This is a genomic window from Glycomyces luteolus, from assembly GCF_027622875.1.
Classification (GTDB): Bacteria; Actinomycetota; Actinomycetes; order Mycobacteriales; family Micromonosporaceae; genus Glycomyces; species Glycomyces luteolus.
Map to the genome: position 1 here is coordinate 236,932 of NZ_JAPZVP010000006.1, position 46,867 is coordinate 283,798.

The window sequence follows — 46,867 nt, forward strand, 5'->3', positions numbered from 1 at the left end:
CCCGTCGGTGACCGGGGCGAGGGCGAGTCGCTCGACGGCCGCGGCCACGGCGAAGGCCAGGCCGTGCTCCTGCAGCCAGCAGGCGAACTCCGGGTACAGCATCGAGGTGTGGGCGCGGCGGTCGTAGTCGAGGATCAGCGTCGCGACCGCGGCGGCGCCGCGCGGATCGGGCTTCCCTTCGAGGTAGGCCTCCGCGTCCGCGGCGTACGGCGCGTTGCCGCCGGTCGCCAGTGCGGCCCGGATCGTCGCCTCGCGGGCCGTGATCAGCTCGCGGTGCCGGACGAGCGCTTCGGGGTCGGCGGGCGCGGCCGGGTTCCCGGCGCGCCTGCCGCGCCACGGCAGCGGCTTGGCGTTCCAGGCCGCCGGCAGTACCAGCTGGTCTTCTTGGGGGGCAACGTGATCGGTCATCGATGTCCTTCGTCGGGAAGTGTCGCCCACGACGATAGGCCCGCGGTGCGACACCCCGGAGACGCCGAAAGCCCGGCCGTAGGGCCGGGCTTTCGAACAGCCGCTTACATGAGGAAGGAGTCGACCGCCAGCGCGAGGAACAGCAGCGTCAGGTAGCTCGTGGACCAGTGGAAGAGGCGCATCGGCTTGGGGTCCTCGCCGCGGTTGACGCGGCCGAGGAGCTTGTGGCACTCGAGTACGAACAGGCCGCCCGCGACGAGGGCGACGAGGCCGTAGAGCCAGGTGGCGCCGAGCGGGACGGCGACGAGGGAGACGGCGAGCATCGCCCAGCCGTAGACCACGGATTCGATCGCGACGCGCCGGGCGGGGGCGACGACGGGGAGCATCGGGATGCCCGCGGCGGCGTAGTCGTCCTTGAACTTCATGGCGAGCACGTAGAAGTGCGGGGGTTGCCACAGGAAGACGACGGCGAAGAGCACCCAGGCCATCCAGGACATGTGCCCGGTGACGGCGGCCCAGCCGATGAGCACGGGGGCCGCGCCGCAGGCGCCGCCCCAGACCGTGTTGTACGGGGTGGTGCGCTTGAGCCAGATCGTGTAGACGACGTCGTAGTAGACGATGGCGCCGAAGGTGAGGAGCGCGGCGAGCCAGTTCACGAGGAGGCCCATGCCGAGGACCGCGACGGCGCCGATGACGAGGCCGAAGACGAGCGCGTTGCGCGGCGGGATCTGGTGCTTGGCGAGCGGGCGCCGCGAGGTGCGGGCCATGAGCTGGTCGATGTCGCGGTCGATGTAGCAGTTGATCGCGTTCGCGGACCCGGCGGCGAGGGCCCCGCCGATGAGGGTCGCGAGGACCGCCTTGAGGGTGGGCAGGCCGTTGTACTCCATGCGCGCGGCCACGAGCATCGCCGGGATCGTGGTGATGAGGAGCAGTTCGACGATGCGCGGTTTCGTCAGGGAGACATAGGCTCCGACGAGGGTCCGCAGGGAGGGCTTGGCAGCGGCCTCGGCGCCGGGCGCGGGCAGTTCGATTCGCTTGCGGGCCTGGGGCCGGGGGCGGTCGGCCAGGGCGCGGGTCGGGTCCTCGTTCATCACCGCTCACCATACGGGCAGTGAGGTGGTGACCTGGGCCTGGGGCAAGGGCCCCTACCTGGGCGTTTCCGATGGGAGGATTGCTCGTGGGCGGGCTCACAAGCCGTCGAATTCCGTCCTCCGAGAGACCGCGCATAAAGTTCAGCCTGTGTAGGTAGGGTCAGAAGGCACACGTCAATGGCCCAAATACGACGAGTATCCAAGGAGTATCCCAGTGGCACAGTTCGAGTGGACCGTACTCGACCAGAAGGCGGTCGACACGGCGCGGCTGCTCGCCGCCGACGCGGTGGAGAAGGCCGGCAACGGTCACCCCGGCACCGCCATGAGCCTCGCCCCGGTCGCGCACACCCTGTTCCAGAAGGTCATGCGCCACGACCCGAGCGCCCCCGACTGGGAAGGCCGCGACCGCTTCGTGCTCTCGTGCGGCCACTCCAGCCTGACCCTGTACGTGCAGCTGTACCTCCAGGGCTACGGCCTGGAGCTTGAGGACCTGAAGAGCCTGCGCCAGTGGGGTTCGCTGACCCCGGGCCACCCCGAGGTGGGCCACACCGCCGGCGTTGAGACCACCACCGGGCCGCTGGGCCAGGGCCTGGCGACCGCCGTGGGCATGGCGATGGCCGCCCGCCGCGAGCGCGGCCTGTTCGACCCCGAGCCGGCCGTGGGCGAGAGCCTGTTCGACCACTTCGTGTATGTGATCGCGTCCGACGGCGACATCGAGGAGGGCGTGACCCACGAGGCCTCCGCCATCGCGGGTGTGCAGGAACTCGGCAACCTCGTGGTCGTCTACGACGACAACGAGATCTCCATCGAGGACGACACCAAGATCGCCCTGGGCGAGGATGTCGCCCAGCGCTACGAGGCCTACGGCTGGCATGTCCAGACCGTCGACTGGAAGTCCGGCGCCGAGTACGAGGAGGACCCGAAGGCCCTCTTCGAGGCGATCGAGAAGGCCAAGGCCGTCACGGACAAGCCCTCGCTGATCCGCCTGAAGACCATCATCGGCTGGCCCGCGCCGAAGAAGCAGAACTCCTACGCCGCGCACGGCTCCGCCCTGGGCGCCGAGGAGATCGCCGCGACCAAGGAGCTGCTCGGCTTCGACCCGGCCGTCTCGTTCAACGTGCCCGAGGACGTCCTCGCGTACACCCGCGGCTCGATCGAGCGCGGCCAGAACGAGCGCTCGGCGTGGCAGACCGAGTTCAACAACTGGGCCGCCGCGAACCCGGCGAACAAGGCCCTGCACGACCGCCTGTGGGCGGGCGAGTTCCCCGAGGGCTTCGAGGACGCGTTCCCCGTGTTCGAGCCGTCCGAGAAGGGCGTCGCGACCCGTTCGGCCTCCGGCAAGGTCCTGTCGGCCCTCGCGCCGGTCCTGCCCGAGCTGTGGGGCGGCTCGGCCGACCTCGCGGGCTCGAACAACACCACGATGGACGGCGAGCCGTCGTTCCTGCCGCTGTCGCGCCAGACGAAGGCCTACCCGGGCAACCCGTACGGCCGCACCCTCCACTTCGGCATCCGCGAGTTCGCGATGGGCACGATCCTCAACGGCATCAAGCTCCACGGCCCGACCCGCCCGTACGGCGGCACGTTCCTCGTGTTCTCCGACTACATGCGCGGCGCGGTCCGCCTCGCGGCCCTCATGAAGACCCCCGTGGTCTACGTGTGGACGCACGACTCGATCGGCCTCGGCGAGGACGGCCCGACCCACCAGCCGGTCGAGCACCTCGCCTCGCTCCGCGCCATCCCGGGCCTGGACGTCATCCGCCCCGGCGACGCGAACGAGACCGCCGTGGTCTGGAAGACCCTGCTGGGCAAGACCGACCGCCCGGCCGCGCTGGCGCTGACCCGCCAGAACATCCCGGTGTGGGACCGCACGAAGTTCGCTTCGGCCGAGGGCGCCGCGAAGGGCGCGTACACCCTCCTCGACACCGAGGGCACCCCCGACGTGATCCTGATGGGCTCCGGCTCCGAGGTGCAGCTCGCGGTCAAGGCCGCCGAGTCGCTCGCGGGCGAGGGCGTCAAGGCCCGCGTCGTGTCCGTGCCGTCGATCGAGTGGTTCGACGAGCAGGACGAGGACTACCGCGAGTCGGTGCTGCCGAAGGCGGTCAAGGCCCGCGTCTCGGTCGAGGCCGGCATCGGCCTGTCCTGGCGCGACCTCGTGGGTGACGCGGGAGTCAGCGTCTCCCTGGAACACTTCGGTGCCTCCGCGCCGTTCGAGAAGCTGTACGAGGAGTTCGGCATCACCGCCGCCGCCGTGGCGGACGCGGCCCGCTCCTCCATCAAGAAGGCACAGCAGTAGCAACGTCGAAGAACTAGCTGGAAAGCTGGAGGAACACCGATGAGCGCGAACGAGAACCTCGCTGGACTGTCGGCAGCGGGAGTGTCCGTCTGGTTGGACGACATCTCGCGTGAACGCCTGGAGACGGGCAACCTGAAAGACCTCATCGCCGGGTCGTCCGTCGTGGGCGTCACCTCGAACCCGTCCATTTTCGCCGCGGCCCTCTCCAAGGGCAGCGCGTACGACGAGCAGATCGCCGACCTGGCGGTCCGCAAAGTGAGCGTCGACGAGGCCGCTCGCGCCATCACCACCTTCGACATCCGCTGGGCCGCGGACGTCCTGGCCCCGGTCTTCGAGACCACCGGGGGCCAGGACGGCCGCGTGTCCATCGAGGTCGACCCGCGCCTCGCCAACGAGACGCAGGCGACCATCGCCGAGGCCAAGGCCCTGTGGTGGGCCGTGGACCGGCCGAACACCATGATCAAGATCCCCGCCACCCGGGCCGGGCTCCCCGCCATCACGGCCGCGATCGCGGCGGGCATCAGCGTCAACGTGACGCTGATCTTCTCGCTCGAGCGCTACCGCGAGGTCATGGACGCCTACATGGCGGGGCTGGAGTCCGCGAAGGCCGCCGGGATCGACCTCTCCTCGATCCGCTCCGTCGCCTCCTTCTTCGTGTCCCGTGTGGACGCGGAGATCGACAAGCGGCTCGACGGCATCGGCACCGACCTCGCCGTCTCGCTCAAGGGCAAGGCGGCAGTCGCCAACGCGCGCTTGGCGTACCAGGCGTTCGAGAACGTCACCGCGTCCCCGCGCTGGGAGGCCCTGGCCGCCGCCGGCGCCCACCCGCAGCGCCCGCTGTGGGCCTCCACCTCGGTCAAGAACCCGCAGTACCGCGACGTCCTCTACGTCGAGGACCTCGTCGCCCCCGGCACCGTGAACACGATGCCCGAGGGCACCCTCCGCGACTTCGCCGACCACGGCGAGACCGAGCCCGACACGGTGCGCCCGTTCTACGACGAGGCCGCCACGGTCCTGCTGCGCCTCAAAGAGGTCGGCATCGACTACGACGATGTCGTGCAGGTGCTCGAGGACGAGGGCGTCGAGAAGTTCATCGTCAGCTGGAAGCAGCTTCTGGACCAGATCGAATCCAAGCTCAGTGAGAGCGGAGAATAGAAGTGAGCGATCCGATGGGAAAGATGGAAGCCGCTGGCGGCCTGGCCGCGACCACGGGCGTCGACGTGAACCGGACCGTCGAGCGGCTCCGGGCCGAGGGCATCCCGGCCAAGGTCGCCGCCAAGGACGCCACCCTGTGGGGCCCCGAGGCTGAAGAGGAGGCCGCGATCCGGCTCGGCTGGGTCGACACCTTCGTCAAGTCGAAGGAGCTCCTCGCACCGCTCGCGAAGCTCCGCGCCGAGCTGGGCGAGCAGGGCATCGACCATATCGCCCTCGCGGGCATGGGCGGCTCCTCGCTCGCCCCCGAGGTCATCTCCCGCACCCTCGACCTGGGGATCAGCATCCTCGACACCACCGACCCCGGCCAGATCCTGACCGAGTTCGGCGAGGCCAAGCTGCGGCGCACCGCCGTCGTCGTGTCCTCCAAGTCCGGGTCCACCGTGGAGACCGACTCCCAGCGCCGCGCCTTCGAGAAGGCGTTCGAGGGCATCGGGATCACCGAGCACGCGGGCCGCTTCGTGTTCGTCACCGACCCCGGCTCCGCGCTCGAAGAGCTCGCGACGAAGCAGGGCTCGCACCTGTTCCTCGCCGACGCCACCGTGGGCGGCCGGTACTCGGCGCTCACCGCGTTCGGCCTCGTCCCGACCGCGCTCGCGGGCGCCGACGTAGCCGAGCTGATCGACCAGGCCGAGGCCTTCGCGGCCACCATCGGCTCCGACGGCGACGACCCGGCGGTCGTGCTCGGCGCGGTCATCGCGGCCAAGCCGACGATCACCATCGCCGACGACGGCACCGGCATCGTGGGCCTGGGCGACTGGGCCGAGCAGCTCATCGCCGAGTCCCTCGGCAAGGACGGCAAGGGCACGCTCCCGGTCGTCCTCGAAGGACCCGCCGCGGCGGGCGCGCGCGGCTCCGACCGCGTGTACGCCACCGTCGGGGGCTCCTCGACGGGCCTGCCGTCCTCGGGTTCGGCGCTGGCGATGCCGGACGTGGTCGTCAACGGCCCCTTGGGCGCCCAGTTCCTCGCGTGGGAACTCGCGACCGCTTACGCGGGCTACCTGATCGGCATCGACCCGTTCAACCAGCCCAACGTGACCGAGTCGAAGAACAACACCAACCGCATCCTCAAGGACGGCCTGCCGGAAGAGCGGCCGCACGCCGTCGACGGCTCGGTGGAGATCTACGGCTCGCACGCCGAGACCGTCGCCGGCGCGCTCGGCGAGGTGCTCACCGACGCCGACCGCGAGGACGCGTACATCGCCGTCCTGGCCTACCTGGACCGGATCGAAGACGCCGACGTGGCGAAGCTCCGGGCCGAACTGGCCGATCGCACCGGCGCGCCCGTCACGTGGGGCTGGGGACCGCGGTTCCTGCACTCCACGGGCCAGTTCCACAAGGGCGGCCGCCAGACCGGCGTGTTCCTGCAGCTCACCGGCGAGGTCGAGCAGGACCTCGAGATCCCCGGCCGCGAGTACAGCTTCGCCGGGCTCCAGGCCGCGCAGGCCGCCGGGGACCGCCAGGCCCTCGAATCGCGCGAGCGCCCGCTCGTGCGCCTGCACCTGACCGACCGCAAGCGCGGCATCAACCAGCTGCTCCACGCCGTGAGGGAGCTGAGCTAGATGGGCGAGACCCTGTACTCCACCAACCCGCTCCGCGACCCCGCCGACCGTCGGCTCCCGCGGATCCCCGAGCCCTGCGCCCTGGTGATCTTCGGCGTCACCGGCGACCTCGCGAAGAAGAAGCTCATCCCGGCCGTCTACGACCTCGCCAACCGGGGCCTGCTCCCGGCGTCGTTCGTGATCGTCGGCTTCGCCCGGCGCGACTGGGGGGACGAGACGTTCGAAGAGATGGCCCGCGAGGCCGCCAAGTCGCACGCCCGCACGCCCTGGCGCGAAGAGGTCTGGGCCCGCCTGGCCGGCAACTTCAAGTTCGTGCCCGGCACGTTCGACGACGACGAGGCGTTCGACAAGCTCGACGCCACGGTCGACGAGCTGCGCATCACGCACGGCATTGTCGGCAACGCGGCGTTCTACTTCTCGATCCCGCCGCTGGCGTTCCCCACGGTGCTCAAGCAGCTCAAGCGGACCGGCATGTCGGACAACCGCCAGGACGGCGGCGGCTGGCGCCGCGTCGTGGTCGAGAAGCCGTTCGGTGAGGACCGCCCCTCCGCGGCCGAGCTGAACAAGCTCGTCGACGACGTGTTCACCGCCGAAGACGTGTTCCGCATCGACCACTACCTCGGCAAGGAGACGGTGCAGAACATCTTCGCGCTGCGCTTCGCGAACGCCATGTTCGAGCCGATCTGGAACTCCAACTACGTCGACCACGTCCAGATCACCATGGCCGAGGACGTCGGCATCGGCTCCCGGGCCGGGTTCTACGACGACAACGGCGCGGCCCGCGACGTCCTCCAGAACCACGTGCTGCAGCTCCTGGCCATCGCGGCCATGGAGCAGCCCAACGGGTTCGAGGCCGAGGAGATCCGCACCGAGAAGCTGAAGGTCCTGCGGGCCATCAAGCTCCACGACGACCTCGAGGCCACCGCCATCCGCGGCCAGTACGCGGACGGCTGGGTCCAGGGGCGCCCCGTCCAGGGCTACCTGTCCGAGGAGAACATCCCGCCGACCTCGACCACCGAGACCTACGCGGCGGTCCAGCTCGGCATCCAGAACCGGCGCTGGAACGGCGTCCCGTTCTACCTGCGCACCGGCAAGCGGCTCCCCAAGCGGGTCACCGAGATCGCGGTGGTCTTCAAGGAGGCCCCGCACATGCCCTTCGCCGACTACGACACCAAGACGCTCGGCAACAACCAGCTGGTCATCCGCGTCCAGCCGGACGAGGGCATCACGGTGAAGTTCGGCTCGAAGGTCCCCGGCACCGGCATGGAGCTGCGGGACATCTCGATGGGCTTCGGCTACGGCGAGACCTTCACCGAGTCCAGCCCCGAGGCGTACGAGCGGCTCATCCTGGACGTGCTCCTGGGCGACAAGACCCTGTTCCCCGACGCGCAGGAAGTCGACGCCTCCTGGGCCGTCGTCGACCCGCTCGAGGAGTTCTGGGCCAACACCAAGCCCGAACCGTACGAGTCGGGCACCTGGGGCCCGACGGGCGCCGATCTCATGCTGCAAGCATCCGGCCGCCGCTGGCGCCGGGCCTAGAAGGGGAGTCTGGAAGTGCATCTGAAGGACACCACCACCGGCGGCATCATGAAGGCCCTCGACGGGCTCCTGCATGAGGTCGGCGGCGGTTCCAGCCTCGCGCTCAACCTGGTCGCACTGACCACTGAGGATGAGCGCGAGGAGGTGGAGAACGCCGCCTCCGTCGCCGCGCAGGAACACCCGTACCGGCTCATCATGGCGATCCCGCGCGACCTCGAGGCCACCGAGCCGCGCATCGACGCCGAAGTGACCGTGGGCGAGCGGCTCGGCTCCGCCGAGGCGATCATCCTGCGCCTCGACGGCCCGGCCGCCGCGCACCTGAGCTCGATCGTGCTGCCCATGCTGGCCTCCGACGTCCCGGTGGTCACCTGGTGGCTGCTGGACCCGGTCCGCTACGGCCTGGAGCAGGAGCTGCGCAGCTTCGCCGACCGCCGCATCACGTACTCGGCGCGCGCGAACGACCCGGTGCAGTCGCTGTACCGGCGGGCGGAGACGTACGTCGCCGGCGACACCGACATCTGCTGGACCCGCATCAGCCTGTGGCGCTCGCTCATCGCCAGCGCCTTCGACGGGGTGACCCACGCGGTCGAGAAGATCACCATCAAGGCGGACGACGACGACCCGTCGGCGCAGCTCATGGCCGCGTGGCTGCACACGCGACTGGGCGTGTCGCCGGAGATCGTCGACACCGAGGTGGAGCGCAACTCCGAGCACCTGCCCGCGATCGCCTCCGTGGCGTTCACGATGGCCGGGGGCGAGACCATGGAGGTCGAGCGGAAGGCCGACGGCACCACCGTGCTGCGCCAGGCGGGGCTGCCCAAGCGCCGCCAGACGCTGCAGGGCCGCACGCTCGGCCAGCTGCTCGCCGAGGAGCTGCGGCACATCGACCCCGACACGGCCTACCGGAAGGTGCTCGACACCTTCCAGGAGCACTACGCGGCCGAGCGGGCGAACGCATGAGCCGTTCGGGTGCGGTGATCGTCCACAACGACGCCGACGTGCTGGCGGAGGCGGTCGCGTCGCGGCTGCTCAACCGGCTCGCGGATGCGCAGGCGCACCGCGGCGAGGCGTCGATCGTCCTGACGGGCGGGCGGATCGCGGCGAAGGTGTACCAGAACATCCTGGGTTCGCCGATCCGCACGGTCGTGGACTGGTCGAAGGTCGACTTCTGGTGGGGCGACGAGCGGTTCCTGCCGTCCGGCGACCCGGAGCGGAACGAGACGCAGGCTCGGGAGGCGTTCCTGGACCACCTGCCGGTGGACCCGAAGCGCGTGCACCCGATGGCGGCCTCCGATGCGGTCGGCTCTCCCGAAGAGGCGGCCGAGCTGTACGCGGCCGAGCTGGGCTCGGAAGTGCCCGCGTTCGACCTGCTGCTCTTGGGCATCGGCGAGGACGGTCACGTCGCGTCGCTGTTCCCGGGGAACCCGGCGCTCGACGTCGACGGCGTCGCGGTTGTGGGGGTGCGCAACTCCCCCAAGCCGCCGCCGGAGCGCGTCTCGCTGACGATGAGCGCGATCAATTCGGCTACGGCCGCATGGATCATCGCCTCGGGCGAGGGCAAGGCCGAGGCGGTCGACGAGGCACTTTCGAAGGGCGAGCTTCCCGCCGGTCGGGTGAAGGCGACGGGCCACACCCGGTGGCTCATCGACAAGGACGCGGCCTCGCAGCTGAAGCACTTGGAGTTCTAGGCACAAGCGCGAGGGCCCGGCTCCGTTCCTGCAACCAGGGAGGGAGCCGGGCCCTTCGTCGTGTCGGCGGTGCATCGCCCAACCTTGCGATGCGGGGCCGCCTCTCAACTGCGCCTTTGCGTTGCGCCTTGCTCTTAGAACAGTGAACGCTCGCCGCGGGCGGCGGCGCGTGCGGCGAGGGCTTCGGCGAGGAGGTCTTCCGCCTCTTCGTCACTGCGGCGCTCGCGCACATAGGTGAGATGGGACTTGTAGGGCTTGGCGGTGCGGCGTTCCGGAGGGTTGTCCTGGTCGGGGCTGGCGGGCCAGCCGCAGCAGGTGCAGTCCCACTCCTGCGGGACCTCGACGTAGAGCGCGAATGACAGTGCGGTCTCGTGTCCGTTGGCGCACCAGTACTTGATGTGCTGCCGGGGCACCGGCTCGCCGCGTTCCGAGTGAAGGCCCGGGGTGGCGCCTATGCGGGTGCCTCGGATGGCCTGTCCGTTGGACATATGTGTGGTCGCTCCTCACAGACGGGGGATCTTCTGTGGACGTCAACCGGACACGGCCACAGGAGGAGCGGGCGGGAAGGGGCCGCGACTCCCCTGAGCGTCGCCGTGGAGTCACCGGTCGGAGCGGCTGGGGCACCGCCCGCAGCAATTCTATGACGTAAAGCACACACTGTAAAGACTATGGCGAAATGGTTTCACATAAAGGCAGGGACCGTGCACTCACGCACGGCCCCTTCGCGAGTCGGACCGTCCCTAGGAGATCCGAAGAACGATCTTGCCCCTGGTGCGGCCGCTCTGACTCGCCCGCCACGCCACCGCAGCCTGTTCAAGCGGATAGGTCTCCGAGATCGGCACGACGAGCTCCCGCGACTCGGTGAGCGCGGCGAGCTGCCGCAGATCCTCCGAATCCGCACCCACGAACACGTACTCCCCGCCTTGCTCCCTGATCGCGGGGTCGATGATCGAGACGACCCTGGAAGGATCGGTTCCGGCTTCGATCGACAGCTCGATCGCATCGCCGCCCGCCGCGTCCATGGCCGCATCGGGACCGTCGGGGACCAGCAATCGAACGCGCTCAAGCAGTCCGGGACCGTATTCGACCGGCTCGGCCCCGAACGCGACGAGGTAGTCGTGGTTGCGGGCGCTGGCGGTGCCGATGACGCGGGCGCCGCGAGCCTTCGCGATCTGGACCGCCATGGTCCCCACGCCGCCCGCGGCGGCGTGGATGAGCACGGTGTCGCCGTCCTTGACCCGCACCGCATCCAGGCATTGCAGCGCCGTCATGCCGACGAGGGGAAGCCCTGCGGCGGAACCCCAGTCGAGGTTCGCGGGCTTCTTGGCGATCATGCCGGGCTCGGCGATCGTGTACTCCGCGTAGGTCCCCCACTTGGCGACCGGGCGGCGCACGTACCCGAACACCTCGTCCCCGACCGCGAAGTCCGCCACCCCGGATCCGACCTCGGCGATGACACCGGCGGCATCCCACCCGGGGATGAGCGGGAACTCCCCCGGGATCGCGGCATCGAGGAGCCCGGCCCCGACCTTCCAGTCAACCGGGTTCACCGAGGTCGCCCTGAGTTCCACGAGCACTTCCCCGGCCGCGCACTGCGGCCGCGGGACCTCGGCGACTTCCAGATCATCGGCCCCGCCGTAGCGGGGCAGCACCACTGCCTTCATAAATGGCATCCCACCACGAAACGGCAGCCGGGACACCGAAACAGCCCGCACTCGCGCGGCCGCGGCCTCCGCCGGGGAAGAGACCCCGGCGGAGGACGAGACGGCGCCGTCAAGCCGGGACGAACTGCCGCCGTCCGCTCCTGGCCAGGTGGGAACCCGCGCATTCGCCGCATTCGTGTCGGCCTTCGAGTTCAGGCCCCACCCGCCATCCCTCGGCCTCAGCGGCCGCGCACAGCACCGGCCAACTGAAATAGGAGTCGTCGCCGCATCGGAACGACGTTCCGCACTGATCGCAGCGCAGCTCGTACTCGATGCCGCCGTTGAAGTAGCTGTAGCACTCTCCGCTCATTCTGGTTCGCTCCCCCAGGGGGCGCCCGGCACCGCCGAACGGCCGGGCGCCCCGATCGTCGCGGCTGCGGCCGCTACTGCTCGATCTCGCGCTTCCCTGGCCCGATGAGCACCTTGCGCGGCTTGGCCTCCTCGGCCATCGGGATCTTCAGCGTGAGCACGCCATCCCGATAGGACGCCTCCACCTGCTCGGTGTCGAGCGAGTCGCTGAGGAAGATCTGGCGCATGAACTCGCCCGTGGGGCGCTCGGCGTGGATGACCTCGCGGTCGCCGAGCTCCGCCGGACGGCGTTCGGCCCTGACGGTGAGGACGTTCCGCTCGACCTCGAGGTCGATGTCCTCTTCCCGCACACCCGGCAGGTCGAGCTCCACCGTGAAGGCGTGGCCTTCCTTCCACGCGTCCATCGGCATCATGAGCTGCGAACCGTCGCGGGAGAACAACTGCTGAGCGAGACGGTCGAACTCGCGGAACGGGTCCGTGCGCATCAGCATTGCAGGTCACCTCCTGAATGAGACCTCAAAACAAACCGACACAAAAATATATAGCGCAGGATTGAGATTTTGTCCACCAGAGCCAAGAGGTAAACTGGTGCCGAAGAACGTCGAAAGCTGGAGGACAAGTGGCCCGCAAGCCCGAGGGAGCAACACCGCAGTTCGGCAGGTACGCGCCCGATCAAGCCGTGTACGGCATCTCGGTCGCGGCCGAACTGATGAACCTCGCACCCCAGACGCTGCGCGTCTACGAGGCCCGGGGCCTGATCGAGCCCAGCCGGACCTCCGGCGGCACCCGCCGGTACAGCGACGACGACCTGGGGCGCATCCAGCACATCAACGAGCTCCTGGAGATCGGACTGAACTTGGCGGGCATCAAGCTCGTACTGGAGATGGAAGTGGAGAACCAGCGCCTGCGCGCAGAGCTCGGCGAGACCCGCGCTCGCCTGAAGCGATATGAGGACTCCTGACCCGCAGGGCAAGGCGAAGGCCCCGACCGCATTGCGGTCGGGGCCTTCGCAGCAGTCTGTCGGCGCCTAGACGAGGGTGCGCAGGAGCAGGCCGTAGGCCACGATGCACGCGAACCAGATGACCCCGACGCCGATCGTGATCCGGGTGAGGTTCTTCTCCGCCACCGAGGAGCCCGAGGCCACCGAGGACATGCCGCCGCCGAACATGCTCGACAGACCGCCGCCCTTGCCCTTGTGCAGCAGCACCATGAGGATCAGGACCGCGCTGGAGAGCAGCAGCAGGATCAGCAGGGCGTAACTCAGAACCGTCATCATCGGTGATCGGGTGTCCTCTCAGCAATTCTGGCCCGTTATGGGGCGCGGGCCACGCCCGAGTCTAGCGTTTGGCTTATCGGTAAGCCACGCGGCCTTGCCTGCTAGAAAGACGCGGGGAAAGCTTGCCAAGCGCCCAGAGCAAAGGAGCCGCCGCACAACGCTGTGCGGCGGCCCTGTCTGCGGCCTGCAGCGCTCAGCTCGGGCACTGCAGGCGGTTGTTCTACGCTCCCGCGTGTTCCGGGAAGCGCACGATCTTGGCGAACTCTTCAGCGTCGAGGCTCGCGCCGCCCACGAGGGCGCCGTCGATGTCGGGCTTGGCCATGATCTGGGCGACATTCGAGGACTTGACCGAACCGCCGTAGAGGATCCGGACCCGCTCGGCGACCGCACCGAACTTGTCGGCGAGCGCGCGGCGCAGGGCCCCGATGACCTCCTGGGCGTCCTCGGCGCTGGCCGTGCGGCCGGTGCCGATGGCCCAGACGGGCTCGTAGGCCACGACGACCTTGGCGAGCTCGTCCTCGGTGAGGCCGTCGACGGCAGCGATGAGCTGGCTGACGGAGTGCTCGATGTGGTTGCCGGCCTCGCGCACGTCGAGCGCCTCGCCGACGCACAGGATCGGGCTGATGCCGTTGTTGAGGGCCTGGCGGACCTTGGCGGCCACCAGTTCGTCGCCCTCTTCGTGGTACTGGCGGCGCTCGGAGTGGCCGACGGCCACGTAGGAGCAGCCGAGCTTCGCGAGCATCGAGCCGGCGATCTCGCCGGTGTAAGCGCCCGACGGGTGCGCCGACAGGTCCTGGGCGCCGAAGCCGATGGTCAGCTTGTCGCCGTCGACGAGCGTCTGCACGCTGCGGATGTCGACGAACGGCGGCAGGACGACCGTCTCGACCGCTTCGAGCTGCTCGCGGGTGAGGCTGAAGGCGAGCTTCTGCACCAGTCCGATCGCCTCGAGGTGGTTGAGGTTCATCTTCCAGTTGCCGGCGATGAGCGGCTTGCGGGTCTCAGTCATCTTCAATTCTCCAGTGCGTCCAGGCCGGGCAGGGTCTTGCCCTCGAGGTACTCGAGGCTCGCCCCTCCGCCGGTCGAGATGTGGCCGAAGCCGTCCTCGGGCAGGCCGAGGGTGCGGACCGCGGCGGCGGAGTCGCCGCCGCCGACCACCGAGAACGCCTCGGAGTCGACGAGCGCCTGCGCGACGGTCTTGGTGCCGGCGGCGTAGTCGGGGAACTCGAAGACGCCCATGGGGCCGTTCCAGAACACGGTCTTGGCTCCGGCGATCCGCTCGGCGAAGAGCTTCGCGGACTCGGGGCCGATGTCGAGGCCCATGCGGTCGGCCGGGATCGCGTCCACGCCTACAGTGAGCGGTTCGGCGTCGGCGGCGAACTCGGCCGCGGTGGTCGTGTCGACCGGCAGCAGCAGTTCGACGCCGAGTTCGGCGGCGCGCTCGAGGTAGGTCTTGCAGACCTCGATCTGGTCCTTCTCGAGCAGCGAGGAGCCGACCTCGTAGCCCTTGGCGGCGAGGAAGGTGAACATCATGCCGCCGCCGACGATGAGCGTGTCGACCTTGTCGAGCAGGTTGTCGATGACCGCGAGCTTGTCGGAGACCTTCGCGCCGCCGAGGATGACGACGTACGGCTGCTCGGGCTTGCCGGTGAGCTTCGAGAGGACCTCGACCTCTTTGGCGATGAGCCAGCCCGCGTAGTGCGGGAGCAGCTGCGCGACGTCGTAGACGGAGGCGTGCTTGCGGTGCACGGCGCCGAAGGCGTCGTCCACGTACACGTCGCCGAAGGCGGCCAGCTGGCCGGCGAACTCGGCCCGCTGGGTGTCGTCCTTGCTGGTCTCGCCCTTGTTGAAGCGCAGGTTCTCCAGCAGGAGGACGTCGCCGTCGCTCTGGGCGACGGCCTTGTTCTCGGCGTCCGTCCCGACGGTGTCGGTCGCGAAGGCGACCTCGCGGCCGAGGACCTCGCCGAGGCGCTGGGCCACGGGGGCCAGCGAGAAGGCGGGGTCGGGCTCGCCCTTCGGGCGGCCCAGGTGCGAGCACACCACGACTCGGGCGCCGGCGTCCGCCAGCGCCTTGACGGTGGGCGCGACGGCGCGGATGCGGCCGTCGTCGGTGATGTTCTTCCCGTCGAGAGGGACGTTGAGGTCGGCGCGTACGAGTACGCGCCGACCGTTGACGCCCTCCTGCAGGAGTTCGTCGAGCGTCTTCATCAGGCTGCTAGCCGACCAGCTTGACGAGGTCGACGAGGCGGTTCGAGAAGCCCCACTCGTTGTCGTACCAGCCGAAGACCTTGACCTGGTTGTCGATGACCTTGGTCAGGAGGCCGTCGATGATGCACGAGTGCGGGTCGGTCTCGATGTCCTTGGAGACGATCGGGTCCTCGGTGTAGTACAGGATGCCCTTGAGCGGGCCCTCGGCGGCGGCCTTGAGCGCGGCGTTGACCTCTTCGGCCGTCACGTTGCGCGACGCCTCGAAGGTGAGGTCGGTGATCGAGCCGGTCGGGACCGGGACGCGCAGCGAGTAGCCGTCGAGCTTGCCGTTGAGCTCGGGCAGCACCACGCCGACGGCCTTGGCGGCGCCGGTGGTGGTGGGCACGACGTTGAGGGCGGCGGCGCGGGCGCGACGCGGGTCGCTGTGCGGGCCGTCCTGCAGCATCTGGTCCTGGGTGTAGGCGTGGATCGTGGTCATCAGACCCTTCTCGATGCCCACGGACTCGTTCAGGACCTTGGCCATCGGGGCCAGGCAGTTGGTGGTGCACGAGGCGTTCGAGATGACGTTGTGCTTCTCGGCGTCGTACTTGTCGTGGTTGACGCCCATCACGATCGTGATGTCCTCGTTCTTCGCCGGAGCGGAGATGATGACCTTCTTGGCGCCGCCTTCGAGGTGGGCCGAGGCCTTCGTGCCGTCGGTGAAGAAGCCGGTGGACTCGATGACGACGTCCGCGCCGACCTCGCCCCAGGGCAGGTTCTTCGGGTCGCGCTCGCTGAACGCCTTGATGGTCTTGCCGTTGACGGTGAGCTCACCGTCGCCGATCTTGACCTCGTACGGCAGGCGGCCGAGGATCGAGTCGTACTTGAGCAGGTTGGCGATGGTGTTGAGGTCGCCGAGGTCGTTGAAGGCGACGATTTCGATATCGGCGCCAGAGGCGAGAACCGCCCGGAAGAAGTTGCGCCCAATGCGGCCGAAGCCGTTGACGCCCACACGGATGGTCACGTGGCCATCTCCTCGCTTGAACAGGATCGAATAACTGACTGAGACCGGGAGCGGTCTCGTACGCGATCCGTTCAGCCGAATAGCGACGGTGGAACAGATCGCTGTTCGGCCTCGTCGCCGAGCACTCTTTAACCCTACCGCTGCAGTTCCTGAACCATTCGCGGCCGGTTCCCCCCGATCATGTCACACCCGGAACAGAGGTGTGACATCGCGGTTAAGCGTATAGGTTGATCGGCCGTCGGCGCGAGTTACCGCGCCCAAGGACGGGCAGGAAGTGCGCACGTCAGGCGACGAACATTTCCTCTTCCGCGACAACGTCGTCGGGCCCGGGGATGCCGTGCTCCTGGGCGCGCTTGGTCGCCATGTTGATGAGGCGGCGGATGCGTCCCGCGATGGCGTCCTTGGTCAGGGGAGGGTCGGCGAGCGCGCCGAGCTCCTCGAGCGAGGCCTGGCGGTGGTCGAGGCGCAGGCGCCCCGCGGAGGCGAGGTGCTCGGGGACGTCGTCGCCGAGGACTTCGAGGGCGCGGGTGACCTTCGCGGCGGCGGCGACGGCGGCGCGCGCGGAGCGGCGCAGGTTGGCGTCGTCGAAGTTGGCGAGGCGGTTGGCGGTGGCGCGTACTTCGCGGCGGACGCGGCGTTCTTCCCAGGTGAGGACCGAGGAGTGGGCGCCGAGGCGGGTGAGCAGCTCGCCGATGGCGTCGCCGTCGCGGATGACGACGCGGTCGACCCCGCGCACGTCGCGGGACTTCGCGGCGATGCCGAGGCGCCGCGCGGCGCCGACGAGCGCGAGCGCCGATTCGGGGCCCGGGCAGGTGACCTCGAGCGAGGAGGAGCGGCCGGGCTCGGTGAGGGAGCCGCGGGCGAGGAAGGCCCCGCGCCAGGCGGCCTCGGCGCAGCACGGGTAGGCGCCGACGACGTGGTTGGGCAGGCCCCGGACGGGGTAGCCGCGCTGGTCGGTGAGGCCGATCTGCTTGGAGAAGGCCTGGCCGTCCGCCATGACGCGCAGCAGGTAGTGGTTGTTGCGGCGCAGCCCGGCGGCCACGAGCACGTGGATTTCGGACTCGTAGTGGTAGAGCTGGTCGATCATGCGCTTGGCGCGGCGGGCGACGTTGCCGGCGTCCACCTCGGCCTCGACGACGACGTTGCCCTGGCCGACGAGGTGGAGGCCTCCGGCGAACCGGAAGAGCGCACCGAGTTCAGCGCGCTGGCAGCAGGATTTCGTCACCTCGATGCGACTGAGTTCGTCCTTGACCTCCGAGGTCATCGCCATTCGTTAACCACCATCTTCGACCAGCAGGTTTCCCAATACGGCAGCCAGCGCGGCGACATCGTGCGTCACGCCGTCGGAGGCGAGGTCCGCCGCGACCAGCTGGGCCTCCAACGATTGTGCCGCACTGTTCAACGATCCGGGATCGGCGAGGGTTCGGGTATCGCCTGAGACGACGTAGTGAAACCGGACACCTTCGGCGTATCGGCGCAGCGTGTCGACATGTCCGGCGAGGGTGAGGCCGTCGGTCTCCTTCTCCTCGGAGAGGTTGAGCACGACGATGCGGCGGGCCTTCGAGGCGCCGATGGCCTCGCGGAGGTCGGGGAGGAGCAGGTGCGGGATGACGGAGGTGTACCAGGAGCCGGGGCCGAAGACGTGCCAGTCGGCCTCGGCGACGGCTTCGAGGGTCTCGGGGCAGGCGGTGGCGTCCGCGGGGAGGAGCCGCACGTCCTTGACGCTGCCGTCGGCGACGGCGACGTCGTGCTGGCCGACGATGGTGCGGGTGCCGGGGCCCTCTTCGAGGTCGGCCTCGATGTCGAGCGGGGTGCAGGACATGGGGAGGACGCGGGCGCGGGAGCCGAGGAGGCGGGCGGCGAAGTCGAGGGCGACCACGGGGTCGGCGTGGAGTTCGAGGAGGCCGGTGAGGACGACGTTGCCGACGGGGTGGCCGGTGAGGAAGTCCTCGCCGCCGAAGCGGTGGGAGAAGAGGCGGGCGGTCTCGGATTTCGCCGGGTCCGCGGTGGCGACGAGGGCTTTGCGCAGGTCGCCGGGGGGCAGGACCGGGCGGGTGGCCCGGATGTCGCCGGTGGAGCCGCCGTCGTCGGCCACGGTGACCACAGCGGTGAGGTCCACGTCGAGCCTGGTGAGGGCGCGGAGCGCGGCCGAGAGGCCCCGCCCGCCGCCGAACGCGACGACTCTGGTCATGCGGTCACCTCGGGAGTGGGGCGTTCGGGTCGGGGAGGGAAGGCGTCCGGAGGACCCGCGTGGGGGGCGTGGCCGTCCCGGCCGGGTCCTGCGGGCGCGTCGGTCACTCGTTGCCCCGGTCGCGGTGGTGGGTGTTGGCGGGGAAGCCGGCGGCGTTGAGGCGCTTCGCGAGCGATTCGGCGATGGCGACGGAGCGGTGCTTGCCGCCCGTGCAGCCGATGGCGATCGTCATGTACCGCTTGCCTTCCCGCTCGAACCCTTGGGTGGTGCCGAGCAGCAGGGAGGCGTAGGCGGCGACGAATTCCTCGGCGCCGTCCTGGCCGAGGACGTAGTCGGAGACGTCCTGGTCGGTCCCGGTGTGCTCGCGCAGGGTGGGAACCCAGTACGGGTTGGGAAGGAATCTTACGTCGGCGACGTAGTCCGCATCGCGCGGGATGCCGTACTTGAACCCGAACGACATGCAGGTGAACTGGAGTCCCGGGGTGGAGGGCGCGAGGAAGGCCTCCTCGACGCGGGAGCGCAGCTGGTTCTCGTTGAGGTGCGTGGTGTCGAAGAGGGTGTCGGCCGAGCCGCGGGCCGGTTCGAGGATGCGGCGCTCGGCGGCGATGCCGTCGGCGAGCATCCCGTCGCCCTGGAGCGGGTGGGCGCGGCGAACCTTCTCGAAGCGGCGGATGATGATGTCGTCGTCGGCGTCGACGAACACGAGGTGGGGTTTGAAGCCGCCCTTGCGGAGGTCCTCGATGACGCCCACGAGGTCGGTCATGAACGCGCGTGAGCGCACGTCGAGGACCATCGCGGTGCGCCGCACCTCTTCTCCCCCGGCCGCGGCCAGCTCGGCGGCCTGGCCGACGAGCGATTCGGGGAGGTTGTCGATGACGTAGTAGCCGACGTTCTCCAGGGCGCGCGCCACCGTCGAGCGGCCGCCGCCGGAAATGCCGGTGACGATGACGAGGTCCAATTCGCCGCGGTCGGTCGCGCCCGCTTGCACTGCTGCCACACCCATAAGTCCAGTATCCCCGAATTCATTCCTGCCGCCGTGGTGACACGGCTTCCACGTGCTTGCCGAACTGACAAGCGTATTACTACCTACCGCTTCTCAAGCCCCGTTGTCGTCGGGATTACGCAGATGTGTCTGCAAAGCCTCGGCTAGTTTCGGGCCGATCCCCGGAACCGCTTCCAAATCGGACAGTTCGGCCTCGCGGATGCGCTTGACGGAGCCGAACTGCTTGAGGAGCGCCTTGCGCTTGGACTCGCCGAGACCGGGGACGCCGTCGAGGGCCGAGTTGATGAGGCTCTTGCGCCTCCTGGTGCGGTGCAGGGAGATCGCGAAGCGGTGGGCCTCGTCGCGGACGCGCTGCATCAGGTACAGGGCCTCGGAGGTGCGCGAGAGGATCACCGGGTACTCCTCGCCGGGGAGCCAGATCTCCTCGAGCCGCTTGGCGAGTCCGGCGAGGTTGATCGTGTCGATGCCGAGCTCGGCGAACACGGCCTCGGCGGCGGCGACCTGCGGCTGGCCGCCGTCGACGACGAGCAGCTGCGGCGGGTAGTGGAAACCGCGCTTGGGCTCGTCGTCGTCCTCGGTGGGCGAGCCGGTCGGCTGGTCGGCGAGCTTCGCGAGGCGGCGGCGCAGCGTCTCCTGGAGGCTCGCGAGGTCGTCCTTGCGCTCGCCCTTGATGATGAAGCGGCGGTACTCGCTCTTGCGCGGCAGGCCGTCCTCGAACACGACCATCGACGCGACCACGTCCTCCCCCTGGGACTGCGAGACGTCGTAGCATTCGATCCGCAGCGGGGCCTCGGGCAGGTCGAGGGCGTCGGCGAGCTCTTCGAGGGCCTTGGAGCGGGCGGTGAGGTCCCCGGCGCGCTTGAGCTTGTGGCGCTGCAGGTTCTCGATCGCGTTCTTCTCGACGGTCTCGGCCAGCGCCCGCTTGTCGCCGCGGCGGGGCACGCGCAGGTCGACCTTGGCGCCGCGCCGCTCGCTGAGGAGCTCGGCCAGGGCCGGGGCGTCGTCGGGCAGGGCCGGGACGAGCACTTCGCGGGGCACGACCTCGTTCTGCTCGCCGTAGAACTGGAGGCAGAAGCTCTCGACGATGCCGGCGAGGTCGACCGGTTCGGCCTTGTCGATGACCCAGCCGCGCTGGCCGCGGATGCGGCCGCCTCGGACGTGGAAGACCTGGACGGCCGCTTCGAGCTCGTCGTCGGCGACGGCCATGACGTCGCAGTCGACGTCTTCGGCGAGGACCACGACCTGCTGTTCGAGGACCTTGTCGAGGGCGGCGAGGTCGTCGCGGAGGCGCGCGGCCCGCTCGAATTCGAGGGCTTCGGAGGCCTCCTGCATCTCGCCCAGGAGGCGGCGGCGGACGGGGGCGTGGTCGCCGGACATGAAGGCGCAGAAGCCGTTCACGAGTTCGCGGTAGTCCTCGGCGGAGATGCGGCCGACGCAGGGCGCCGAGCACTTGCCGATGTCGGCGAGGAGGTTGGGGCGGCCGATCCGGTTGCAGCGCTTGAACTCTGAGTCCGAGCACGTGCGGATCGGGAAGACCCGGGTGAGGAGGTCGAGGGTCTGGCGGATGGCCCAGGCGGAGCCGAAGGGCCCGAAGTAGCGCACGCCCTTGCGGCGGGCACCGCGCATGACCTGGGCGCGGGGGAACTCCTCCCCCACGGTGACGGCGAGCCACGGGTAGGACTTGTCGTCCTTGAACATGACGTTGAAGCGCGGGTCGTACTCCTTGATCCAGGTCCACTCCAGCTGGAGGGCCTCGACCTCGGTCGCGACCACGGTCCACTCGACGCTGCGGGCGGTGTTGACCATGCGGCGGGTGCGCTCGTGCAGCCGCGTCTCGTCGGCGAAGTACGAGTTCAGGCGGTTCCGGAGGTTCTTGGCCTTGCCCACGTAGATGACGCGCCGGTCGCGGTCCCGAAAGCGGTAGACGCCCGGCTCGGTCGGGATGGTGCCGGGGGCGGGACGGTAATCAACTGCCACACCACAAGGATATGACCCGCCCCCGACACACCCGTGACTACGGCATGGCGGCCAAGGCCTTCAGCTCCGCTTGGAGGTCTTCGACCTCTTCACGGGCTATGCCGCGCGCGGTGAACCACGAGCCGAGGTTCTCGACGTCCCTGGTGAGGAAGTCGAAGCCCAGCGGGTTCGCGTACAGGTCCACGACCTGCGGGAGGTCGAGGACGACGAGCCGTCCGTCGTGGACGACGGTGTTGTAGGGCGAGAGGTCGCCGTGGGCGAACCCGAGCTCGGTCATGCGCCGGAGCGCCTCCGCGGCCTGCTCCCACAGGCTCTCGAGTTCGACCTCGTCGGGCTTGGTCTCGGCGAGTCGCGGCGCGGCCGTACGGCCGTCGCCGATGAACTCCATGAGGACCTCGCGGCCGAGGATCTGGACCGGGTACGGGACCGGGACGCCGGCGTTGTACATGGTCTTGAGCGCGTCGAACTCGGCGGCGGCCCAGCGCCCCGCGGCCTGCTCGAGGCCGAACGTGGTGCGCTTGGCCATGGCGCGGGCGTCGCGCGAGCGCTTCGCGCCGCGTCCGGCCATGTAGTCCCCGGCCCGGTTGAACTGGGTGTGCTCGGCGCTGCGGTAGCGCTTCGACGCGAGGATCACGGCCCGGCCGGTGCCCGGGACGGCGCGTTCGATGAGGAAGACGTCGGCTTCCTTGCCGGTCTTGAGGACGCCGAGTTCGTAGTCGACGGCCCCGTGGTCGGTGATGACCCAGTCCGGGCGGGGCTCGGGGCCGCGCTGGAGCGGCTCGGAGTCCCACCAGATCGACCACCGGTCGCCGGCGGGCGGGCCGTCGTCCTGCGGCATCTCGTCGAACTGGGTGCGCATCTCCTCGAACCGGGCCTGGTCTTCGTCTGAGAAGACCCGGCTGTTCTTGGACTTGCGGCCTTTGATGGCTTGGAAGGATTCGGAAAAGTCAGACTTGCGTGCCAAGGTGGCGAGCTCCTGGAGGAAGGTCCGTCGCTCGCTGCGGAATCAGCGCGAGCCGACGGGAGGTGAACTGAGTTTCAAGGCATGAACGCGAACAACGACAGCCATCAGTAACACCTCCAATCCTCAAGAGCCCCAAGGCGACACGCCTCGGGCAACAGCGAGAACCCTACCGGATCGCCCCGGAACCGCGCAACTGGTTTTTCCGCGTGAGCCGCGACACGTCAGTGGCCTGAGGATTCGTAGCGGCGCAGTCCCGCCTTGGCCACCAGGGCGGCGACCGCGAAGAGGACCAGTGCGACCCCCGGCGGGATCGCCAGCCACCAGGCGGGGAGGTCCCCGGTGAGGATCCGGACCGGGATGTAGTTGACGAAGGCGAGCGGAACGGCCCAGGTGAGCAGGGCGCGGACCGCTCTGGGGTAGATCGTCAGGGGAAAGCGCGTCGCGGTCTCCTGGGTCTGGGCGGTCAGCCAGGCGAAGATCGGGCTCGGGCCCTTGAGCCAGAAGTTCGCGCAGTTCATCGTCGTGATGATCGTCAGCTGCACCACGACGGCGCAGAGGAAGAGCAGGAGCGCCGCGGGGATCATCGACAGCGCGATGCCCGCGCCGCCCCAGCCGATGGCGATCATCGCCGCGCCGGTGGTCAGGTTCGCGGCCGACTGCATGCCGATGGCGCTGGCGCCGATCTGCATCATCACCGGGACCGGCCGGACGACCGCGTAGTCGAGGCCGCCGTCGACGATCATGCGGCCGACCCGCCACATGCCGTCCCAGCCGACTTCGGTCACCGAATCGGTCAGGACCATGAAGCCGATGAGCAGGAGCATCTCCGGGAAGCCCCAGCCGCCGAGGGTGGTGATCTGCGCGAAGATCACCGCGATGAAGGCGAGCTGGGCCGCCTGCTGGACCAGCGCGACCGAGATCATCGTCCAGAAGTCGGCCGGGTACTCGGTGATGGACCGGAACTGCGCCGCGATCAGGCGCGCGTATACGGACGCGGTATGACGCATGTCAGCCTCCGTGGATGGTGACGGCCCGGACCGCGCGGCTCCACAGCCAGCGCCCGAGGAACCAGAGTGCGACCGCCCACGCGAGCTGGGCCGCAATGAGCCCGAGCGCGCCGAGGGTGTCGACCCGGCCCAGGTAGATCTGGGACGGGGTGGTCGTGAAGTGGACGAACGGCAGGCACCAGGCGAGGACCTGCAGCGGTCCCGGCATGATGGCCAAGGGCACCATCGCGCCCGAGAAGAACGCGACGACGGTCTGCCTGGCCCACATGATCCCGTGGTAGCTGCGGGTCCAGAAGCACAGCATGGTGGACAGGTACACGACGCTGAACGCGATCGGGGCGATCAGGGCGATGCTGACGAGGGTGAGCAGGCCCGCGGCGACGGAGGCCGGCGGCAGCGGCGTGAAGAAGATCAGGGCGATGGTGAGCCCGACGGCCATGGTCGGGAGTGACCCGGCGAGGCCGCCGTAGAACTCGGCGGCGCGGGCCCGCTGGAAGTCGACGGGCTTGAGCAGGTCGATCGCGACGCTGCCGTCGAGGATGCGCTGGGCGGTGTCGGAGCCGCTGAAGACGAAGGTGCCGGTGACGAAGCCGATGACGTAATAGGTGCGCATGGCGTCCCAGTCGTAGCCGGCGACCGATCCCTGTTCGGCGAGGATGGTGCCCCACAGTGTGAGGGAGACGAGGAGTTCGCCGCCGCCGAGCACGACGCTGAAGATCCAGTTCAGGCGGTAGGCGAGGCGCCGCTTCAGCGCGACGGTGGCCAGCGCGAGATCGACGGAGAACGCGCCGGGGCGCGCTCGGACGGGGATTGCGGTCAAGGGCATCAGCATCCAGGGGTCAAGGGGGAGGCGGGAGACCAGCTTGCACCGCAAGGGGTTGCCGAGTCAAAGCCAATTTCAGCGACCGGATCGGGGCGCGAACCTTGTCGATCTCGTCCGGGGCGTCGCACACGCCGCCCCCGGTACAGACCGGATAGCGGCGCTGATTCGGTCAGGCCGCCTCATCGGCCCCGAAGATCCCGGCAATCCGCGGGACATCAAGAGCATCCCCCCTCCCCTGGCGCCGCTTCAAGCCAGGAAATCCTCGACGAACTGCGCGAGGACAGGTTTTGCCGCTCCTGCGATCACTCGACGCAATCCATCTCGCGTCCGTAATGGAGTTCCGCAAGGCGATCGACTGGATGCTGGTCTACGACAAGCGGCTCCTCGAAGTCGCGAGCCTCAACGGCATCAATGTCGCCTCGCCTTCCTGACCATGGTCAAGCGTTCGGTTCAGTGGCCGGCGGAGTCGTAGGCTTTCAGGCCTGCCCGGAACGCGAGGACGGCGAGGAAGGCCGTGGCGGCCGCGGCCACGGGAGGGGCGAGGAGCCACCACGGGTCGAGTTTGCCGGTGAGGATCTGGACCGGGATGAAGCTGGCGAACGCCAGGGGCAGGCCGAAGGTGAAGATGATGCGGACCGCCGCCGGGAAGATCGTGAGCGGGAACCGCATCGCCTCGTTCTGGAGCTCGGCGAGCATGAACGCGGCCACCGGGGTGCGGCCCTTGACCCAGAAGTTCACGGCGTTCGCGATCGTGAGCAGCGAGGCCTGGATGACCGCCGCGCACAGCAGCAGGAAGAGCGCCAAGGGAATCGCGGCGGTGCTGATGCCCGCGCCGATCCATCCGACGGCGATCATCACCAGGCCCACGGTCACATCACCGAAGACCTGCATGCCGACATGCTTGGACCCCACCTGGACAAGGACCGGCGCGGGCCGGGTGATCCGGTAGTCCATGTCGCCGTCGATGATGAGTTTGCCGGTGTCCCAGATGCCGTCCCAGAACAGTGCGGTGGAGCCCCATGAGACGGCGAGGAACCCGGCGAGCACCAGCATCTGGTGGTAGTCCCACCCGGCGATGGCCTTGACGTTCGAGAACAGGATGCTCAGGAACGAGAACAGCATGATCTGCCATGACGTTCCGGAGAGGGCCATGACCCAGAAGTCGGCCGGATACTCCGCTATGGAGCGGAGGTAGGCGCCGATCGAGCGGCGGTAGACGCCCCCGGCGTGGAGGGCGGAATGCGGGTTAGCCGCCATGGACGGTCACTTTCTTGACGAGCTGGCGCCAGATGAGCCGGGCTATCACCAGCAGTCCGACGGCCCAGGCCGCTTCGACCGCAATGAGGCCGAGTGCGCCCGCAGTGTCGACGCGGCCCAGGTAGATCGAGGCCGGAGTGGTGGTGAAGTGGACGAAAGGCATCGCCCAGGCGAGGCCCTGGAGCCAGCCGGGCATGAGCGCGATCGGGATCATCATCCCCGAGAAGAACGCCACCAAGCTGTCCTTGGCCCACTGGATGCCGAGGAACCGCTGTGTCACGAAGCAGCACAGGATCGCCAGATAGCTGATGCCGAACGCCAGCGGGAAGATGAACAGCAGACTGAACACGGTCAGCGCGGCCGCGAGCGGCGACGCCGGACCCGCCGGCCGGAAGACCAGGACCGCGATCACGGTGCCGAGGATCGCCGCCGGGACGGACGCCGTCATGCCGCCGATGTACTCGGCGGCCCTCGCCCGCTGGAAGTCCACCGGTTTGGTCAGGTCGATCGCCACGAGGCCGTCGAGGATCCGGTTGGCCATGTCCCATTCCGCGCCCGCCCACGCGAGCGTCGTCGTGAGGAAGCCGATGACCAGGTACGCCTTCATGGCCTCCCAGTCGTAGCCGCCGATCTCGCCGTCGCCGATGAGGTGGTTCCAAACGGCGAGGCCCGCCAGGAGCGCCCAGCCGCCGAACAGGACCGAGAAGAGCCAGGTCGTCTTGTACGCGATCTTGCGCTTGAACGCGATGGTCGCGAGCGCGATGTCGATGCTCGCCATGTCAGTGTCCCGCCGAGTCGTAGGCGCGCAGGCCGAGCCGGTACACGCCGGCGGCCAGCGCGACCGCTGCGACCGCCGCGACCGGTGTGCCGACCAGCCACCAGGCGTTCATGTGTCCGGTGAGGACCGCGACGGGGACGACGTTGATGAACGCGACCGGCACGATGAAGAGCGAGACGATCCTGACTGCTGCGGGGAAGACGCCGAGCGGCAGCTTCATCGCGCCTCCCTGGAGTTGGATGAGGAGGAACGCGAAGATCGACATCGGGCTCTTGATCCAGAAGTTCACGGCGCAGAGCGCGGTCACGAGCGCCGTCTGGATGAGGGCAGCGCTGACGATCGCCAGAGCGCCGACCGGGATCCACGCCATGCCGACTCCGGCGCCGATCCAGCCGTAGACCAGCATCGCGAAGCCGAGTGCCAGCTCGCCGAACGACTGGAGTCCGATGTGGGACGACCCGACCTGGAGGATCACCGGGGCGGGCCGGGTGATCCGGTAGTCGATGTCGCCCTTGATGACCATGCTGCCGGTGTTCCAGGCGCCGTCGAAGCACAGCGCGTTCGCGCCGCCGGCGACGCTGAGGAGGCCCGAGAGCATGAGCATCTCGTGGAAGCCCCAGCCTTCGATGTTCGGGATGTTGGCGAACAGCACTGCGAGGAACGCGAACTGCAGGACGTTCCACACCGCCCCTGCCGAGGCCATGATCCAGAGGTCGGCCGGGTATTCGATGACGGAGCGGATGTGCGCCGCCAGGGCGCGCCAGTAGATGCCGGAGGCGTGCCGGACGGGCACGGACCGTTTGATGGACAAGGCGTCAGCCACCGTGCACCGTCACTTTCCTGACCGCGAAGCGGAAGACGAGCCGACCCGCGTACCAGAGGCCGACGACCCAGGCGGCCTCGGCGGCGATGAGGCCGAGGGCGCCCGCGGTGTCGACCCGGCCCAGGTAGATCGCGGCCGGGGTGGTCGTGAAGTGCGGGAACGGCAGGGCCCAGGCCGCGGCCTGGAGCCAGCCCGGCATGAACGCGAGCGGGATCATGAGTCCGGAGAAGAAGCTGAGCAGGGCCTCGCGCAGCCACATGATCCCCATGTACCGCTTGGTCCAGAAGCACACCAGGACCGAGAGGTAGGTGATGCCGAAGGCCAGGGGGAACAGGAGGACGAAGCACAGGGCGGTGAGCAGGCCCGCCATCGGCGTGACCGGTCCGGGCGGGTCGAACAGGAGCCAGGCCCCGAGGACGCCGAGCGCGGCGGTCGGGGCGGTGGAGATCATCGAGCCGACGTATTCGGCGGCCCGGGCCCGCTGGAAGTCGACGGGCTTGGTCATGTCGACGGCGATGTGGCCGTCGAGGATGCGGTCGGCGATCTGGAAGTCGGCGGCGCCGAAGACCATGGTGGCGGCGACGAATCCGATGATCGTGTACGCGCGCATGGAGGACCAGTCGTAGCCGTTGAGCGAGCCGCCACCGAGCAGGTTCTGCCACATGGCCATCGAGATGAGCATCGAGCCGCCGCCGAGCGCGAGGCCGAAGATCCAGCCGGACTTGTAGGCGAGTCGCCGTTTGAACGCAATGACCACGAGCGCGCGGTCGACTGCGAAGGCGTGGGTCATCTTCGTCTGCTCCGGTTCGGTGCGTCGAGCGGTCGGGCGGGGCGGGGAGTGCGGGTCACTTCGTGAGCTCCCCGGCGTACAGGCGGCGGATGACGTCCTCGATGGACGGCTCGGACAGCGACAGGTCCCGCGGGGAGAGCTGGGCGGTGAGCGAGCCGAGGACCTCGGCGGTGGTGAAGCGGTTCGACTCGTAGGTCACGGTGACCTCGGAGGGCGCCTCGCCTGCGGTCCACTCGTAGTCGGGGAACTTCTCGGCCAGCGCCGGCACGTCCGCGGCGCCTTCGAGGTAGAGGTTCACGGCCTTGGTGGTGATGTAGTGGGCCTTGAGGCGCTCGATGGAGCCGTCGTAGGCGATGGCGCCCTTGTCGATCACGACGATCCGCTCGCACACCTCTTCGATGTCGGCGAGGTCGTGGCTGGTGAGCAGGAGCGTGGTGCCGTCGTTGACGAGTTCGCGCAGGAACGCGCGGAGGCGGTCCTTCACGGAGATGTCGAGGCCGATCGTGGGCTCGTCGAGGTAGACCATCTTGGGGTCGTGGATGAGCGCGCACGCGAGGTCGGCGCGCATCCGCTGGCCGAGGGAGAGGGTGCGGGCGAGGGCGGGCATGAACTCGTTCAGGTCGAGCAGCTCGTCGAAGCGCTCGATGCGGCGCTTGTAGTCGGCGTCGGAGACGCCGTACATGTGCTTGAGGAGCTTCAGGGACTCCTCGACGGGCAGGTCCCACCAGAGCTGGGTGCGCTGGCCGAAGAGGACGCCGATGTCGTGGGCGTTGGCGATGCGCTCGGTGTGCGGGTCGCGGCCCATCACCCGAACGGTGCCTTCGGAGGGCCGCAGGATGCCGGTGAGGAGCTTGACGGTGGTGGATTTGCCGGCGCCGTTGGGCCCCACATAGGCCACCGACTCGCCCGCGTCGATCGAGAGGTCGATCCCGTCGACGGCGGTGTAGTTCTTGTATTTGCGCTGGGCCAGGTGTTTGACGGCGCCCTTGAACCCCGAGGCCTTGTCAGGCCTGCGGAAGGTCTTGGTGAGGGACTGGGATTCGAGAATCGGCATGCTCCCACCGTAGGAAGTTCGGTGGGAGCGGGCCACTCGTTTTCCGCGGGTCAGGACGCCGGTTCGGGCTCCCTGGCGGTTGTGTCGGGCGTCGTCTGCGCTGGTATCGCCTTGCGGGCCTTGAGCTTGCGGCGGATGCGGCCGGGGAGCCCCGGCGCATTGCGAATCAGCTCACGCGGGCGGATGCGTTCCAGCGGGAGGAAGCAGGCCATGGCGACCATATGGGGCAGGAAGCTGATCTCGACGGCGAGGAAGACCGTGAGATGGAAGAGGTAGAAGAACGCGACGATGCCGTATCTGAGGCGTTTGGCGGCCGCGAACATGACGACGGGGCTGAGCAGTTCGAAGCCGACCATCCCCCATTGGGAGAGGCGCAGCAGCCACGGGTAGTCGAGGAGCCAGGTCGAGAACTCGGTGCCGCGCCGCAGGATCGCCCAGGTCATGGTCGCGGAGTTGACCCATTCCCAGCCGCCGTAGCGGATCTTGGCCCAGGCCGCGAAGAAGTACGTGCAGACCACGCCGATCTGGACGAGGTTGAAGCCCCAGCCGACGTGCTCGGAGAGGTTCCTGCGGTCTCCCCAGCGGGCTTTCGGCATGGTGGGCAGGAGGAACAAGAGGATGAGGAAGCCGAATTTGCCGTGGTCGACCTTCCCGTAGGACATCGCGATGATCATCCATTCGAGGTAGGCGACCGCGACGATCCACCCGAAGAGGCGCGGGGCCCGGTTGAACATCATGGGGATCGCGGCCGCGAGGAGCACGACGAGAGTGCCGACGACGATCCAGTAGTTCGGGACGGGAATCGGCAGTACTCTGCCGATGAACAGCGGCTGGTAGAGCTCGCCGGGGACGTGGCGGTGGCCGAGGATCCACGGCATGTACCACCACCAGTCGACCCAGATGAACGCTCCGGCGAGGAAGCGCATCGCGGCGACGCGGCCGAGCGCGACGGGCTGGAAGAACCAGCCGGCGGCCCTCGTGGTCAACGGGGTCACGCGTCGGCTCCTTCACGGGTGTAGGTGGCCTCGACGACTTCGGTGACCTCGCCGGTCTGGTGGCCGTCCTCGAGCCGGTAGCGGCGTTCGATGATCTCGACCGTGACGATCTCGGGCTTGTCCGGGTTGGTGTTCTCGTACGCCTGGGCGATGTACTCGAGCAGGGTGGGGTCCTCGATGAACCGGCTCTTCTGCCCTTCGAGTTCGGCGCGGCGGAAGCCGGTGGCGGCCTCGGTGAGGCTGAAGCGCTCGCCCTCTTCGTTGACGACCTCGACGCGGGTCGATCCGGCCCAGCCGTCGAGTTCCATGGAGGACGAGTACATCTTGAAGGGCGCGAAGGGGAAGAAGTCGTCGCCGCCCCAGAAGGTGGTGGCGGTGACGAGGGCGAGCACGACCATGGTGATCGTGACCCGCAGGGCCCGCCCGAGCGGCCGGACCTTCGCGTACTGGGTATCCACGGCAAGAGTATGGCACGGGTGTGCCACAGGGGACGCCCCCGAGTCAGCCCGCCGCGGTGAGTTCGGGGTCCGGTTCGTCGCGATCGCGCGGCTGCGGATCCGCCTCGCGGCCTTGGCGTCTCGCGCGGGCGCGGCGGACGAGGTCCTTCGGGTCGATCCGCTCGAGCGGCAGGAAGCAGGCCATGGCGAACAGGTGCGGGAGGAAGCTGATCGTGAGCGCGGCGAAGATCCCCACGTGGAAGACGTAGAAGAACGCGATAATCGAGTACTGGAGCCGCTTCCAGGGGTAGACGAACAGCACGAGCGGGGTGAGCAGCTCGAACGCGATCATGCCCCACTGGGCGGCCGTGAGGAGCTGCGGGAAGTCGAGCAGCCATTCCGAGAAGACCGTGCCGCGCCGGATGATCGCCCAGGTGAAGACCCCGGAGTTGGCCCAGTCGAAGCCGCCGTAGCGGAACTTGGACCAGGTCGAGAGGAAGTACGTGCACACCACGGCGATCTGCACGAGGTTGAAGCCCCATCCGACGCGCTCGGAGACGTGCTCGCGGTCCCCCCAGCGGGCTGCAGGCATCATGCAGAGCACGAGCAGGAGCGCCATGAAGCCGAAGCTCGCGTGGTCGACCTTGCCGTACGAGTTGTAGATGAGCATCCACTCGAAGTAGGCGATGAAGAGGATCCACCCGAACAGGCGCGGGCGGTAGCCGAACATGACCGGCAGCGCGGCCGCGAGCATCACCACGAGGGTGCCGGTGACGATCCAGTAGTTCGGGGCGGGGATCGGCAGGAGGCGTCCGATGAAGAGCGGCTGGTAGAGGTCTTCGGGCAGGAAGCGGTGCTGGATGATGAACGGTTTGTAGGCCCACCATTCGATCCAGACGAAGAGCCCGGCGAGGAAGCGCATCGCGGCGACGCGGCCGAGGGCCACGGGCGTGAAGAAGAAGCCGTTCACGTAGCGGGTCACGGCGCATCGGGCCCTTCGGTCCAGGCGGCGGCGATCTCGGTCCGCTCGGCGCCGGTGCGTTCGCCGTCCTTGAGCTCGTAGTGCACGATGCGCACTTCGGCAGCGACGATCTCGGGGCTGCCCGGGTGGGCGTCCTCATAGGCCTCGGCGATGAGCGCCAGGAGCCCGGGGTCCTCCCGGAAGCGGCTCAGCTGCCCTTCGAGCTCGGCCCGCCGGAAGCCGGTGTCGTTGTCGCCGACGGGGAAGCTGCGGCCGGTCGCGTCGGTGAGGATGAGGCTCGTGCTGTTCGCCCAGCCGTCGGGGTCGTGCGCGTGCGAGTACATCTTGAACGGCGCGAACGGGAAGAAGTCGTCGGTGCCCCACAGGGAGGTCGCCATGAGCGCGAGGGTCATCGCGAGGGTCGCCGCGATCCGCGCGAGCTTCCCTCGGCGCGTCAGCGGCGGCTCGTCAACGACTCTCGGCACGGGGCGAGTATGCCATATCCGGCGAAATCTGCTTGAGACGGAACGTCAGTTGCCTTGGAGGCGGTCCCGTTCGGCCTGCGGCAGCGAGCACGCGGCGGTGCCGCCGGGGAGCCGGTGGCGGTTGCGGGCGATGAGCCGGTAGACCGGCCAGGCGAGCTTCGAGACGAACCCCAACGAGAGGACCCAGCCGAAGGGCTTCCAGTACCACTGGGCCCGTCGCAGGGCCACGGCGATCGCGTCCGGCCCGGACTCCCGGAAGTTCGACTCGATCCACATGACCGCTTCCTCGGCTTCGGCCCGGGTCACGCCGAGGCCGTCGAGGTCGGCCCACTGCCAGGGGATGATCTCGGCGGTGGTGCGGATGCGCCGCTCCATGAACTGGGCGGCCTTGGTGCAGAACGCGCAGTCTCCGTCGTAGAGGAAGGTGTGGTCCATGCCGGTCTCGATTCAGCGTTCGGTAAGGGGAAAACGGTTCATGAGGGCTTTCTCGACGGTACCGCTCCGTAGAGCGCCTCGCGCATCGCCGTGACCGGGGCCTCGTCCACGCCGGTGAACTGGGTCCACTGGCGCACGGCCTGCGCGAGCAGCAGCGCGAGCCCGTCGAGGACCCGCGCGCCCTGGCGCTCGGCCTCGGCGGCGAGCGGAGTCGGCCAGGGGTCGTAGAGGATGTCGAACAGGACCGAGCCGGGCTTCCACTTCGGGTGCAGGGTGTCCGTGACGCCCTTCGGGACGGTGGCGATCACCAGGTCGGCGTCGCCGACGTGGACGGCCTCCTCCCAGCTGCGGGCATCGAGCCGCAGCCCGAGCGCGGAGGCGACCGGTTCGAGCTCCATGATCGCCTCGCGGCGGCGGGCGTAGACCTGGACGGCTCCCGCACCGAGCTGCTGGGCGGCGGCGAGCGCGGCGCGGGCCGAGCCGCCGGCGCCGAGCACGGCGACCTCTTCGGCGGCGGTCAGGCCGATCTCGGCCAGCGCGTCCACCATTCCGGGCGCGTCGGTGTTGTCGGCGAGGCGGCGCCCGCCGCGCAGCACGAGGGTGTTGGCCGCGCCGATCGCCTCGGCGACGGGTGTGGCCTCGTCGGCGACGGTGAGGGCGATCTCCTTGAGCGGCATGGTGAGCGAGAGGCCGGCCCAGTTCTCGTCGAGCGAGTCGACGAAGCGGGCGAGCGCGGGCTCATCGCATTCGTGGCGCGTGTAGGTCCAGTCGTGCAGGCCCGCCGCGAGGTACCCGGCGTTGTGGATGACCGGGGACAGCGAGTGCTCGATGGGCTTGCCCAGTACTGCGGCTCTCACAGCCATCCGTTCTCTTCGGCGAGCGGGATGCCCTCGGCGTTGTGCTCCTCGAGTGTGTTCGAGAAGTAGGCCTTGCCGTCGGGGTAGGCGGTGACGAAGTACAGGTACGTGTCGTCGGTCGGGTTGACGGCGCCTTCGAGGGCGGCCTGGCTGGGGCTGGAGATCGGGGTCGGGTAATAGCCCACGTTGACGCTTGCGGCCCAGCGGTTGTCCTCGTCCCACATCTCGTCACCGGTCATGTCCGAGGACGGGATCGGCTCCAGGCCCTCGAACTCGCGGCCGTAGTTCCAGATGGCCTCGCTGCCGAGGCAGTTGCAGCCGAGTTCGTCGACCGCGCCGTCGGCGTAGAGGCGGTTGTACATGACCGCGGCGATCTTGGCGTCGTCGTCCGGGTGGCCCGATTCGGCCTGGACGATGGAGGCGACTTGGAGGGCCTGCCACGGTTCCCGGCCGAGCGCTTCGGCGTCGGCCACGAAATCGATCTCCTCGATCACCGAGTTGAACTTGGCGACCATCGCCTTGAGCATGTCGGTCGCGGTCGCGCCCTCGTCGAACTCGTACGTGGAGGGGAAGAGGAAGCCCTCGATGGAGACGACCTGGTCGGACTCGAAGTTCTCGAACCAGAACTCGGGGACGCCCAGCGCCACCGGGTCCTTCGCGGCGGTCTCGAACTCCTCGACCGGGATGCCGTACTTCTCGGAGAGCTCGGCGTAGATCTCGAAGGAGGTCTTGCCCTCGACGACGGTGAAGCCGTTGACGACCCGGTTCTCGGGCTTGGTCAGGTGGTCGAGCGCGGCCGCGCCGGACATCTCCTCCTGCAGGAGGTAGACGCCGGGCTGGATGCTCTGACCGGAGTCGCCGTTGTCCTCGGAGGCGTTGAGGAACGCCTTCGCGGAGGCCACGACGCCTTCCTCTTCGAGGTGGTTGGCGATGTCGGAGACCGTCCAGCCCTCCTCGACGGTGATGGTGACCTCGGTGCCGTTGCCCTCGCCGGAGTAGTCCTCGGCGACGAAGTAGTCCTTGATGACGTTGTTGTACGCCCACCAGCCGCCGAAGCCGATGGCGGCGAACAAGGCCACGACCAGGGTCATGGCGATCAGGGACTTGCCGGAGTCCTTGCGGCGGTGGCTCCTTGGAGCGTCCGCCCGCTCGTCCTCGGTCCGGAAATCGCCGAGCATCCTGTTCTCTACCTCCGCCGCTGGTCCAACCAATGCTGGAGGATCTCCACCGCCGCCGCCTGATCGACTATGGAGCGCTTCCGTCTGCCGCGCACGCCGCCTTCATTGAGTCTGCGTGTCGCGACGGCGGTGGTCATGCGCTCATCGGTCAGGGTCACCGGAACGGGTGAGACGTGGTCGGCGAATCGCTGCACCCAGGCTCGGGTGTGAGCGGCTGCCGGCCCCTCCTCACCCGAAAGAGTAACGGGTAGGCCAACGATGATTTCGACAACCTCGTACTCGCGGGCCGTTTCGGCGATTTCCCGGATATCGCTTGGAATGTCCTCACCAGCGGTTTTGAGGTCGCGACGAACTGTCGCGACTGGAGTGGCGAGGAGTCCGTCCGGGTCGCACACGGCGACCCCGATGCGCGCTTTGCCCAGATCGATGCCGAGGCGGCGGCCCCGCACCCATTGCACGGGTGCGGGGCCGTTCGCTGTGTCGTTCATCTGCGCCCGGAAAACCTAGGCGAGGATCGCGCCGGTGACGGCCGCGAGCAGCTGCTCGGCCTGGTCGGCGGGGACGCCGCCGCCTTGGGCGACCTCGTCGTTGCCGCCGCCCTTGCCGGAGAGCGCGGCCTTCACGAGCGCCTGAGCCGAGACGTGCTGCGCCTGCGCGGCCTTGTTGGCCGCGACGACGATGCTGGCCTTGCCTCCGGCGGTCGCGACGACCGCGGCGACCCCGGGCTGGTCCTCGGGCAGGTGCCCGCGGATCTGCATGGCGAGGTTGCGGACGTCGCCGCCCTTGGTGCCCTCGGGCGCCTGCACGGCCGCGACCTTGACGGCCCCGACCTGCTTCGCGTTCGCGGCGAACTCGGCGGCGCGGCCGGAGACGGCCTTCGCCTGGAGGTTCGCCAGCTCGCGCTCGGCGTCCTTGGTGCGCTGCAGGATCGCGCGCACGCGTTCGAGCACGTCGCCCCGCTGCGCGCCGATCTCCTCGGCGATCTGGGTGACCAGGTCGCGCTCGCGCGCCAGGTACTTGTACGCCTCCATGCCGGTGGCGGCCTCGACGCGGCGCTGGCCGGAGCCGACCGAGGACTCGGCCGTGAGGACGAGCGGGCCGATCTGGGCCGAGCGGGACACGTGCGTGCCACCGCAGAGCTCGCGCGACCAGGGGCCGCCGATCTCGACGACGCGCACGGTCTCGTCGTAGGTCTCGCCGAACAGCGCGACCGCGCCGAAGTCCTTGGCCTCCGGGAGCGTCATGTACTGGACGGCGACCGGCAGGTCGTCGCGGACGGCCCGGTTGGAGACCTCTTCGATCTCGCTCTTCGTCTCGTCCGAGAGCTTCGAGCGCCACGAGAAGTCGAGGCGGAGGTAGCCGGGGCGGTTGAACGAACCGGACTGGAGCGCGGTCGGGCCGAGCACCTCGCGCAGGGCCGCGTGGACCACGTGCGTGCCCGAGTGCGCTTGGCGCGCACCGAGACGCCATTCGGGGTCGACCGAGGCCTCGATCTTGTCGTCCAGGACGAGCTCGCCTTCGAGGACGCGGACCTTGTGGACCACGAGCTTCTTGACCGGGCGCTGCACGTCGAGGACCTCGGCGAACAGGCTCGGGCCGACGAGCTTGCCGGCGTCGGCGTGCTGGCCGCCGGACTCGGCGTAGAACGGGGTCCGGTCGAGCACGACCTCGACGATGTCCCCGGCCTTCGCGAGCGGGATCGGCTGGCCGTCCTTGAGGACGCCGATGACGCGCGACTCGGTGTCGAGGGTCTCGTAGGCCTTCCAGTCGGTGGGGCCCTGCTCCTGGAGGAGCTGCCAGTACGCGGACAGGTCCGCGTGGCCGGTCTTGCGGGCCGCCGCGTCCGCCTTCGCGCGCTGGCGCTGCTCGGTCATGAGCTTGCGGAAGCCCTCCTGGTCGACCGAGAGGCCCTGCTCCTCGGCCATCTCGAGGGTCAGGTCGATCGGGAAGCCGTAGGTGTCGTGCAGCTCGAACGCCTTGGATCCGGAGAGGGTCTTGCCGCCCTCGGACTTGGTCTCGGACACGGCGGTGTCGAGGATCGTCGTGCCGTGCTTGAGGGTCTTGAGGAAGGCCTCTTCCTCGCCGTACGCGTAGGAGGAGATCCGCTCGAAATCGGTGCGGAGCTCCGGGTACGCGGCGGACATGCGCTCCATGGCGACCGGCAGCAGCTCGGGCATCGCGGGCTTGTCGTAGCCGAGCAGGCGCACGGCGCGGATCGCGCGGCGCATGAGGCGGCGCAGCACGTAGCCGCGGCCCTCGTTGGAGGGCGCGACGCCGTCGCCGATGAGCATCAGCGAGGAGCGCACGTGGTCGCCGATCACCCGGAAGCGGATGTCGTCCGGGTGGGACTCGGAGGCGGTGTGCGAGGTCGAGACGCCGTAGCGCTTGCCGGTCAGTTCCGAGGCCTTGTCGATGATCGGCCGGACCTGGTCGGTCTCGTACATGTTGTCGACGCCCTGGAGGAGCGCGGCCATGCGCTCCATGCCCATGCCGGTGTCGATGTTCTTCTTCGGCAGGTCGCCGGTGACCTCGTAGCCCTCCTTGGCGGGGCCGCCGCCGCGGAGGTTCTGCATGAACACGAGGTTCCAGAACTCGAGGTAGCGGTCCTCGTCGACCTCCGGACCGCCTTCGGGCCCGTAGTCGGGGCCGCGGTCGTAGTACAGCTCGGAGCAGGGGCCGCACGGGCCGGGGATGCCCATCGACCACATGTTGTCGGCCTGGCCGCGGCGCACGATGCGGTCGAGCGGCAGCCCGATCTGCTTGTGCCAGATGTCGATCGCCTCGTCGTCGTCGAGGTAGACCGTGGCCCAGATCCTGTCGCCGTCGAGGCCGAGGCCGCCGGACTCGACTGAGCCGGTGGTGAGGTCCCAGGCGAAGCGGATCGCCTGCTCCTTGAAGTAGTCCCCGAAGGAGAAGTTGCCGTTCATCTGGAAGAACGTGCCGTGGCGCGAGGTCTTGCCGACCTCGTCGATGTCGGGCGTGCGGATGCACTTCTGCACCGATGTGGCGCGGTTCCACTCAGGGGTCGCCTGGCCCAGGAAGTAGGGCACGAACGGGACCATGCCCGCGGGCACGAACAGCAGGTTCGGGTCCTCGAAGGCGGGCAGCGGTGCGCTGGGGACCACCGTATGGCCGTTGGACTCGAAGAACTTCAGAAACCGGCGTTGGATTTCAGCGGTCTCCATGGGGCACCTCCTTCAAGGGCTCGAAACTGCTAGAACGACCGGCCGCGGGCCGGGTCGTCCTCTTCTTCGTCTTCGGTGAGGAGCGGCGTGATGTCCTCGCCGCGCTCGATCGCGTCGAACAGCTCGGCCTCTTTGGCCTGCTTGGCCTCAGAGACGTCCGCCCAGAACGATTTGAACGATGCCCTCATTTCAGCACCGGCGTCGCCCACACGCTCGGCGACCCCGCCGGGAGTGACCGACTCCGCCGCCTTCGTGACCTTGCGGACCACGATCACGCCGACCGCGATGCCGATGCCTACCCAGATCATCCGTTTCAACACGGGTACTCCTCAAGCCGTTTAATCGCGTGCGGTCTACTCGCCGGACTTCCGGCGGGCCTTCGCGGCCCGCTTCGCCTGGCGCCTGGTCTGGCGCGAGGCCTCGACCATGCGGCGCACCTGCTGCTCGTCCACGTCCTGGTTGCGCTTCTTGACGGCGGTGCGCAGACCGAACCCGAACGCGGCGGCCTTCACCAGCGGCGAGCCGACGGCCGAGACGACCAGGCTCGTGATGTTGGCGACGTTCGAGGAGATGTGCGCGGCGTTCCCGGTGATCGTGCCGACCTTCTCCAGCTCGCCCTCGACCTGGGTGAGGGAGCCGTTGACGTTGTCGAGGGTCGTGTTCACGTTCCGCAGGATCGGGCCGATCTCGTGGTCGACCTTGTCGAGCGTCTTGTTGACGCGGTTGAGGGTCGCGGTGGCCTTGCTGATGAGGCGGAAGGCGAGCATCACGCACAGGAGGAAGAAGCCGAGGCCTGCGAGCAGGACCCCCAGCTCCCAGACGCTCCCGGTCCATCCTGCCGCCACGGTCTCCTCAGGCACGGTTTCCCCCTGTGTCGCGATACCGCCGGTGCTGTGAACCGGCGATGCAGTGTGTGGTCTCGGCCCTCTCGGGCCCGAACGCGCCAGCCGTGCGGTGCCGTCGGTGAAGCCGGGCTCTCGCGAGTGAGCGGCGCGGTGTCGACCTTACCTTGCGGGACCGGACATCCGGCGCAACGGGGCGGTCAGTCCACAAGCAAGTAGCCGCCTAGGTCGACATGCGCTCCTCCGCGAGGCGCGGCAGCGCCGCCTGCGCGGCGACCACGGCCGTGACCTCGGAGCCGACGCACAGCTCGTAGCGGTCGCCGCAGTCGACGGGGACGACCCACAGCTCGAGGTAGAGCTCGTCGCGCACATAGCAGCCCTCCTCGCCGGAGCCGCCCACGCACTGCTCCGGGTCGACCGGAATCCATCCCGCGTTCAGAACCGCCTGCCAGTACTCGTTCGCCGTATCGTCCACTGTGCCTTCAGAAGTCCAGGTGCGCATCCGGACCCGGCACTCCCCCAGGCACCAGCGGCTGCCGTAGGTCTCGTCGTGCACGCTCACCGCGGCCCAGCCCGGCACCGCCAACTCGTCGACGGCCCGGCGCGTCGGGTCCACCGTGAAGGCCCGGCCCAGCCACAGGACGGCCGCTACCAGGAGCACCGCGAAGACCGCGATCACCGCCACCGTCATGCGCAGCCGCGCGATCCTCGCCGCGGAGCGCTCCAGGTCCGCGGCGATGCGGTTCGAGGCGCTCTCGGCGCGGCGCGGCGGATCAGTCGCCATCGGCCGGCCTGCGCACGATCCGGCGCAGCTTCTCGAGGCGCTCGCCGATCTCGGCCTCGCGGCCGTGGCGGGTCGGCCGGTAGTAGTCGCGCCCGGCCACCACGTCGGGCGCGTACCGCTGCGGGACCACGCCGCGCGGATCGGCGTGCGGGTAGACGTACGCCTTGCCGTGGCCGAGGTCGCCGGCGCCCTTGTAATGGGCGTCGCGGAGATCGGCCGGGATCGGGCCGATCTTCCCTTGGCGCACATCGCGCATCGCCTCGTCGATCGCGGTGATGACCGCGTTCGACTTCGGGGCCGTGGCGAGGTGCGCGACCGCCTGGGCGAGGTTGATGCGGGCCTCGGGCAGGCCGATCCGCTCGACCGCCGTCGACGCGGCCGTGGCGGCCAGCAGCGCGGTCGGGTCGGCCATGCCGACGTCCTCGGAGGCGAAGACGACCAGGCGGCGGGCGATGAACCGCGGGTCCTCCCCCGCCACGAGCATCCGCGCGAGGTAGTGCATCGCGGCGTCGACGTCGGAGCCGCGCAGGCTCTTGATGAAGGCGCTGGCGACGTCGTAGTGGCCGTCGCCGTCGCGGTCGTAGCGGACCGCGGCGGTGTCGATGGCGGCCTCGACGACTGCGACGGTGATCTCGGGTTCGTTCCCGGCGGTGAGCGCGGCGGCTTCCAAGGCGGTCAACGCCTTCCGCGCGTCACCGGCGGCCGTGCGCACGAGGTGGTCGCGGGCCTCCTTCTCGAGGGTGACCGCACCGTTCAGGCCGCGTTCGTCCGCGACGGCGCGGTCGACGAGCTCGCCGATGTCGGCGGCGTCGAGCTCGCGGAGGGTGAGGAGCACGCAGCGGCTCACGAGCGGGGCGACCACGGAGAAGTAGGGGTTCTCGGTGGTGGCGGCCAGGAGCGTGATGGTGCGGTCCTCGACGGCGCCGAGCAGGGAGTCCTGCTGGGTCTTGGTGAAGCGGTGCACCTCGTCGATGAAGAGGATGGTCTGCGGGCCGCCGGTGCGGCGGATGCGGCGGGCCTCGTCGATCGCGGCGCGCACGTCCTTCACGCCGGAGTTCAGCGCGGACATGGCGCGGAAGCGCCGGTCCCCCGACTGGGCGACGAGGTGCGCGATGGTGGTCTTGCCGGAGCCGGGCGGGCCCCACAGGATCACCGACAGCGGCTGGCGGCCCTCCACGACCTGGCGCAGCGGCGAACCGGCCCCGAGGAGGTGGTCCTGGCCCACGAGCTCGTCGAGCGCACGCGGGCGCATCCGCACCGCGAGCGGCTCGTCGCCCGAGGCGGAGCCGGTGCCGAGGATCCCCGAGCCCTGCGGCTCGGGCGGCGGGGTGTTGTCGAACAAACCTGGAGCGTCCATATCCCCATGAGCGTAAGCCATCTGCATGAGCATTCCGCAGATCTGCGGCCGAACCACTCGACGCGGTCCGCTTCGCGCCGGCCCTCTGGATGATCGCGGCGAAGCCGCCCGCGGCCTCGCCATCGCCTGGAACGACCGGCAGGCCCCCCTCGAAAGAGGCCGAGCCGGTCGCCGAACAGGCGAAGGGCCGCCGCACCGGTTTCGGTGCGGCGGCCCTGCTCGTCGCGGGATTACATGCCGCCGAGGCCGGCGGTGAGCTCCTCGAAGTCGTGCAGGTTCGTCGACTCGGGGGCCTTGATGTCGTAGGTCCCGCCGATCTCGACGATCTCGCTGGTCATCGCCATGGTCATGCCCTCGATCTCGGGCATCTCCATGGTCATCGACTTGAGCAGGCCGTCATCGTCGAGGGTCACGGTGACCTCGGTGCCGTCGATCGCGGCGGCCGCGTCCGCGCCGCCCATCGAACCGGACAAGGCCGACATGGCCTCGGAGTCGGCGCTGAGGGTGCCGGTGAAGGTGTTGTCGCCGGTCTCCTCGACGTTCTCCAGCTCGGAGAGCATGAGTTCGGTCTGCTGCGCGAGGTCCATGCCGCCGTACTGCGCGTAGACCTGGGCCATCTCCTCGTCCGAGGTGAGGTCCATGGTGAACCAGGCGTCCTCGCCGTAGCTCTCGGCCATGGCGTCGAACATGCCGCCGGTCATCTGCATGTACATGACCTTGTCGAAGACGACGGTCTCGGTGTGCATGTCGCCGAGCAGGCCGCCCATCATGGCCTCTTCCTCAGCGGTCATCGTCTCGCCCGAGGCCTCCATCATGGCGCCCATGAAGATGTCGGCGCTGGCCTGGGAGTTCTCGCCCTCGTACATGCCGGTCATGGCCATGAAGTCGACGCCGTCGACGGTCATGGTGGACTCCATCTTGTACGAGGAGCCGTTCAGGTTCTCGACGGAGGCGAGGACGGCTTCGCCGGGGCTGAGCGCGGCGGCCGCGCCCTCCTCAGCGGCGGTGGTCGCGTCTTCGGCGGGCTTCTCTTCGGCGCCGCAGGCGGCCAGGCCGAGGCCGAGTGCGGGGACGGCGAGCGCGCCGATCAGGCGGGTGGCAGTGCGGGAGGACATGGGTGCTCCTGGGTTTCGGGGTGATCTGAGTTCCGTTTCAGAGCATAAGGGAGGGCCGCTACACCCAAGGTGCGGCGGCCCTCCCGATGACCGAATCGTTACCAGGCCGTTTGCAGCCGTTCGTACTCGGCGGCAGTGATCGGCAGCACCGTTCCGTGGCGCGGACTCGACGGCAGGTCGTAGTCGGCGACCGGCGTCCATTCGCCGGAGGCGAGGTCGGTGGTCTCGAACGGCACGTAGCCGCGGCCGCCGAACTCGTCGATGAACAGGTACCACTTGTCTTCCGTGTTGGACTTGAAGACCAGCGGCCCTTCGCCGGCGCTGATGGCGCCCGAGCCGACGCAATCGGCGAGGAACTGCCATTCGGCATCGGCCGCAAGGGAAGTGGCGGTCTCGGCGAGGATGAACTTGCCGCACGGGGTCGAGGCGGAGTTCGAGCGCTCGTCCTTGGTGAAGCGGTAGTACACGCCGTCCGACTCGATCATGGTCGAGTCGATCGTCGAGTAGCCCTGGTCGACCCACACCTGGGCTTCGGAGAAGTTGACGAAGTCGCGGGTCGTCGCGTACATCATCCGGTGGTAGAAGCCCTCGGAGTGGTCCTCGGTGGTGAACAGCGGGGACGCCCAGTAGACGACGTAGGCGTTCTGCTCGGCGTCCCAGTAGGCCTCGGGTGCCCAAGTGGCGCCGGCGTTCTCGGGCGAGACCTCGACGAGGCGGCCTTCGCTCCAGTTCACCAGGTCGTCGGATTCCCAGACCATGATCGAGAGGCTGCCGTGGCGCTGCGCCCGGTTCCAGTCGCCGTTGCCGTTGATCTTGAGGTCGGTGGCGATGAGGAAGAACCGGTCGCCTTCGGGCGAGCGGATGAGGAACGGGTCGCGCACGCCCTGCTCGCCCTGGTCGGAGGTGAGGATCGGCTGGGCGTCGTTCAGTTCGGTGAAGCTGAGCGGGTCGTTGCCGTCGCTGAGCGCCCCGTAGACCTGCTCGCCGGTGGGCGTGCCCTCGCCGGTGAAGTAGGTGAAGAAGTAGCCGGTGTAGTCGGCCTCGGCCGGGAGCGGCGGCACGGTGGCGGTGAACGTGAGCTTCTGCTTCACGTCGCCGCGCTCGACGATGGCCTTGAGCTTGACGGTGTAGGTCTCGCCGCCCGGCTCGGCGCGGTGCACCAGGCCGTCGTTGGAGATGACCGCCCGGTTGTCGGACTTCCATTCGATCGCGGAGCCGTTGTCGCCCTCGGTCGGCAGGTCGATCGCCGAGCGCACGTCGTCGAGGTTCGGGATCGCGATGGCGGCGGCGTCGAGGGCGACGGCCTCCTGGTCGTCGTATTCGGCGAGCACGGTCGCCGTGAAGTCGCGTTGCTCTTGCACAGAACCGAGGATAACGGTTGCCGTGAGGGTGACCGTCGCGTCGTCGGCGTCCATCGCCGGGCGGGTGACCGTGCCGTCGGTGCCGATCACACCGGGATCGCTAGATGCCCAAGTGATCTGGGAGCCGTTCGCGCCCCGGGTCGGCAGGTCGAGGTCGCCGGTGACGGCCGTCGTGTCGCCGAGGTCGATCGCGGCGGCGTCCTCGGCTGCCTTCTCGGCGCTGATGTGGGCGGCCTGCTCGCCGATCTCGGCGCCGGAGACCGCGCCGTCGTAGATCCGGAAGTCCGAGAAAGCGCCCTTGAAGAACCGGTCGCCGCTGTAGAGGGAGCGGCCGAGGTAGTTCGCGGTGGTCGCGCCCGCGCCGATGTCGCCGGGAGTGATGGTGACGGCCTCGTTGCGGGCCACTTCCTGGCCGTTGAGGTAGAGGACGGCGGTGCCGCCTTCGAGGGTGTAGGCGAGGTGGTTCCACGTGCCCCGGGCGAGGTTCTGGCCGGTCGAGGCGTTCTGCTCGCAGGTCCAGTGGCAGGTGGAGATCGAGGTCCGGTAGCCGTTGCCGGTGGTGAAGAGGTAGCCGTTCCCCCAGGAGCCGCTGGAGTTGCCGAGGCCGTAGATGAAGTACGGGCTGGCCTGGTCGGGCTCGATGTAGACCTCGGCGGTCACCGTGACCGCGTCGAGGCCCGCGAGGAGGTCGTCGGGCAGCTCGACGTAGTCGTCGACGCCGTCGAGGTGGAGGCCCTCGTTCCAGGTGCCGCCGCCGACGAGGGTGCCGTCGCGGCCGTTCCCGGACGCGTCGGCGACGACGCTGCCGGTCGTCTCGTCGAACTGGTACCAGAGGAGCGGACCGTCGGCTGGGGCGGCTACCGCCGCCGAGGCCGGAAGCGCCACTGCCGCAATGGCAACGAGGGCGCCGATGAATCGTTGAGACGTCACTGTCCAACCAATCTTCGCTCGAACGATCATGCAGGTGGGAATCTGCGTGATCGGTAACCGTGAGGGGTTGGGCCCAGCTTATTCCAACCATCGACATAAGTGAACATGCCAACGTCACGATTCTCGATCAATTTCGGCGATTCCGGCCGTCTGGACATCCGTCCCCATTCGCGCTTACGATGGCAATTAGATTGATATACCTCTATATCATCATTTCTTCGCTTTCTTACCCGGCACCAAGAGAGACAAGGAGCATCCATGCGACGCAGACTCCCCGCCATCGGCGCGGCGGTCGCGGGACTGGCCCTGGCCGTCGGCACCGCCACGGCATCAGCCCAGGAGGGCCCCGAGATCGAACCCCTCCAGGACCCCGCCTTCGACTTCAACACCGGCGACACCGTCGCCACCGGACTCGCCATCCCGTGGGGGCTCGGATTCCTCCCCGACGGATCGGGGATCGTGGCCGAACGCAACTCCGGCGACGTGCTGCGCATCGGCACCGACGCCGACCCGGTGGTCCTCGGGAACCTCGAGGTCGTGGGCGGCACCAGCCAGTTCGACGAGCGCGGACTCCTGGGCCTGGCGGTCTCGCCCACGTTCGCGACCGACGGATGGGTCTACGCGTACATCTCGACCGAGGAGGACAACCGGGTCGTGCGCTTCCACCTCGACACCTTCGATCCGGAGCCGGTGGTCACCGGGATCCCCTCCGCGCTCAACCACAACGGCGGGCGGCTGGCCTTCGGTCCGGACGGCAAGCTCTACATCACCACCGGCGACGCGAACGACACGGCGAACGCGCAGGACCTCGAGAGCCTCGGCGGAAAGATCCTGCGCGCCAACGCGGACGGGTCGGTGCCCGAGGACAACCCGATCGAAGGCTCGATGGTCTACACCTACGGGCACCGGAACGTGCAGGGCCTCTCGTGGGGCCCGGACGGCGAGATGTACGCGACCGAGTTCGGTCAGAATACCTGGGACGAGCTCAACCGCATCGAACCCGGGGCGAACTACGGCTGGCCCGAGGTCGAAGGCACCGGCGGCGATCCTGAGTACGTCGACCCGCTGGTCACCTGGACCACCGCCGAGGCCTCACCTTCGGGGGGCGAGGTCGTCGGCGACACCATGTACATCGGAGCACTGCGAGGCCAGCGCTTGTGGACGGTGCCGGTGAGCGGCGGCGAGGCGGGCGAACCGGTCGCGGTCCTGGAAGGCGAACTCGGCCGCATCCGCACGGTCGAACTGGGCCCGGACGGCTGGCTGTGGGTGACCACGTCGAACGGCGGCGGCCAGGACAAGGTGGTGCGGTACCGGCCGATCGGCGATTGATCGAACTGAACCGACCCCCGCGCGGTGCGCGGGGATCGGTTGCGCCCCTTACAGAATCATTCCGAAGCTACGGGTTGTCGCTCGCTTCCGTAGTCGGAGAGCCCGTGTTGTCCGGCGGTGTGGTTTCATCATCGGGCTGACTCGTCTCGGTGTCCGGAGAGGAGGTCTCAGAATCCGGCGATGAAGTCTCCGTATCCGGCGTCGAGGGCGTCTCGCTGGGCGTCTCGGAGGTCTCCTCCTCGGTGGACGGTTCCCAGTTCGAATCGTCGTCATCGTCCTCGGTCGACTCCTCCTCGGTAGGCGAGGGCGACTCGGAAGTCTGAACGGATGACGTGGACGGCTCAGGAGTCTTGATCTGGCCAGGTGTGCCGTTTCGGTCGTCGAGCCAGATGAGCAGGCCGATGAGGGCCAGGATCACGACCACGGACGCAGTGATGATCCACGGTGCGGCGCTGCGCTTCTCCTCTTCCTGCGCCATCGCGCCGGTGGGCTGCTCGGCGGTGTTGCCGCCTCCGGCGAGGCCGGCGCCGAGGAGGGCGGTCTGGTCCGAGCCGAAGTACTGGGCCTGCTGGCCGTCGGGCGGGGTCGTCGGCGCGACGGGGATGCCGCCGGTGACGACGCGGCCTTCGCGGGCGGAGCGGGCCATCTCGGCGGCCGAGGTGTAGCGGGCGCGCGGGTCCTTCTGGAGCGCCTGGAGGACGACTTGGGCGACCCCGGCGGGGATCTCGCGGGAGAGCGGCGGTGGGGCCTGGGTCATGTGGCCGTTCATGACCGCGACGGGCGTGTCGGAGACGAACGGCGGGCGGCCCATGAGCGCTTCGTAAGCGACGATGCCGAGCGAGTAGAGGTCGCTGGCCCCGGTGAGCTCGGCGCCGTTGAGCTGCTCGGGAGAGGCGTAAGCGAGCGTTCCCATGACGGTGCCGGTCTCGGTGAGGCCGGAGGCGCCGCGAGCGGCGGAGATGCCGAAGTCGACGATCTTGGCAGCCCCGGTCTCCTCGTCGACGAGGAGGTTGGCGGGCTTGACGTCGCGGTGGATGATGTCGTGGCGGTGCGCGGTCTCGAGGGCGTCGGCGGCGGCTGCGACGATGCTCATGACCTCGGCGGGGGGCAGGGTGCCGCGGTCGCGGAGGATCTCGGCGAGCGAGCGGCCGCGCACGAGTTCCATGATGAGGTAGGAGACTTCGCCGTCGTCGTTGGTCTCTTCGCCGTAGTCGTAGAGCGCGACGATGCCCGGCGACTGGAGGGCCGCGACGGCGCGGGCCTCGAGCTGGAAGCGGGTGCGGAACTTGTCGTTGCTCGACAGTCCAGCGTGGAGGATCTTGATGGCCACGGTGCGGCCGAGCCGGGTATCGGTGCCCTTCCAGACCTCCCCCATACCGCCCGCGGCAATCCGCTCATCCAATCGATAGCGACCCGCCACCAAGGTCCCGCTCTGCACGTCGAACCCGCTCCTCTTACTCCTGCATCGGCCGGATGTTACATATAGCAGCCGTCAGCGGTCCGCGGCGGCCGCCTTCACGGACTCCTGCCAGTCGGAATTGGCTGAGGGGCAACCGGGCACGCATCGAACGAACGGCGGCCCGGGCCGGAGGCCCCGGCCGCCCCCGACGACAGCGTTGGGCGAACCGGCGACCGCCGCGGGTCCCCCTTCCGCGTGCGG

The 46,867-nt window shown here is 69.0% G+C and carries 46 protein-coding genes (1 of these 46 cut by a window edge); 8 read left to right on the forward strand and 38 right to left on the reverse strand.

All coding sequences use genetic code 11. From position 1 onward, the window contains the following. Together O1R50_RS09885 and O1R50_RS09890 are read right to left on the reverse strand one after the other, a co-directional pair. Positions 1-408: the start of a DUF4132 domain-containing protein gene (locus tag O1R50_RS09885; protein ID WP_270109834.1), read on the reverse strand. The gene continues 2,889 nt to the left of window position 1, outside the view; the window shows 408 of its 3,297 coding nt (coding positions 1-408); it begins with the start codon at positions 406-408; its stop codon lies off the left edge, out of view. Between the two features lie 104 nt (positions 409-512). Continuing rightward, positions 513-1,499 carry a heme o synthase gene (locus O1R50_RS09890; RefSeq protein ID WP_270109835.1) on the reverse strand — a complete coding sequence of 329 codons (987 nt, stop codon included), beginning with the start codon at positions 1,497-1,499 and terminating at the stop codon, positions 513-515. Positions 1,500-1,713: 214 nt separating this feature from the next. Here O1R50_RS09890 and tkt point away from each other — a divergent pair, with 214 nt between their 5' ends. From tkt to pgl, 6 genes are read left to right on the forward strand one after another with little or no spacing between them, the layout of a single operon-like run. Beyond that, positions 1,714-3,792, forward strand: a complete 2,079-nt coding sequence (gene tkt, locus O1R50_RS09895; RefSeq protein WP_270109836.1) for a transketolase — start codon at positions 1,714-1,716, stop codon at positions 3,790-3,792. A 39-nt stretch (positions 3,793-3,831) separates the two neighbouring features. Further along, positions 3,832-4,947: a transaldolase gene (gene tal / locus O1R50_RS09900; RefSeq protein WP_270109838.1), complete on the forward strand. Its 1,116-nt coding sequence runs from the start codon at positions 3,832-3,834 to the stop codon at positions 4,945-4,947. Between the two features lie 2 nt (positions 4,948-4,949). Beyond that, a complete protein-coding gene (locus tag O1R50_RS09905; RefSeq protein WP_408612664.1) occupies positions 4,950-6,566 on the forward strand; it encodes a glucose-6-phosphate isomerase in 1,617 nt (538 codons plus the stop codon). Beyond that, positions 6,567-8,105: a glucose-6-phosphate dehydrogenase gene (gene zwf, locus O1R50_RS09910; RefSeq protein WP_270109840.1), complete on the forward strand. Its 1,539-nt coding sequence runs from the start codon at positions 6,567-6,569 to the stop codon at positions 8,103-8,105. A gap of 15 nt (positions 8,106-8,120) precedes the next feature. Continuing rightward, complete coding sequence (locus tag O1R50_RS09915) at positions 8,121-9,065, forward strand: glucose-6-phosphate dehydrogenase assembly protein OpcA (RefSeq protein ID WP_270109841.1); 945 nt, start codon at positions 8,121-8,123, stop codon at positions 9,063-9,065. Beyond that, positions 9,062-9,793, forward strand: a complete 732-nt coding sequence (gene pgl, locus O1R50_RS09920; RefSeq protein WP_270109842.1) for a 6-phosphogluconolactonase — start codon at positions 9,062-9,064, stop codon at positions 9,791-9,793. Before O1R50_RS09915 ends, pgl begins: the two co-directional genes overlap by 4 nt. Positions 9,794-9,927: 134 nt before the next feature. On the opposite strand, the gene O1R50_RS09925 is transcribed toward pgl, so the two are convergent. The 4 genes from O1R50_RS09925 to O1R50_RS09940 form a co-directional block, all read right to left on the reverse strand. Further along, entirely contained in the window at positions 9,928-10,281 is a 354-nt protein-coding gene (locus tag O1R50_RS09925) for an RNA polymerase-binding protein RbpA (protein ID WP_270109844.1), read from the reverse strand. A gap of 252 nt (positions 10,282-10,533) precedes the next feature. Beyond that, positions 10,534-11,457 carry an NADP-dependent oxidoreductase gene (locus O1R50_RS09930; protein WP_270109845.1) on the reverse strand — a complete coding sequence of 308 codons (924 nt, stop codon included), beginning with the start codon at positions 11,455-11,457 and terminating at the stop codon, positions 10,534-10,536. Positions 11,458-11,566: 109 nt separating this feature from the next. After that, complete coding sequence (locus O1R50_RS09935; RefSeq protein WP_270109846.1) at positions 11,567-11,806, reverse strand: hypothetical protein; 240 nt, start codon at positions 11,804-11,806, stop codon at positions 11,567-11,569. 73 nt (positions 11,807-11,879) lie between these two features. Next, positions 11,880-12,296, reverse strand: coding sequence for an Hsp20/alpha crystallin family protein (locus tag O1R50_RS09940; protein WP_270109847.1), 417 nt, complete (start codon positions 12,294-12,296; stop codon positions 11,880-11,882). Positions 12,297-12,424: 128 nt separating this feature from the next. On the opposite strand from O1R50_RS09940, the gene O1R50_RS09945 reads away from it, so the two are divergent. Further along, positions 12,425-12,766 carry a MerR family transcriptional regulator gene (locus O1R50_RS09945; RefSeq protein ID WP_270109848.1) on the forward strand — a complete coding sequence of 114 codons (342 nt, stop codon included), beginning with the start codon at positions 12,425-12,427 and terminating at the stop codon, positions 12,764-12,766. A 66-nt stretch (positions 12,767-12,832) separates the two neighbouring features. Here O1R50_RS09945 and secG read toward each other — a convergent pair whose 3' ends face one another. The 31 genes from secG to O1R50_RS10100 form a co-directional block, all read right to left on the reverse strand. Beyond that, positions 12,833-13,078, reverse strand: coding sequence for a preprotein translocase subunit SecG (secG, locus tag O1R50_RS09950; RefSeq protein WP_275889748.1), 246 nt, complete (start codon positions 13,076-13,078; stop codon positions 12,833-12,835). A gap of 223 nt (positions 13,079-13,301) precedes the next feature. Beyond that, the gene (gene tpiA / locus O1R50_RS09955) at positions 13,302-14,087 is read right to left on the reverse strand and encodes a triose-phosphate isomerase (protein ID WP_270109850.1); all 786 of its coding nucleotides are present in this window, start codon (positions 14,085-14,087) and stop codon (positions 13,302-13,304) included. A 2-nt stretch (positions 14,088-14,089) separates the two neighbouring features. Then, positions 14,090-15,286 carry a phosphoglycerate kinase gene (locus tag O1R50_RS09960; protein WP_270109851.1) on the reverse strand — a complete coding sequence of 399 codons (1,197 nt, stop codon included), beginning with the start codon at positions 15,284-15,286 and terminating at the stop codon, positions 14,090-14,092. 7 nt (positions 15,287-15,293) lie between these two features. Beyond that, on the reverse strand, positions 15,294-16,289 hold the full coding sequence (gene gap, locus O1R50_RS09965) for a type I glyceraldehyde-3-phosphate dehydrogenase (protein WP_270109852.1): 996 nt from the start codon (positions 16,287-16,289) through the stop codon (positions 15,294-15,296). Between the two features lie 283 nt (positions 16,290-16,572). Then, positions 16,573-17,559, reverse strand: coding sequence for a DNA-binding protein WhiA (gene whiA, locus O1R50_RS09970; protein ID WP_270109853.1), 987 nt, complete (start codon positions 17,557-17,559; stop codon positions 16,573-16,575). A 3-nt stretch (positions 17,560-17,562) separates the two neighbouring features. Then, positions 17,563-18,480, reverse strand: a complete 918-nt coding sequence (locus O1R50_RS09975) for a gluconeogenesis factor YvcK family protein (RefSeq protein WP_270109854.1) — start codon at positions 18,478-18,480, stop codon at positions 17,563-17,565. A gap of 103 nt (positions 18,481-18,583) precedes the next feature. Further along, on the reverse strand, positions 18,584-19,483 hold the full coding sequence (gene rapZ / locus O1R50_RS09980; RefSeq protein ID WP_408612665.1) for an RNase adapter RapZ: 900 nt from the start codon (positions 19,481-19,483) through the stop codon (positions 18,584-18,586). Positions 19,484-19,576: 93 nt separating this feature from the next. After that, complete coding sequence (uvrC, locus tag O1R50_RS09985) at positions 19,577-21,460, reverse strand: excinuclease ABC subunit UvrC (protein ID WP_270109856.1); 1,884 nt, start codon at positions 21,458-21,460, stop codon at positions 19,577-19,579. Positions 21,461-21,497: 37 nt separating this feature from the next. Beyond that, on the reverse strand, positions 21,498-22,424 hold the full coding sequence (locus O1R50_RS09990; protein ID WP_270109858.1) for a serine protein kinase RIO: 927 nt from the start codon (positions 22,422-22,424) through the stop codon (positions 21,498-21,500). 221 nt (positions 22,425-22,645) lie between these two features. Beyond that, positions 22,646-23,431, reverse strand: coding sequence for an ABC transporter permease (locus tag O1R50_RS09995; RefSeq protein WP_270109859.1), 786 nt, complete (start codon positions 23,429-23,431; stop codon positions 22,646-22,648). 1 nt (position 23,432) lies between these two features. Then, entirely contained in the window at positions 23,433-24,251 is an 819-nt protein-coding gene (locus tag O1R50_RS10000) for an ABC transporter permease (protein ID WP_270109860.1), read from the reverse strand. A gap of 453 nt (positions 24,252-24,704) precedes the next feature. Further along, positions 24,705-25,511: an ABC transporter permease gene (locus O1R50_RS10005; protein ID WP_270109862.1), complete on the reverse strand. Its 807-nt coding sequence runs from the start codon at positions 25,509-25,511 to the stop codon at positions 24,705-24,707. Beyond that, positions 25,501-26,289, reverse strand: coding sequence for an ABC transporter permease (locus O1R50_RS10010; RefSeq protein WP_270109863.1), 789 nt, complete (start codon positions 26,287-26,289; stop codon positions 25,501-25,503). The genes O1R50_RS10005 and O1R50_RS10010 overlap by 11 nt, the downstream gene beginning before the upstream one ends. A gap of 1 nt (position 26,290) precedes the next feature. Continuing rightward, the gene (locus tag O1R50_RS10015) at positions 26,291-27,112 is read right to left on the reverse strand and encodes an ABC transporter permease (protein WP_270109865.1); all 822 of its coding nucleotides are present in this window, start codon (positions 27,110-27,112) and stop codon (positions 26,291-26,293) included. Next, complete coding sequence (locus O1R50_RS10020) at positions 27,105-27,902, reverse strand: ABC transporter permease (RefSeq protein WP_270109866.1); 798 nt, start codon at positions 27,900-27,902, stop codon at positions 27,105-27,107. The genes O1R50_RS10015 and O1R50_RS10020 overlap by 8 nt, the downstream gene beginning before the upstream one ends. 55 nt (positions 27,903-27,957) lie before the next feature. After that, positions 27,958-28,956 (reverse strand): ABC transporter ATP-binding protein, encoded by a 999-nt coding sequence (locus tag O1R50_RS10025; protein ID WP_270109867.1) that lies wholly within the window; start codon positions 28,954-28,956, stop codon positions 27,958-27,960. A 50-nt stretch (positions 28,957-29,006) separates the two neighbouring features. Next, positions 29,007-29,951, reverse strand: coding sequence for a hypothetical protein (locus O1R50_RS10030; RefSeq protein WP_270109868.1), 945 nt, complete (start codon positions 29,949-29,951; stop codon positions 29,007-29,009). Continuing rightward, the gene (locus tag O1R50_RS10035; protein WP_270109871.1) at positions 29,948-30,409 is read right to left on the reverse strand and encodes a hypothetical protein; all 462 of its coding nucleotides are present in this window, start codon (positions 30,407-30,409) and stop codon (positions 29,948-29,950) included. The genes O1R50_RS10030 and O1R50_RS10035 overlap by 4 nt, the downstream gene beginning before the upstream one ends. A gap of 43 nt (positions 30,410-30,452) precedes the next feature. Continuing rightward, complete coding sequence (locus O1R50_RS10040) at positions 30,453-31,370, reverse strand: hypothetical protein (RefSeq protein WP_270109872.1); 918 nt, start codon at positions 31,368-31,370, stop codon at positions 30,453-30,455. Further along, on the reverse strand, positions 31,367-31,834 hold the full coding sequence (locus tag O1R50_RS10045) for a hypothetical protein (RefSeq protein ID WP_270109873.1): 468 nt from the start codon (positions 31,832-31,834) through the stop codon (positions 31,367-31,369). Before O1R50_RS10045 ends, O1R50_RS10040 begins: the two co-directional genes overlap by 4 nt. A gap of 45 nt (positions 31,835-31,879) precedes the next feature. After that, positions 31,880-32,269, reverse strand: coding sequence for a thiol-disulfide oxidoreductase DCC family protein (locus O1R50_RS10050; protein WP_270109874.1), 390 nt, complete (start codon positions 32,267-32,269; stop codon positions 31,880-31,882). Positions 32,270-32,307: 38 nt separating this feature from the next. Next, positions 32,308-33,132: a shikimate dehydrogenase gene (locus O1R50_RS10055; RefSeq protein ID WP_270109875.1), complete on the reverse strand. Its 825-nt coding sequence runs from the start codon at positions 33,130-33,132 to the stop codon at positions 32,308-32,310. Continuing rightward, positions 33,123-34,304 carry an endolytic transglycosylase MltG gene (gene mltG, locus O1R50_RS10060; RefSeq protein ID WP_270109876.1) on the reverse strand — a complete coding sequence of 394 codons (1,182 nt, stop codon included), beginning with the start codon at positions 34,302-34,304 and terminating at the stop codon, positions 33,123-33,125. Before mltG ends, O1R50_RS10055 begins: the two co-directional genes overlap by 10 nt. Positions 34,305-34,312: 8 nt before the next feature. Further along, positions 34,313-34,792, reverse strand: a complete 480-nt coding sequence (gene ruvX, locus O1R50_RS10065) for a Holliday junction resolvase RuvX (RefSeq protein WP_270109877.1) — start codon at positions 34,790-34,792, stop codon at positions 34,313-34,315. Between the two features lie 15 nt (positions 34,793-34,807). Next, a complete protein-coding gene (gene alaS / locus O1R50_RS10070; RefSeq protein ID WP_270109878.1) occupies positions 34,808-37,489 on the reverse strand; it encodes an alanine--tRNA ligase in 2,682 nt (893 codons plus the stop codon). A gap of 29 nt (positions 37,490-37,518) precedes the next feature. After that, the gene (locus O1R50_RS10075) at positions 37,519-37,809 is read right to left on the reverse strand and encodes a hypothetical protein (RefSeq protein ID WP_270109879.1); all 291 of its coding nucleotides are present in this window, start codon (positions 37,807-37,809) and stop codon (positions 37,519-37,521) included. A 33-nt stretch (positions 37,810-37,842) separates the two neighbouring features. After that, positions 37,843-38,349 (reverse strand): DUF948 domain-containing protein, encoded by a 507-nt coding sequence (locus O1R50_RS10080; RefSeq protein WP_270109881.1) that lies wholly within the window; start codon positions 38,347-38,349, stop codon positions 37,843-37,845. Between the two features lie 205 nt (positions 38,350-38,554). Beyond that, positions 38,555-39,115, reverse strand: coding sequence for a hypothetical protein (locus O1R50_RS10085; RefSeq protein WP_270109882.1), 561 nt, complete (start codon positions 39,113-39,115; stop codon positions 38,555-38,557). After that, positions 39,105-40,472 (reverse strand): replication-associated recombination protein A, encoded by a 1,368-nt coding sequence (locus O1R50_RS10090; protein WP_270109884.1) that lies wholly within the window; start codon positions 40,470-40,472, stop codon positions 39,105-39,107. Before O1R50_RS10090 ends, O1R50_RS10085 begins: the two co-directional genes overlap by 11 nt. A 230-nt stretch (positions 40,473-40,702) precedes the next feature. Next, positions 40,703-41,587, reverse strand: a complete 885-nt coding sequence (locus O1R50_RS10095) for a hypothetical protein (RefSeq protein WP_270109885.1) — start codon at positions 41,585-41,587, stop codon at positions 40,703-40,705. Between the two features lie 98 nt (positions 41,588-41,685). After that, positions 41,686-43,878: an immunoglobulin-like domain-containing protein gene (locus tag O1R50_RS10100; protein WP_270109886.1), complete on the reverse strand. Its 2,193-nt coding sequence runs from the start codon at positions 43,876-43,878 to the stop codon at positions 41,686-41,688. 258 nt (positions 43,879-44,136) lie between these two features. Between O1R50_RS10100 and O1R50_RS10105 the strand changes: the two genes are divergently transcribed. Next, positions 44,137-45,207, forward strand: coding sequence for a PQQ-dependent sugar dehydrogenase (locus O1R50_RS10105; protein ID WP_270109887.1), 1,071 nt, complete (start codon positions 44,137-44,139; stop codon positions 45,205-45,207). A gap of 67 nt (positions 45,208-45,274) precedes the next feature. Here the strand turns inward: O1R50_RS10105 and O1R50_RS10110 are convergent, their stop codons facing one another. Continuing rightward, positions 45,275-46,645 (reverse strand): serine/threonine-protein kinase, encoded by a 1,371-nt coding sequence (locus O1R50_RS10110; RefSeq protein WP_270109888.1) that lies wholly within the window; start codon positions 46,643-46,645, stop codon positions 45,275-45,277. Positions 46,646-46,867: the final 222 nt, after the last annotated feature.

Coding starts and splice junctions, on each gene's coding strand:
- O1R50_RS09890 (WP_270109835.1), bottom strand. CDS start 1,499: ATGAACGAGGACCCGACCCGCGCCCTGGCCGACCGCCCCCGGCCCCAG.
- tal (WP_270109838.1), top strand. CDS start 3,832: ATGAGCGCGAACGAGAACCTCGCTGGACTGTCGGCAGCGGGAGTGTCC.
- zwf (WP_270109840.1), top strand. CDS start 6,567: ATGGGCGAGACCCTGTACTCCACCAACCCGCTCCGCGACCCCGCCGAC.
- pgl (WP_270109842.1), top strand. CDS start 9,062: ATGAGCCGTTCGGGTGCGGTGATCGTCCACAACGACGCCGACGTGCTG.
- O1R50_RS09925 (WP_270109844.1), bottom strand. CDS start 10,281: ATGTCCAACGGACAGGCCATCCGAGGCACCCGCATAGGCGCCACCCCG.
- O1R50_RS09930 (WP_270109845.1), bottom strand. CDS start 11,457: ATGAAGGCAGTGGTGCTGCCCCGCTACGGCGGGGCCGATGATCTGGAA.
- O1R50_RS09935 (WP_270109846.1), bottom strand. CDS start 11,806: ATGAGCGGAGAGTGCTACAGCTACTTCAACGGCGGCATCGAGTACGAG.
- O1R50_RS09940 (WP_270109847.1), bottom strand. CDS start 12,296: ATGCTGATGCGCACGGACCCGTTCCGCGAGTTCGACCGTCTCGCTCAG.
- secG (WP_275889748.1), bottom strand. CDS start 13,078: ATGACGGTTCTGAGTTACGCCCTGCTGATCCTGCTGCTGCTCTCCAGC.
- tpiA (WP_270109850.1), bottom strand. CDS start 14,087: ATGACTGAGACCCGCAAGCCGCTCATCGCCGGCAACTGGAAGATGAAC.
- O1R50_RS09960 (WP_270109851.1), bottom strand. CDS start 15,286: ATGAAGACGCTCGACGAACTCCTGCAGGAGGGCGTCAACGGTCGGCGC.
- whiA (WP_270109853.1), bottom strand. CDS start 17,559: ATGGCGATGACCTCGGAGGTCAAGGACGAACTCAGTCGCATCGAGGTG.
- O1R50_RS09975 (WP_270109854.1), bottom strand. CDS start 18,480: ATGACCAGAGTCGTCGCGTTCGGCGGCGGGCGGGGCCTCTCGGCCGCG.
- rapZ (WP_408612665.1), bottom strand. CDS start 19,483: ATGGGTGTGGCAGCAGTGCAAGCGGGCGCGACCGACCGCGGCGAATTG.
- O1R50_RS09995 (WP_270109859.1), bottom strand. CDS start 23,431: ATGCGTCATACCGCGTCCGTATACGCGCGCCTGATCGCGGCGCAGTTC.
- O1R50_RS10005 (WP_270109862.1), bottom strand. CDS start 25,511: ATGGCGGCTAACCCGCATTCCGCCCTCCACGCCGGGGGCGTCTACCGC.
- O1R50_RS10010 (WP_270109863.1), bottom strand. CDS start 26,289: ATGGCGAGCATCGACATCGCGCTCGCGACCATCGCGTTCAAGCGCAAG.
- O1R50_RS10020 (WP_270109866.1), bottom strand. CDS start 27,902: ATGACCCACGCCTTCGCAGTCGACCGCGCGCTCGTGGTCATTGCGTTC.
- O1R50_RS10025 (WP_270109867.1), bottom strand. CDS start 28,956: ATGCCGATTCTCGAATCCCAGTCCCTCACCAAGACCTTCCGCAGGCCT.
- O1R50_RS10050 (WP_270109874.1), bottom strand. CDS start 32,269: ATGGACCACACCTTCCTCTACGACGGAGACTGCGCGTTCTGCACCAAG.
- O1R50_RS10055 (WP_270109875.1), bottom strand. CDS start 33,132: ATGGCTGTGAGAGCCGCAGTACTGGGCAAGCCCATCGAGCACTCGCTG.
- mltG (WP_270109876.1), bottom strand. CDS start 34,304: ATGCTCGGCGATTTCCGGACCGAGGACGAGCGGGCGGACGCTCCAAGG.
- ruvX (WP_270109877.1), bottom strand. CDS start 34,792: ATGAACGACACAGCGAACGGCCCCGCACCCGTGCAATGGGTGCGGGGC.
- alaS (WP_270109878.1), bottom strand. CDS start 37,489: ATGGAGACCGCTGAAATCCAACGCCGGTTTCTGAAGTTCTTCGAGTCC.
- O1R50_RS10085 (WP_270109882.1), bottom strand. CDS start 39,115: ATGGCGACTGATCCGCCGCGCCGCGCCGAGAGCGCCTCGAACCGCATC.
- O1R50_RS10090 (WP_270109884.1), bottom strand. CDS start 40,472: ATGGACGCTCCAGGTTTGTTCGACAACACCCCGCCGCCCGAGCCGCAG.
- O1R50_RS10095 (WP_270109885.1), bottom strand. CDS start 41,587: ATGTCCTCCCGCACTGCCACCCGCCTGATCGGCGCGCTCGCCGTCCCC.
- O1R50_RS10105 (WP_270109887.1), top strand. CDS start 44,137: ATGCGACGCAGACTCCCCGCCATCGGCGCGGCGGTCGCGGGACTGGCC.